General features: G+C 35.4%; 61 protein-coding genes (2 of these 61 running past the window's edge). 36 read left to right on the top strand and 25 right to left on the bottom strand.

The annotated features are described in order from the left end of the window. A protein-coding gene (locus CJF12_RS00835) for a helix-turn-helix domain-containing protein (protein WP_051887271.1) crosses the window boundary here: on the top strand, positions 1-719 show its 3' portion. 172 nt of this gene lie to the left of the window's left edge; the window shows 719 of its 891 coding nt (coding positions 173-891); the start codon falls outside the window, past its left edge; it ends in the stop codon at positions 717-719. A 10-nt stretch (positions 720-729) separates the two neighbouring features. Here CJF12_RS00835 and CJF12_RS00840 read toward each other — a convergent pair whose 3' ends face one another. Genes CJF12_RS00840 through CJF12_RS00850 form a run of 3 tightly spaced genes read right to left on the bottom strand, consistent with a single transcriptional unit; the run spans position 730 to position 2,488 of the window. Next, positions 730-1,833 (bottom strand): DNA topoisomerase IB, encoded by a 1,104-nt coding sequence (locus CJF12_RS00840; protein ID WP_034684312.1) that lies wholly within the window; start codon positions 1,831-1,833, stop codon positions 730-732. Between the two features lie 12 nt (positions 1,834-1,845). Then, complete coding sequence (locus tag CJF12_RS00845) at positions 1,846-2,013, bottom strand: phosphatidate cytidylyltransferase (RefSeq protein WP_084675636.1); 168 nt, start codon at positions 2,011-2,013, stop codon at positions 1,846-1,848. Between the two features lie 25 nt (positions 2,014-2,038). Then, complete coding sequence (locus tag CJF12_RS00850) at positions 2,039-2,488, bottom strand: DUF6526 family protein (RefSeq protein WP_316930826.1); 450 nt, start codon at positions 2,486-2,488, stop codon at positions 2,039-2,041. Positions 2,489-2,838: 350 nt separating this feature from the next. Here CJF12_RS00850 and CJF12_RS00855 point away from each other — a divergent pair, with 350 nt between their 5' ends. From CJF12_RS00855 to CJF12_RS20105, 5 genes are all read left to right on the top strand, one after another. After that, positions 2,839-4,608 (top strand): aminopeptidase P family protein, encoded by a 1,770-nt coding sequence (locus tag CJF12_RS00855; protein ID WP_034684316.1) that lies wholly within the window; start codon positions 2,839-2,841, stop codon positions 4,606-4,608. A 1,082-nt stretch (positions 4,609-5,690) separates the two neighbouring features. Beyond that, on the top strand, positions 5,691-7,076 hold the full coding sequence (gene mnmE / locus CJF12_RS00860) for a tRNA uridine-5-carboxymethylaminomethyl(34) synthesis GTPase MnmE (protein ID WP_034684318.1): 1,386 nt from the start codon (positions 5,691-5,693) through the stop codon (positions 7,074-7,076). A 183-nt stretch (positions 7,077-7,259) separates the two neighbouring features. Then, a complete protein-coding gene (locus CJF12_RS00865; protein WP_034684321.1) occupies positions 7,260-8,840 on the top strand; it encodes a hypothetical protein in 1,581 nt (526 codons plus the stop codon). Continuing rightward, positions 8,837-8,992, top strand: coding sequence for a hypothetical protein (locus CJF12_RS19800; protein WP_157759827.1), 156 nt, complete (start codon positions 8,837-8,839; stop codon positions 8,990-8,992). Before CJF12_RS00865 ends, CJF12_RS19800 begins: the two co-directional genes overlap by 4 nt. 72 nt (positions 8,993-9,064) lie before the next feature. After that, positions 9,065-9,622, top strand: a complete 558-nt coding sequence (locus CJF12_RS20105) for a helix-turn-helix domain-containing protein (protein WP_084675637.1) — start codon at positions 9,065-9,067, stop codon at positions 9,620-9,622. Between the two features lie 265 nt (positions 9,623-9,887). On the opposite strand, the gene CJF12_RS00875 is transcribed toward CJF12_RS20105, so the two are convergent. Both CJF12_RS00875 and CJF12_RS00880 read right to left on the bottom strand, forming a co-directional pair. Further along, positions 9,888-10,562 carry a hypothetical protein gene (locus CJF12_RS00875; protein ID WP_034684324.1) on the bottom strand — a complete coding sequence of 225 codons (675 nt, stop codon included), beginning with the start codon at positions 10,560-10,562 and terminating at the stop codon, positions 9,888-9,890. Between the two features lie 29 nt (positions 10,563-10,591). Continuing rightward, the gene (locus tag CJF12_RS00880) at positions 10,592-11,590 is read right to left on the bottom strand and encodes an LLM class flavin-dependent oxidoreductase (protein WP_034684326.1); all 999 of its coding nucleotides are present in this window, start codon (positions 11,588-11,590) and stop codon (positions 10,592-10,594) included. Between the two features lie 64 nt (positions 11,591-11,654). Here CJF12_RS00880 and CJF12_RS00885 point away from each other — a divergent pair, with 64 nt between their 5' ends. Continuing rightward, complete coding sequence (locus CJF12_RS00885) at positions 11,655-12,509, top strand: AraC family transcriptional regulator (RefSeq protein WP_228379091.1); 855 nt, start codon at positions 11,655-11,657, stop codon at positions 12,507-12,509. A gap of 56 nt (positions 12,510-12,565) precedes the next feature. Here the strand turns inward: CJF12_RS00885 and CJF12_RS00890 are convergent, their stop codons facing one another. From CJF12_RS00890 to CJF12_RS00910, 5 genes are all read right to left on the bottom strand, one after another. Continuing rightward, positions 12,566-13,360 carry a CPBP family intramembrane glutamic endopeptidase gene (locus CJF12_RS00890; protein ID WP_034684330.1) on the bottom strand — a complete coding sequence of 265 codons (795 nt, stop codon included), beginning with the start codon at positions 13,358-13,360 and terminating at the stop codon, positions 12,566-12,568. A 35-nt stretch (positions 13,361-13,395) separates the two neighbouring features. Then, a complete protein-coding gene (locus CJF12_RS00895) occupies positions 13,396-13,863 on the bottom strand; it encodes a cupin domain-containing protein (protein ID WP_051887272.1) in 468 nt (155 codons plus the stop codon). 71 nt (positions 13,864-13,934) lie between these two features. Next, complete coding sequence (locus CJF12_RS00900) at positions 13,935-14,633, bottom strand: DUF1826 domain-containing protein (RefSeq protein WP_034684333.1); 699 nt, start codon at positions 14,631-14,633, stop codon at positions 13,935-13,937. Between the two features lie 100 nt (positions 14,634-14,733). Next, positions 14,734-15,150 (bottom strand): acyl-CoA thioesterase, encoded by a 417-nt coding sequence (locus CJF12_RS00905; protein WP_034684335.1) that lies wholly within the window; start codon positions 15,148-15,150, stop codon positions 14,734-14,736. 178 nt (positions 15,151-15,328) lie between these two features. Continuing rightward, the gene (locus tag CJF12_RS00910; RefSeq protein ID WP_034684337.1) at positions 15,329-15,685 is read right to left on the bottom strand and encodes a response regulator; all 357 of its coding nucleotides are present in this window, start codon (positions 15,683-15,685) and stop codon (positions 15,329-15,331) included. A 274-nt stretch (positions 15,686-15,959) separates the two neighbouring features. Here CJF12_RS00910 and CJF12_RS00915 point away from each other — a divergent pair, with 274 nt between their 5' ends. Further along, positions 15,960-17,090, top strand: a complete 1,131-nt coding sequence (locus tag CJF12_RS00915) for a helix-turn-helix domain-containing protein (RefSeq protein ID WP_228423521.1) — start codon at positions 15,960-15,962, stop codon at positions 17,088-17,090. Positions 17,091-17,242: 152 nt separating this feature from the next. After that, positions 17,243-18,298 carry a serine hydrolase domain-containing protein gene (locus tag CJF12_RS00920; protein ID WP_034684340.1) on the top strand — a complete coding sequence of 352 codons (1,056 nt, stop codon included), beginning with the start codon at positions 17,243-17,245 and terminating at the stop codon, positions 18,296-18,298. 129 nt (positions 18,299-18,427) lie between these two features. Here CJF12_RS00920 and CJF12_RS00925 read toward each other — a convergent pair whose 3' ends face one another. Both CJF12_RS00925 and CJF12_RS00930 read right to left on the bottom strand, forming a co-directional pair. Further along, positions 18,428-19,882 (bottom strand): sigma 54-interacting transcriptional regulator, encoded by a 1,455-nt coding sequence (locus tag CJF12_RS00925; RefSeq protein ID WP_034684341.1) that lies wholly within the window; start codon positions 19,880-19,882, stop codon positions 18,428-18,430. Positions 19,883-19,963: 81 nt separating this feature from the next. Beyond that, entirely contained in the window at positions 19,964-21,106 is a 1,143-nt protein-coding gene (locus CJF12_RS00930; protein ID WP_034684344.1) for a vWA domain-containing protein, read from the bottom strand. Positions 21,107-21,478: 372 nt separating this feature from the next. On the opposite strand from CJF12_RS00930, the gene CJF12_RS00935 reads away from it, so the two are divergent. Together CJF12_RS00935 and glsA are read left to right on the top strand one after the other, a co-directional pair. Continuing rightward, positions 21,479-22,024 (top strand): membrane lipoprotein lipid attachment site-containing protein, encoded by a 546-nt coding sequence (locus tag CJF12_RS00935; RefSeq protein WP_034684447.1) that lies wholly within the window; start codon positions 21,479-21,481, stop codon positions 22,022-22,024. A 135-nt stretch (positions 22,025-22,159) separates the two neighbouring features. Beyond that, positions 22,160-23,173 (top strand): glutaminase A, encoded by a 1,014-nt coding sequence (gene glsA, locus CJF12_RS00940; RefSeq protein ID WP_034684346.1) that lies wholly within the window; start codon positions 22,160-22,162, stop codon positions 23,171-23,173. Positions 23,174-24,096: 923 nt separating this feature from the next. On the opposite strand, the gene CJF12_RS00945 is transcribed toward glsA, so the two are convergent. Continuing rightward, complete coding sequence (locus tag CJF12_RS00945; protein ID WP_034684349.1) at positions 24,097-24,627, bottom strand: hypothetical protein; 531 nt, start codon at positions 24,625-24,627, stop codon at positions 24,097-24,099. Positions 24,628-24,660: 33 nt separating this feature from the next. Then, entirely contained in the window at positions 24,661-25,137 is a 477-nt protein-coding gene (locus tag CJF12_RS00950; protein ID WP_034684351.1) for a hypothetical protein, read from the bottom strand. A gap of 390 nt (positions 25,138-25,527) precedes the next feature. Here CJF12_RS00950 and CJF12_RS00955 point away from each other — a divergent pair, with 390 nt between their 5' ends. Next, positions 25,528-27,264 carry an APC family permease gene (locus CJF12_RS00955; RefSeq protein WP_034684355.1) on the top strand — a complete coding sequence of 579 codons (1,737 nt, stop codon included), beginning with the start codon at positions 25,528-25,530 and terminating at the stop codon, positions 27,262-27,264. A 206-nt stretch (positions 27,265-27,470) separates the two neighbouring features. On the opposite strand, the gene CJF12_RS00960 is transcribed toward CJF12_RS00955, so the two are convergent. After that, a complete protein-coding gene (locus tag CJF12_RS00960; RefSeq protein WP_034684358.1) occupies positions 27,471-28,490 on the bottom strand; it encodes a chymotrypsin family serine protease in 1,020 nt (339 codons plus the stop codon). A gap of 120 nt (positions 28,491-28,610) precedes the next feature. Further along, positions 28,611-29,264, bottom strand: a complete 654-nt coding sequence (locus tag CJF12_RS00965) for a hypothetical protein (protein WP_051887273.1) — start codon at positions 29,262-29,264, stop codon at positions 28,611-28,613. A 582-nt stretch (positions 29,265-29,846) separates the two neighbouring features. Between CJF12_RS00965 and CJF12_RS00970 the strand changes: the two genes are divergently transcribed. The 3 genes from CJF12_RS00970 (at position 29,847) to CJF12_RS00980 (ending at position 32,368) form a co-directional block, all read left to right on the top strand. After that, complete coding sequence (locus CJF12_RS00970; protein WP_034684361.1) at positions 29,847-30,617, top strand: 4-hydroxy-tetrahydrodipicolinate reductase; 771 nt, start codon at positions 29,847-29,849, stop codon at positions 30,615-30,617. A 75-nt stretch (positions 30,618-30,692) separates the two neighbouring features. After that, positions 30,693-31,559 (top strand): helix-turn-helix domain-containing protein, encoded by an 867-nt coding sequence (locus CJF12_RS00975; protein ID WP_034684362.1) that lies wholly within the window; start codon positions 30,693-30,695, stop codon positions 31,557-31,559. 86 nt (positions 31,560-31,645) lie between these two features. Further along, entirely contained in the window at positions 31,646-32,368 is a 723-nt protein-coding gene (locus CJF12_RS00980) for a siderophore-interacting protein (RefSeq protein WP_034684363.1), read from the top strand. 55 nt (positions 32,369-32,423) lie between these two features. Here the strand turns inward: CJF12_RS00980 and CJF12_RS00985 are convergent, their stop codons facing one another. Beyond that, on the bottom strand, positions 32,424-32,870 hold the full coding sequence (locus tag CJF12_RS00985) for a YdbT family protein (RefSeq protein WP_034684364.1): 447 nt from the start codon (positions 32,868-32,870) through the stop codon (positions 32,424-32,426). Between the two features lie 600 nt (positions 32,871-33,470). Here CJF12_RS00985 and CJF12_RS00990 point away from each other — a divergent pair. From CJF12_RS00990 to CJF12_RS01010, 5 genes are all read left to right on the top strand, one after another. Further along, the gene (locus CJF12_RS00990) at positions 33,471-33,686 is read left to right on the top strand and encodes a RebB family R body protein (protein WP_034684366.1); all 216 of its coding nucleotides are present in this window, start codon (positions 33,471-33,473) and stop codon (positions 33,684-33,686) included. 17 nt (positions 33,687-33,703) lie between these two features. Then, positions 33,704-34,219 carry a hypothetical protein gene (locus tag CJF12_RS00995; RefSeq protein WP_034684367.1) on the top strand — a complete coding sequence of 172 codons (516 nt, stop codon included), beginning with the start codon at positions 33,704-33,706 and terminating at the stop codon, positions 34,217-34,219. 221 nt (positions 34,220-34,440) lie between these two features. Next, the gene (locus CJF12_RS01000) at positions 34,441-35,250 is read left to right on the top strand and encodes a hypothetical protein (RefSeq protein WP_034684372.1); all 810 of its coding nucleotides are present in this window, start codon (positions 34,441-34,443) and stop codon (positions 35,248-35,250) included. A gap of 54 nt (positions 35,251-35,304) precedes the next feature. Continuing rightward, positions 35,305-35,730 (top strand): hypothetical protein, encoded by a 426-nt coding sequence (locus tag CJF12_RS01005; RefSeq protein ID WP_034684374.1) that lies wholly within the window; start codon positions 35,305-35,307, stop codon positions 35,728-35,730. 25 nt (positions 35,731-35,755) lie between these two features. Further along, positions 35,756-36,001, top strand: a complete 246-nt coding sequence (locus CJF12_RS01010) for a RebB family R body protein (protein ID WP_034684378.1) — start codon at positions 35,756-35,758, stop codon at positions 35,999-36,001. Positions 36,002-36,085: 84 nt separating this feature from the next. Here CJF12_RS01010 and CJF12_RS19805 read toward each other — a convergent pair whose 3' ends face one another. After that, a complete protein-coding gene (locus CJF12_RS19805) occupies positions 36,086-36,250 on the bottom strand; it encodes a hypothetical protein (RefSeq protein WP_157759828.1) in 165 nt (54 codons plus the stop codon). A 442-nt stretch (positions 36,251-36,692) separates the two neighbouring features. On the opposite strand from CJF12_RS19805, the gene CJF12_RS01015 reads away from it, so the two are divergent. The 6 genes from CJF12_RS01015 to CJF12_RS01040 all read left to right on the top strand — a co-directional run bounded on the left by CJF12_RS01015 (position 36,693) and on the right by CJF12_RS01040 (position 39,161). Continuing rightward, entirely contained in the window at positions 36,693-36,962 is a 270-nt protein-coding gene (locus CJF12_RS01015) for a RebB family R body protein (protein ID WP_034684380.1), read from the top strand. Positions 36,963-37,045: 83 nt separating this feature from the next. Then, positions 37,046-37,309 carry a RebB family R body protein gene (locus CJF12_RS01020; protein WP_034684383.1) on the top strand — a complete coding sequence of 88 codons (264 nt, stop codon included), beginning with the start codon at positions 37,046-37,048 and terminating at the stop codon, positions 37,307-37,309. Positions 37,310-37,394: 85 nt separating this feature from the next. After that, complete coding sequence (locus CJF12_RS01025; protein ID WP_034684384.1) at positions 37,395-37,664, top strand: RebB family R body protein; 270 nt, start codon at positions 37,395-37,397, stop codon at positions 37,662-37,664. Between the two features lie 59 nt (positions 37,665-37,723). Continuing rightward, complete coding sequence (locus tag CJF12_RS01030) at positions 37,724-37,993, top strand: RebB family R body protein (protein ID WP_034684386.1); 270 nt, start codon at positions 37,724-37,726, stop codon at positions 37,991-37,993. 84 nt (positions 37,994-38,077) lie between these two features. After that, positions 38,078-38,344: a RebB family R body protein gene (locus tag CJF12_RS01035; RefSeq protein ID WP_034684388.1), complete on the top strand. Its 267-nt coding sequence runs from the start codon at positions 38,078-38,080 to the stop codon at positions 38,342-38,344. 103 nt (positions 38,345-38,447) lie between these two features. Next, the gene (locus CJF12_RS01040) at positions 38,448-39,161 is read left to right on the top strand and encodes a hypothetical protein (protein WP_131329530.1); all 714 of its coding nucleotides are present in this window, start codon (positions 38,448-38,450) and stop codon (positions 39,159-39,161) included. Positions 39,162-39,358: 197 nt separating this feature from the next. Here CJF12_RS01040 and CJF12_RS01045 read toward each other — a convergent pair whose 3' ends face one another. Further along, positions 39,359-40,039, bottom strand: coding sequence for a response regulator transcription factor (locus CJF12_RS01045; RefSeq protein WP_034684394.1), 681 nt, complete (start codon positions 40,037-40,039; stop codon positions 39,359-39,361). Positions 40,040-40,172: 133 nt separating this feature from the next. Further along, on the bottom strand, positions 40,173-40,928 hold the full coding sequence (locus tag CJF12_RS01050; protein ID WP_051887274.1) for a sensor histidine kinase: 756 nt from the start codon (positions 40,926-40,928) through the stop codon (positions 40,173-40,175). A gap of 77 nt (positions 40,929-41,005) precedes the next feature. On the opposite strand from CJF12_RS01050, the gene CJF12_RS01055 reads away from it, so the two are divergent. After that, complete coding sequence (locus CJF12_RS01055; protein WP_034684397.1) at positions 41,006-41,284, top strand: hypothetical protein; 279 nt, start codon at positions 41,006-41,008, stop codon at positions 41,282-41,284. A 241-nt stretch (positions 41,285-41,525) separates the two neighbouring features. Here CJF12_RS01055 and CJF12_RS01060 read toward each other — a convergent pair whose 3' ends face one another. Beyond that, positions 41,526-42,230 carry a hypothetical protein gene (locus tag CJF12_RS01060; RefSeq protein ID WP_034684400.1) on the bottom strand — a complete coding sequence of 235 codons (705 nt, stop codon included), beginning with the start codon at positions 42,228-42,230 and terminating at the stop codon, positions 41,526-41,528. 211 nt (positions 42,231-42,441) lie between these two features. On the opposite strand from CJF12_RS01060, the gene CJF12_RS01065 reads away from it, so the two are divergent. The 9 genes from CJF12_RS01065 (at position 42,442) to CJF12_RS01105 (ending at position 53,830) form a co-directional block, all read left to right on the top strand. After that, entirely contained in the window at positions 42,442-43,014 is a 573-nt protein-coding gene (locus CJF12_RS01065; protein WP_034684402.1) for a restriction endonuclease subunit S, read from the top strand. A gap of 6 nt (positions 43,015-43,020) precedes the next feature. Then, positions 43,021-44,550, top strand: coding sequence for a type I restriction-modification system subunit M (locus tag CJF12_RS01070; RefSeq protein ID WP_034684404.1), 1,530 nt, complete (start codon positions 43,021-43,023; stop codon positions 44,548-44,550). Further along, positions 44,550-45,734 carry a restriction endonuclease subunit S gene (locus CJF12_RS01075; RefSeq protein ID WP_051887275.1) on the top strand — a complete coding sequence of 395 codons (1,185 nt, stop codon included), beginning with the start codon at positions 44,550-44,552 and terminating at the stop codon, positions 45,732-45,734. The genes CJF12_RS01070 and CJF12_RS01075 overlap by 1 nt, the downstream gene beginning before the upstream one ends. Before the next feature lie 42 nt (positions 45,735-45,776). Further along, the gene (locus tag CJF12_RS01080) at positions 45,777-47,387 is read left to right on the top strand and encodes a DUF6119 family protein (protein WP_051887276.1); all 1,611 of its coding nucleotides are present in this window, start codon (positions 45,777-45,779) and stop codon (positions 47,385-47,387) included. A gap of 13 nt (positions 47,388-47,400) precedes the next feature. Continuing rightward, positions 47,401-50,610, top strand: coding sequence for a type I restriction endonuclease subunit R (locus CJF12_RS01085; RefSeq protein WP_034684405.1), 3,210 nt, complete (start codon positions 47,401-47,403; stop codon positions 50,608-50,610). After that, the gene (locus tag CJF12_RS01090; RefSeq protein WP_034684409.1) at positions 50,611-51,312 is read left to right on the top strand and encodes a M48 family metallopeptidase; all 702 of its coding nucleotides are present in this window, start codon (positions 50,611-50,613) and stop codon (positions 51,310-51,312) included. It abuts the gene before it with no gap. A 224-nt stretch (positions 51,313-51,536) separates the two neighbouring features. After that, positions 51,537-52,388 (top strand): GIY-YIG nuclease family protein, encoded by an 852-nt coding sequence (locus CJF12_RS01095; RefSeq protein WP_034684412.1) that lies wholly within the window; start codon positions 51,537-51,539, stop codon positions 52,386-52,388. A 153-nt stretch (positions 52,389-52,541) separates the two neighbouring features. Then, complete coding sequence (locus CJF12_RS01100) at positions 52,542-52,868, top strand: hypothetical protein (protein WP_131329534.1); 327 nt, start codon at positions 52,542-52,544, stop codon at positions 52,866-52,868. Between the two features lie 104 nt (positions 52,869-52,972). Continuing rightward, positions 52,973-53,830, top strand: a complete 858-nt coding sequence (locus tag CJF12_RS01105) for a helix-turn-helix domain-containing protein (RefSeq protein ID WP_034684416.1) — start codon at positions 52,973-52,975, stop codon at positions 53,828-53,830. A gap of 787 nt (positions 53,831-54,617) precedes the next feature. On the opposite strand, the gene CJF12_RS01110 is transcribed toward CJF12_RS01105, so the two are convergent. From CJF12_RS01110 to CJF12_RS01125, 4 genes are all read right to left on the bottom strand, one after another. Then, positions 54,618-55,787: a T9SS type A sorting domain-containing protein gene (locus CJF12_RS01110; protein ID WP_084675638.1), complete on the bottom strand. Its 1,170-nt coding sequence runs from the start codon at positions 55,785-55,787 to the stop codon at positions 54,618-54,620. Between the two features lie 321 nt (positions 55,788-56,108). Next, positions 56,109-56,447, bottom strand: a complete 339-nt coding sequence (locus tag CJF12_RS01115) for a hypothetical protein (protein ID WP_131329536.1) — start codon at positions 56,445-56,447, stop codon at positions 56,109-56,111. A 241-nt stretch (positions 56,448-56,688) separates the two neighbouring features. Beyond that, complete coding sequence (locus tag CJF12_RS01120) at positions 56,689-57,162, bottom strand: GNAT family N-acetyltransferase (RefSeq protein WP_034684426.1); 474 nt, start codon at positions 57,160-57,162, stop codon at positions 56,689-56,691. Beyond that, on the bottom strand, positions 57,146-57,671 hold the 3' portion of the coding sequence (locus tag CJF12_RS01125; protein WP_034684428.1) for a methyltransferase domain-containing protein. It continues 242 nt past the right edge of the window; only the last 526 of its 768 coding nucleotides appear in the window; the start codon falls outside the window, past its right edge; it ends in the stop codon at positions 57,146-57,148. The genes CJF12_RS01120 and CJF12_RS01125 overlap by 17 nt, the downstream gene beginning before the upstream one ends.

A 57,671-nucleotide genomic window follows, 5' to 3' on the forward strand; every position in this document is an offset into this window, starting at 1 on the left:
CCAATGGCCATATCAAGCAATATCTGGAAAATAAAGAATACCAGGCAGAAAAAGGTGGGGTGATTTTTATTAAACAGGGGACGATTACTGCAACTATAGAACTGTCTGATGATGCAGAAGGTTTTTTCCTGGCCTATGAAAATAATATATTATCGGAACAGGAGCTGCCGAAGCATAAAACCAGTATTTTTTTTATGACGCCTTTTCTGAAGCTGGATAGCCTTACCTATGGAACCATTATTCAGCTTCTTCCGATTATGGAACAGGAACTCTGGCTGAATAATTTCAATGTCAATGAAGTTGTGATTACAATGCTTCATCTTATTCTGGTGAAAATGCTGAATACGGACCTGGAAAGTCATCACAGGCTGGCAACCCGGTCTATGGAAATTTCATTGCAGTTTCGGGATCTTTTGTTTAAATACCATGTAAAAGAGAAAAGAGTGGCTTTCTATGCCGATAAGTTATCGGTAACGGAAAACTACCTTAATAAATGTGTGAAAAATGTCACCCAGAAATCCCCTAAACAATGGATCAATGAGATAGATATCAATTATAGTAAAGCCCTTCTTCATTCAAGTAAGGATATTGCAGAGATAGCCTATGAACTTAATTTCCATACGGCTTCTCATTTTACCCAACTGTTTAAAAAAATAACGGGAATTACCCCGAAAGAATATCGGATTCAGTTCTTACCTCATAAGATAGTGGAACATTAATCCTTACGGTTTACATCTTTTCATTTTCAAGGATCTTTAACACCAGTTTTTCTTCATGGGTTAAATCTGCTGTGCCATCATTCACTTCAATATCATCGAGTTCGTCAAGATATTTTTTGATGGTATTGTTTTCATATAAATTGATCACCAGAGGGTGTACGTAATACTTTTTGCAGACGGTACTCGTATTACCCAGATGTGAGGCAACAATTTCCAGGGCTTCTTTTACTTTCTTTTTATATTCGGTATTGCTTTCCGCATATCCTATTTCCTTAAAAGCAATCAGAGCACTCACCGTACCGGACCAGGTTCTGAAATCCTTAGCACTAAAATCCTCACCGCTGATCTCTTTAATATAGTCATTCACCATTCCGGAATCAATAGAATGTCGGTTTCCTTCATCGTCATAATATTGAAACAATTCTTTTCCGGGAATCTCTTTGCATTTCTGTACAAGCCTTGCCAACTTTTTGCTTTTAAGATCTACGTTGTGCATGATGCCCTTTTTTCCTTTAAATGAGAATGTCATTTTCTGACCGTTGATTTTGACATGTTTATCTTTTAAAGTAGTCAGTCCAAAAGAACCGTACAGCTTTTCGTATGCATTATTGCCGATACGAATATTGGTTCGTTGCATTAAGCTGACGATTAAGGCAAGGATTTTTCGTTTTTCAAAATTCCTTAAGGCCAGGTCTTTTTCTACATGCAGGCGTATCTCAGGTAAAGCGTAGCCGAACTGAAGCATACGGTAAAATTTTGTATGATTTCTTAAAGCACTCCAGAGTGTATGGTATTTATACTGTTTTCTTTTCTTGACATCAAATCCGGTGGCCTGGAGATGGCCATTGTCTAGTGCACAAATCCATACATTTTCCCATGCCGGAGGAATAACCAGCTTATTGATTCTGGTAATCTCATTTTTGTCTTTGATTTTTTCTCCGTCTTTAAAGTAAGCGTACTTTTTTCCCTTTCTTTTCCGAATAATTCCGGCGGTTTCCGCGTCAGAAGTGTAAATAAGATTTACAGCCTTTGCGGAAGCCACCGGATCTTTCATGATCTTGACAATCTTAGATGGTTTAAGGTGGGAGATCAGTTCCAAATTGTCATTATCCATGGCATAAAATGGTTACGAGTTTTTACCCTTCGAAAAAATTAATAATAGGATAACGACAATGGCTACTACTACAAGGATTCCCCACCACATTCCAGCTTTGAAGATGGTCTCTACTGCTTCACAACTTGTTAATGATAATAAACTAAATATAGCAATACTGTATAAGGGTAATTTTTTCATATGATTTTATTTTTCGGTGTTTAGTTTAAATTCTGTGGTGATCCGGATTCCAGTTTTTAATGGATCTTTTGATCTGATCCCCGGAAATATTTTCATTTAATGCTTGATACAAAAGTTCTTTAAACTCATCATCATAAGCAAACCTTAGTGCTGCCATCTGATCAAAGCTCAGCTTTTCACAAACTTCATCAGACCGTTTATTGAATATCTCAAAATACCGTTGCCTGAATTCCAGTCTGACGATACGGTTCTGATTTCCCAATGCATAATGCTGCCTTACCATAATGGCTAAATACAAGATTAGAAAAATAACAATTGAAAATAATATCCAAGTTAATTGGTTGGCAGGATCACTCCAGATTTTATAAATCCCCATGATCTCTAATATGAGTAACAAAGGAAGAAAAATGAAATGATGCGGCGGATAAAACTTCCGGTGATTTTTATAATTCTGTATTCCCATGGAATATAGCATAGCAATAATCTTTCCAAAACTGAATATTTTTAATAATAATTTACTTTTTAATGTTTAAAAAGTATTTGTTTTGTGATAATTGATGTATTTTTTATTTTATTGATAAATGTTCGATGTTCTTGATTTTGAATCTTATATAATGAATCCTAAAGCCAGGAAATGGAAAAAAATTCAAAAGACTTTGAAAAGACGTTTTCCTTTCCAAGGGCCTATGATATGAGAATAAAAATCATCCTGTTTTTGCTATGGATTTAAAAAGAAAAAAATACTATAAATTCTGGAAAAATCAGTGGATAATTTGAATTCTAAACCTCAATTTTTTTGTAACTTCGGGTTTTAAAAATTGAAAAATGACTTCAAAGGAAAAAGTAGCTGCGCTTCGTGAAGAAATGCAGAAAAATAATGTTGATGCATTTATAGTATATTCTGCAGATCCGCATATGAGTGAATATTTACCTGAAGAATGGCAGGAGAGAGCCTGGCTTTCAGGTTTTTTAGGCTCGGCTGGTTTTGTGGTCATCACTAAGGATAAAGCCGGACTTTGGACCGACGGACGATACTTTACACAGGCAGCACTTGAACTGGAAGGTTCGGGAATCGATCTTTTTAAAGATGGAATGGAGGGAACTCCTCATTATATCGACTGGATCATTTCAGAAATTCCTTCTAATGGAAAAGTGGCGGTTAATGCTTTGGCCACATCCCATACCAACTGGGAGCTGCTTTCTCAAAAATTAGATCATAAAAATATCACATTGGCGGATGCTCCTTTACTGAAAGAAGTTTGGAAGGATAGAGGAACCCCATCAAAAAATCCGATATATATTCAGCCTGTAGAAAGAGCAGGGAAATCTGTAACCGATAAGCTGTCTGCAATCCGCCAGAAAATGGAGGGACAGGAAGTAACGGTTCATATCATCTCAAGTCTTGATGATGTAGCATGGACGCTTAACCTTAGGGGAAGTGATGTGCAAAGTAATCCTGTATTTTTAGGATACATCATCATCACTAAAAATGACGCGATTTTGTTTACCGATCTTGAAAAATTAGAAGTTGAAGCAAGAAAACAGCTGGATGATTCTTTTGTAAAAATGATGCCTTATGAAGAGTTTTATAATCATTTAAAAACGATCAAAAATGAAAGCGTTTTAATCTCTTCAAACAGTAACCAGTCTATTTTTGAAACACTGAAGACGGATAACCAGTTTGTAAAAGCTCCGGTTCCGGGAAACCTTATGAAAGCTCAGAAAAATGAAACTGAACTGGAAGGCTTCAGAAAAGTAATGGTAAGAGATGGAGTGGCTATGGTGAAATTCCTGTATTGGCTTACTCATAATGCCGGAAAAGAAGCCATGACAGAATATTCTATTGGTGAAAAACTATTAGGATTCCGTAAAGAAGGAGAAAACTTTGTAGGAGAAAGCTTTGGAAGCATTGTTGGTTACAAAGATAATGGTGCGATTATGCATTACTCGGCTAAAAGCGAAGGAAGTAAAGAAGTGACGAATGATGCGAGCATCCTTGTCGATTCAGGAGGTCAGTATCTGGAAGGAACTACCGATATCACCAGAACATTTGCTTTAGGAAATGTTTCTGAAGACTTTAAACGAAACTCTACATTGGTATTACAGGGATTGATCCGCTTATCTATGGTGAAGTTTCCGAAAGGGACAAAAGGAACCCATTTAGATGCTATTGCAAGGCTTCCTTTATGGATGGAAGGTAAAGATTTCAATCACGGTACAGGACATGGAGTAGGGAGCTTTATGAACGTACATGAGGGTCCTCAGAATATCAGGAAAGATTTGAACCCACAAGACCTTCTTCCTGGAATGGTTTGTTCAAACGAACCCGGATATTACCTGGAGGGAGAATATGGCATCCGTCATGAAAACTTAATTGCAGTAAAAGAAGCAGAAAAAACAGGATCAGGAGTATTTTACGACTTTGAAACGTTAACGTTCTGTCCGTTCTTTAAAGATACTATCGTAAAAGAAATCCTTTCTGAAAAAGAAATAGCCTGGCTAAACCAGTATCACAAAACTTGTGAGGAAAAACTTTCACCTTATCTTGAAGGTGATGTTAAAGAATGGTTCTTACAACTGGTAAGTCCACTTTAAGAATTGTTAGATCAATTTAAAAGCTCTGTAGATATTTCTTACAGGGCTTTTTATTTTGTTAATGTAACAATGTATTTTGGTAAGGTACTTTTAAATTGGGCAACCGTGTTTTTACGGATATATTTCTAGGGATTTCCCTGAAGGTTGTGTCTATACGGTAGACTACATTTGTATCAATACAAACAAGCACCTTTTCATATCTTACATATATATTTTTTAAAGCAAGAACAGTTAGAATCATCTCAGGAATGGGATGATTTTGTTTTTTTTTTTGAATAAATACTTTGTTAATCTCAAAGACGGACTTTTGAAGTTCTCACAGATTTCGCAGATAACAAGAAAACGTTAGTTTAATAAGCGAAGCAACTCTTTGTTTGCTCTCAGTATGCAACATTCTTATTCCTCTTTGCGTTAAAAAACTTGAATATGGTTAATCGCAAAGACGCAAAGGGTTCTGAAAATACTACGTTTTTAAGGCGCAAGGGCGTTTCACTCAGCAAAGAAAAACAAAAACTATTAACATTATCCTTTGTCATTGACTTCGTCTAATCTTCGATTTCAGAATGAAGCGTAGCGGAATGAAGAATCTCAACTTGCATTAAAATAAAAAAATAGAAATCAGCTTGATCAGCATAATCTGAGAGCATCAAAAGCCATAAACATCTGTGTTAATCTGTGAAATCTGTGGCGAAGAAAATAAAATCACAAAAGTTTTAAACACTTCAGTTACTTAAGCTTTATACCTGATGTATAAGAAGTGCACATAAGTTCTATAAAAATCAAAGTTTTTTATAGAATCTGCTAAAGCAAAGCAGTATAATCTGTAGAATGTTAGAAATTCCCACGGATCTCACAGATTACACAGATCTTTTTAGTCATTGACTTGGTGTAGTCTTTGATTTCAGTGCGAAGAAATCTAAACTCAGAAAGAATGGTGAAGTTTTCAGAAATCAGCCTAATCATGTACAGAGGGTAAAAAGAGAAAGATCCCTTGCATCTTTGTTTAATTCAAATAAAAAGAATAGACAATCTATATGATTACTCCCTTTAAAAATTACCATTAAAAAGCGTAAATTTGCAGTATGAATAACGATACCATTTGTGCACTGGCTACGGCCAATGGAGTAGGAGCATTAGGCATTATCAGAGTTTCGGGAAACGAATCTTTAGCAGTCGTTCAGAAATCTTTTCCGGGAAAAAACCTGGAGAAACAGAAATCCCATACCATTCATTATGGGTATTTCATGGATGGTGATGAAGCGATTGATGAGGTAATGCTGTCCATTTTTTTGGCTCCAAAAAGTTTTACGACTGAAAACTCTGTGGAAATAGCTTTCCATGGATCTCCGCACATTGGAAAAAGAATTCTGGAAACGCTTACTAAGAACGGAGCAAGAATGGCGAAAGCAGGGGAATTTACACTTCGTGCTTTTATCAATGGCAGAATTGATCTTTCTCAGGCTGAAGCGATTGCTGATGTAATTGCTTCCGAAAATGAAGCTTCCAGAAAAGTAGCTATCAACCAGCTGAAGGGTGGAATTACCAATGAAATATCAATATTAAGAACGGATTTGCTGAATTTTGTTTCATTGATCGAGCTGGAACTAGATTTTGCAGAAGAAGACGTGGAATTCGCAGACAGATCTGCCCTGAACCAGTTGCTGAATAAAATTGAATTAAAATTAAACTCTCTTATTGAAAGTTTTCAGTACGGGAATGCTATTAAAAATGGAACTGCGGTTGCCATTATTGGTAAGCCGAATGCAGGAAAATCAACTTTACTGAATGCTTTATTAAAAGAAGAAAGAGCAATTGTCAGCAGTATCGCCGGAACAACGAGAGATACGATTGAAGAAGTTTTACATATCAAAGGCCATGCGTTCCGTCTCATTGATACTGCAGGATTGCGGGAAACAGCAGATGAAATTGAAGCGATTGGTGTTAAGAAAGCAAAAGAAAAAGTTGAAAATGCCAATATCCTGGTCTATTTAGCAGATGCAGCGACCGAAGATTTCTCGGATGATATTGAAATGATTCAATCTTTAGTGAGAGATGATTTGAAATTGATTATTTGTGCAACCAAAATTGATGAGGTCATTCCTACAAAATATGAAAAGGTAGAAGATACTTTCAGAAATGAAATTACCCATGAGTTTGATTTTATTACCATCTCTGCGGTTGAAAACCAAAATATTCAGGACCTGAAAAATGAATTGTCTTCTTATGTTGAACAATTACAATCCCAGGAAAGCAATGTGGTGATCACCAATCAGCGTCATTTTGCATCATTACAAAAATCTCTGGAAGCAGTACATAAAGTTAACGAGGCGATTACTTTCAAGATTTCTACCGAATTATTAGCGTATGAACTTCGTAATGCATTGGAACATCTTGGAGAGATCTCAGGTGAGGTGACCAATGATGAGGTGTTGGGGAATATTTTCTCGAAGTTTTGTATTGGGAAGTAATCAATAAAAATCTTTATTAATATACTTTAAAGCCTTTTTTAAAAGGCTTTTTTTGTAATATAGCTTTCTTTTGTGTTGTTTTGTGATAATTAGTACAAATTTGTACCTTCATTTATTTATTGTGCCTCAAAAGAATTTTATGGCAAAATCGTTTTTTTATAATTTAAAAACATAAAAGACAAAATGATTACAGAAAACGTTATAAATTTATTTTCATTTATTGATTTTTTACACTCAAACACAGCCTATCTATTGAGTAAACAAGGTTTGATAGATGAAACAAATGGATTGCTTGAAAAACGAAGTTCTATAAGACCAAGCGAAAATTACAAATCTAAAATTGAATATGATAAGCTACAAATACAAATAGCAGAGCAGTTTGATATTGTTGATGCAGAAATAATATTTCCTTTAAAAGAAAAAATAAAAGAATTGAATATTGCAGATATTAGTACACCAATAATAAATTTGACAGCTCAACCTGATTTATTTGAACTTCAAAGAAATTTTAATGAAGATGATTTACACTCAATATTTGAAGCGAAACAGAAATATCTAAACTTTAGAAATGAAACGAACTTTGATTTTTATTTGCAATTCTTTTTCTTTGAATTAGACAGAACTTTAAATGAATTTTATGAGTTTTTTAAAGATGGAGATTTTAATGAATTTAGTAAACTTCAAACAAATGTTGTAACTGTTGAAAGTTTAGATAAGCAAGGAATAGAAAAAGCAGTAAGAAAATTAACAGGCAATTCAAATAACTTACACTTTGAAACTTTCCCTGAATTTTTAAATTACTTAAAAAAAGAAACTGAAACTTTTGAACTTGAAACCGAACCGTTTAGGATTTTGAATTTACAGCAGATTAAACTTGAAAACGCAACTATTCAAAGTGAAATTGATGAGGTTTTAGTTTTTTCTGAAAACGCAGTTAAGGAGTTGAAACAAAAATTAATATTATCATTCTCAAATGAAAATTATAAAACCCAATATAATGCTGGCTTGAATCCTCGATTATTAGAAATTGTTAAGATTTTTTCAGGTTATGAAATGCTTTACACTGATGCTAAAAATAGAAATAAGAAAATAATTGATATTGAGAATTATAACAAATTTTTAGAATCTGAAAAATATGAACAATCAAAAAGGGTTTTTATAAAAGCAAATAAGGAAGATGCTCAAAGACTTGGAATTAGAGAAGGAGAAAGTTATAGTATTTTTCCACAACCAAAAAATAAAGAAGAAGCAATTGAGAGATTTAAAAAACACCGTTCAAAAAGAGTTTTTGAATCAATGAAACAAATATTTATAAATAAATATAGTGATAAGCCATCTGCGAAGATAATCCAAGACGAATTAAACCGTATTTATACATTTATAGGTGAAGCGAATAAACAATCAACAGAAATCGCTTTTAATAATAAAGATAATTCAGAATATTTAGAATATTTGAGGTTAGCAAATAATTTCTATGAAAATCCCAAATTACCTTTTTATGATTATGAATATTATTTCAATGGTAACTCAGCATCTATTTACGCAAAATATTTTCTTTATAAAAAATGGTTAGAGGAAAAAAGAGAGATTTATTATTATGAAAAAGCGCCGAAGTTTATTGCAAAAGAGTATGCTTTAGCCTATATTTTTGACTTGTATGCAAATGGAAAGAAACTACCTGTTAATCGAATTGATGGAGGCTATAATCAAAAGGAAATTGAAGATATTGGAATTGCAAAAGGTTTAAAAGGAATACTTTTATGAAAGCAGTCAGAAATGTGAAAGAATTTGATATTCACAAAGAAACCGATTTACAAAAGATTTCAAAAGATTGGATAAATGCAGTTAGAACATTATCTGAAAATTGGACAACAACACAAAATTATCTTATCACTAAAAAACTAATAAAGGAATAGCTGGGAAAATCCTTAGAAATCCCTACTAAAATCCCTAAATACTTTTGAAGCATAATTAAAAAATTAAAGATTATGCACAATTTTGTATTAGGCCCTATTGATCCGAAAACACTTATAGATAGTATTGCGGAAAAAGTTACTATAAACCTTCTAAACGCAGTAAGGAACGAACAGCAACCCAGCCAACAACAGAAACAAATTCTAACTATTAAGCAAGCAAGCGAACTTTTGAATTTATCTGTACCAACATTATACAGAAAAATATCAAAAGGGGAACTTCTTGTTGCGAAGCGAAGTAAATGCTTGTATTTTTCCCGAACCGAGCTAATTGAGTATTTGAAGGCTGGTAATAATCCGAAGCATAAAGGACAAGGTAAAGATAAAGGTTTTGAAAACCAATTGAAAACCATATTTCAATATTTACAACATCATATTGCAACGGCTTCAATGATTGCAGAAGCAACAGGCGTTCCCCAAAAAAATATTTGTAGATATAAAAGAGAGTTAGAAAAAGCTGGAAGGCTGTGGGAAGTTGAAAAAAGGAAATGCAAAGCAACAGGCTTTAAAGCTTGGTATCTTACAACAAACTTTGATTATTCGCCAAAGTCTAATCAATTAAGTTTGTTCTAATGGTGGAAGCGAAACAAATCAACTTTGCTTATTTTTTTGGAAGTTGGAATAATAAGGAAAATAATTTCCATAATTTCTACTACACGCTTGTTTTTGTTACCTTGGAACTTTATAAAAAAGCGGATATTTATATCAACGTAAAAGAATATGCTATTCATTAAGCTAACCTATACTTGAGTACACCAGTATGTCTTTATTTTTCAGAATCATTTGCACGATTGCGGATAAATAACAATGTACTCAAGTATAGGGTATCCAAATGTATTTACAACAAACGCCGCAGAAATATACCTGTGTTGCTCGGTAAAGATCCAATATTATTGACCTGGGTCAAGTCGGCAGCAAGACCGAACTGCCATCCTTTTCTGCTTAAACCTAACCGTAGGTACTGGGTGGCAAAGTTATATCTTAGGTTATTTTTATAATTAAAATTATAGGATCCTATAAATTGAGCAAATAGTTTCAAAGAACCTTGTTTGTTCAATGGAGGAATATAAGTCATCAATAAAAAAAGTTCGCTATTGGGAGATCGGACAGGCTCAAAAGAGCCGAAAGCGGCAAAGGATAAATCACCAACATCACGAGTATAGGCGATGGCAATTTGAGGGATAAAACCTTCATTGGCTACATATCCACCACCACCCAGACTTACACCTTTGGCCACATCGTAAAAGAATAGTGACTGGCCGGTGAAATCACTATTTTCTCGCTTGGAATAGGGGGCCTCATATCTTAGATAACCAAAATAACCAAATTTGCTTGATGTACTCAGATACTTGGTCATGTACATCTGATGTGTAACAGCACGATGTCCTGCCAATACTTCGACTGGAATGTCACCTTGTTGGGCAACAACGGAATGAAAAAAGGAAAAAATCGGAAATAAGCTTATGATGGGATATAGTTTTTTTATTAAAAATTTAAATAGGAAGGATAACATTTTATATTATAATTAGTTAAGTTATTGATTTATGGCAGATGGGCCACGGCATCAATACTGATTTTAAAGGCCTTAAGTTTTTTAGCATGATCAAAAATATAATTGGTCATCATAATCTCATCGATTTGATGAAGTTCGACAAATGAAGAGATTTCTCGTGCAATTGTTTCCTGGTCACCTATAAATGTTCCTGCTGTCATTTGTTTTACAGCGGCCTCGATTTGTGGTTTTCCATCATAGATTAATTGATCAGTAGGTGGTGATAGCAGATAAGGTTCGTTGATGACTACACCTGCAAATAAATTAAATAAACTGGAGGAAAGGTAAAAAGCTTCCTGGTTACTTTCAGCAGCAATGACATTGACGCAGACGATCAGATAAGGAGTTTGGGCATATACAGAAGGTTTAAATGCTTTTTTGTATACTTGGGCTGCTTCTCTTAACATCCCTGGTGCAAAGTGAGCTGCGAAGACATAGGGTAGGCCTAGTTCAGCTGCTAGCATGGCTGAGTTAATACTTGCTCCTAATATATAAAAAGGAACATTGGCTCCTTCTCCGGGAAAGGCTCGAGGTGTTGCGGATGGATCCGTATTCCTGAAATACTTTTGTATGGAGATGATATCTTCTTTGAAATAGGCGGCGGTATTTGGATTATTCCGGCGAAGAGCCATGGTAGTAATCTGGTCTGCACCTGGTGCCCGGCCAACTCCCAAATCAATCCGGTTAGGATACAAAGTATCTAATGTGCCGAACTGTTCGGCGACCAGGAGTGGTGCATGATTGGGCAACATGATGCCGCCTGCACCTACACGGATACGATTGGTTTTACCGGCAATGTGTCCGATAAGCAATGAAGTTGCAGAGCTGGCGATATAGGCCATATTGTGATGTTCGGCAAACCAGACACGTTCGTAGCCTAATTCTTCAATATATAGAGCATCGGTAACAGATCTTTCAAAAGAATCTTTTATACTAAAACCTTGCAGGATAAGAGCCTCATCCAAAACTGATAGTTTAACGTTTTTCATTATGTGAATTTTTAATAAAGGTAAAATTATACCTATAATTAAAATAAAAAAAGGTACATTTGTGATGTATTTCGGTAGGTTTATTATGGTAAGAGAAAATATATATCAGTCGGTTGAGGTTTATTATAAAACATCAGAAGGATGTACAGATGATGAGACACAATTCAATTTTTTTGAAATTTTTTATGTGCTTTCGGGCAGCGGCGTACATGTTATAAACGGTAACAGAGTTCCTTATAGTAAAAAAGAACTGTTCCTTTTGACACCCAATGATCGGCATAGTTTTGAAGTAGAGGAATTCAGCGAGTTTCTAATCATTCGTTTCGGGCATAATTATGTATCTGAATTTCAATGGAAAAGTATTGATCATATGGAATGTGTACTTTTTCACTCTTCTCATTTATCCGAATCGATTTTGAGAAATACCGATGATAAAGAAGGGGTTGACTCACTGATGCAATATTTGTTACAAATCTTACAACAGGATAATATGTACAAAGAAGATTTAATCAGACATTTGGTCAATGCAATTATCGTAATAACAGCACGGAATTTATCGTATATCAGACCAAAAAATATGCTTGAGAATGTAGATGAAAAGATACTGGAGATTATTGACCATATTCAGGTTCACATTCACCAGCCTGAACAGTTGAAACTTGAAGTTATTGCTGGTAAGTTCAACTTGTCAAAAACATATGCCAGCGCTTATTTCCGTAAACAATCTGGTGAATCCATACAACAGTACATCTCTGCCTACCGGATCAGACTGATTGAGCATAGACTCCGCTTCAGTGATAAAAGAATTACAGAAATTGCTGAAGAGTTTGGTTTTACCGACGAAAGTCATATCAATAAATTTTTCAAACGTCACACAGGTGTCAGATTAAAATCTTATCGGACACTTAGCAAAGCATAAAAATAAACCATAATTATGTTGTTAGACTGGGGAGATGGAGAGCTGAAAGTAAGATATTACTTTAAAAAAGGATAAGTAAAAAATATAATATGAATTAGGTTTAATAAAAAGTGACTTAAAATATTCAGGAAAATATTTTTAGATTTTTGATAGATAAGCCCATACATCGCCCCTGCAATTACTGCATATAATACATATTCTATTCCTCCTTGCCAGTGAAGGGCTCCAAAAGCTAGAGCAGCAATAAAAACAGCAATGACTTCCCTGTGTTTTATGGGTAATAATGATAAATGCCTCTGAAAGAAACCTCTAAACAGTACTTCCTCTGCCATGGTCACTATGAGTAGGTTATTAAGTGCCCAAATAAAGAAATAACTGTAAAATTTAAAATCAAATTTCACGAAATTAAATAGTAAGGAAAGCCCCATCAGTAATAAGATGGCTGCTAGTATAAGATGCCAGGACTTTTTCAATGCTGATTTTAGGTGGGTATTCATTGGAACTACCAATAAAAGCAAAATAAGTCCTGTTAATGTTTTATCTATATTAAAATACATAGTAAAAGGAACTGCATCTTTTGAAACTTGTATTTTATCAAAAATAAGAACGTTATTAAATCCCGGTAGGATATGTTGAAAAAGGACAATGGAAATAATAAAAATAACAAAGGCTAAACTATGATATAAATAGCGGGCATATTTTTTATTGTTTTCAAGACTGCGATACAAATATACCAAAGCATAAAAGGCTGATATAATGAGTGCTCCGGTAATTGAAATAAGCTGAGTTAAAAGACTCGTTATTACAATAGAAACCAATATGCTTGTTTTGACAGCTTCTTTTCTTTCCATAATGATGAAGTAATTTATTCGGTTCTAAAAAATGCCTATGGATTATTAGTCGTAATCACAAACATGATCAAAGGTTCATCTCCTGTGTTTTCTATAGAGTGATAACCTATAGAGTTTATGGCTGTGATATCTCCTTTTTGAAGAATTTTTTTACGTTCAGGTCCCTGTGCTCCGGTTCTTTCACGATATTCTCCGGTTCCATGGATAACGACATACAATTCTTCTTCGTTTCGTTCATTATGGGTATGAAATCCGGATTCATCTCCTTTATTCAATAGAACCATATAAGCAGCCAGACGGTTATTGGCTAATTCTTTTTGATCAAACATATGTATCATATATACGGTTCCGCTTCCACCGTACATGTTTTCACGTCTATCTATTCGTGTAATGGTTCGTTCGTCCTTGCCAAATGGCATTACATACAGGTGAATATATTTTGAAACCTCTTGTATAACGTGATCAAATTCAGCGCCTTCAGGTAATATAACGGTGTCAGCCATGGGAGTTAAATATTAATGTATTGAAATTTATATAATTATAGTAATAGAAGCTATTATCTATCAAATATTTCTTAGCAAATCAAAAGCAGACGGTATTCACCATCCTTTTCAATCGGAGCCCTATGCACACAAGGTAAGACTTGCTGTGTCGGATGATCTACCGCCAGACGCCAAAGATGTCCTAATCCTAAATTGACAGGTTTTGCATCGGGCTTAGGGTGATAATGAAGATCGAAAAAATACTCTTTCAGGAAGTCCTCAAACTCAGACTCGGGACCGTTATGTAATTCTTTCAGTTTTTCCCGGATTTCCGGAATCAGAATTTTTTGTTCCACCTGATTATTGGGTATAATATCACTGGCAGCCCCGTAATAGGTGCATAAAAAAGTATCCGTTCCAATGGGTGAGCGATCGACATGGTAGGAATATACATCTGTTGAAATGAAATCGAGCTCATCATCGCGATTATACCTTTTAAGTAAATTGAGTGAAGGTAATGCTCCGAAATCTGTCAGTAATTGTAAGTCACCTAAGATCGTTTCCCTTGCCATATTACCTTTTTCTGATACTTGCAGAGCTAATAGGTCTTCAATGGAAATTTCCGTAATATTCTCTTTCAGTTGAAGTTGATCTACAATTTCTTTAAAATCACCGGCTAACTTTCTATGCCAGCACAATGCATTTATACCACCTTGAAAATGGAAATTGACAAGTTCAGAAAAAGTAGAAACCACTTCAATTTGATGGTTGTCACAAAATATATCGCTCATATTTTAGAATAAACAATTGAGTTGTTTAATTCATTGCAAAAATAAGGAATAGGGGAGAAGATCCTGCTAAAATTATATTGGTTTTATCATGTTACCGAAGTTAGTCTTCTAAAACCGGTGCATTTTCAGTAAGTGCTTTTATGGAGTCGGGAAGGAATGGTCTGCCGCCGGTAGACGGAACGCAGGTTCCTGTAAAAGTAGCTTTCGTAGTGACTTTACCGTTCAGAATAATGGCTTGCTTAAAGTGCAGTTTGGGAGCGTCATTCTTATCGCGGAACAGTTCACAGGTTACCGTGAAGGTGTCTCCTTTTTTCAAAGATCTCAAAAAGCTGATTGTATATTCGGATAAAACCATATTGACGCCATTTTTGGCTTCGTTTTCAAGATTGAAACCTAGAACCTCATCGATATATTGGTGTCTGCAATATTCCATGTAAAAGGGATAATACAAGCCATCCATAATTCCCTGTACATCAATATGCTCCTCTTTAGCTACATATTCTTTTGAGTATTTCATAATATTAATTCTGTATTGAGTTTGAGTAGATAAAGCTAATTATTAATTGTATTAAATCAAAATCAAATCAATCTCTTCTAGGATTATATATGATAAAATCCAACATCTATGTGATATTGGACTTTATATTTTAATTGTAAATTAATATGTTATTTGTAGACAAACTGTCAATCATTAATCAGGAGTTTTTTTTAACTACATTAATCATATGATCGATATCAAACGGTTTTTCGATATAGTCATCTGCCATGCATTCTTTTGCTTTCTCCGGTAAATCATGTGACGTGGAAGTAAGTACAGCAGAAACGTCTTCTGTCTGAGGATCAGTCTTTAATTCTTCAATAACTTTTGCCCCTTTCTTGTCTCCCTTGATGTTATCATCGACAATAACAACATCGGGGTCAATCTCGTCGATTTTTTCAATTGGTTCGGTTGTTAAAGACGCAGTGACATCAAATCCTTCATCTTCTAGTACTTCATCCATTATATCCAGGATCTCTTCATTATCCTGGATAAGGACAACCTTTTTTTTCATATGTTTTTTAATAAGTTATATAAATATAAGAAAACTTTATGAAGTATGGTATATATTTTTAATACTTATAATTGTTATTTAAATAATTGGTAATCAGTGTTTTGTTGTGTATTTTTTTATTGGATTATTTTTATCAGACGAGTGATCTAGCGCCAATTTTTCTTAATAAAAAATCTAAATAATTTTAATCTAATCTCTATATATTTGTACGGGGCAGCCCTCAAAAACTAATTCCTGAAAAAATAATAAACTAAAAGAATAAAGAATGGATAAAATGAATGTCTTAATTATTGTGACAGCAATCTCCTTATTCATTTCATTGTTTCTTGCATTTTTCCTGCTTACGGTTAAAACAAAACATAAGACCAGTAACGTTCTTTTTGCTGTTTTTCTTATCATCACTGCAATGGATATAAGTGATCCATTATTGAGCCTGATAATTAACCGGCCCTCGAATCTGGGAATGCTGAAAAATACTTTGGCCTTTCTGCAAATTCCTGTTTTTTATCTCTATGTATTGTCGGTTTGCTATTCTGACTTTAAGTTTAAACCAAAATATATCATACATCTGCTTCCGTTTTTAATAGCGAATATAATTTTGATACCTCGCTTTTACACAGTGGATATTGCTTCTAAAATTGACTTTATTATGAATCGTCAAACCAGAATAGAGCTGCAGTTCAATCACGTTCTTTTTCATATGCAGGTGCTTATCTATTTTGTTGCCATTTTTATGCTGTTGAGGAAATCAAAGAAATTGTATCTTGAAAACAACGCAGGAACAAGTATTCATTCTTATCATTGGTTATTTCAATTTACCGTAGTACTGACTGTTTTATATCTGATTGCCATTCTCAAAAATATATTCAAGTTTTCGGACTATCCATATATCTCGGAATGGATAAAAATTGGAATCCTGGTACTTCAGCTGTTTATTGTTTGCTGGTATTTATTTAAAGCGCTAAATAATCCAGATTTATTCAGAAATATCGATTCAAAATTAAAACTCGTTTCGGATATTATTTTAGAAGAAAAGGAGAACGAACCTGAAGTGGTCAATGAAAAAGAATATAATGAAGAACTATTGAAGTTAAAGAATTACATGATAAGTGAAAAGCCCTTTCTTAATCCTTCTTTAACGATCCAGGATATTTCTAAGGATATTGAGATCCCGGTTCGGGATTTATCACTTTTAATCAATCATCAGCTAGGGCAGCATTTTTTTGATTTTATCAATACATACCGTATCGAAAGTGCGATGGCTATTTTAAAGGATACTGAAAAAAACAAAGTAACTGTTCTTGAAATTCTATATGAGGTTGGTTTTAATTCTAAATCTTCCTTTAATACTGCATTTAAAAAACATACCGGGATTACTCCGACAGAATATCGTAAAGCGTTGTAATGTAGTGTTTTGTGAAAAGTCGTATGTTTGTAATCTGTACATCGTACGCTATATTTTGCTGAAATGCGTTCGACTTTTTTTATTCGGTCGCGGGAGGACTATTTCTTTTACACATTTGTATCAACATCATCTACTAACGTAAATACGATACAATGAAAAACGCATTAAAAATTTTAACGGTACTATTAATAAGCAATTGTGCCTTTGGACAGGAAATTTCCAGCAGAATGGATTCCATTATTAAAACTAAACATGAAAAAAATCCGGACGTCGGAATCAGTGTTGGTTACATCCACAATAATGAAGAGTATTATACAGCCTATGGGAAGCTGAGCAAAGAAAGCTCAATCAATATTGACAAAAATTCCATATTTGAAATTGCTTCTATTACTAAAATCCTGACTTCAAATTTAATAGCACAGGCAGTGATTGAGCATAAAATAAATACAGATGATTATATAGATAATTATCTTCCTAAAGGATATGTATTACAAAACAGTCTTAAAAAGAAAATAAAAATATCAGATTTAGCTTCTCACCAATCCGGATTACCTGATATAGATTTTGGAAAATTGATAGAGCTGAATCCACAGCAACCGGTAAGCAATGTAACTGAAAAAACATTGACTGCCATTGTCAATAATTGTACTGAATTAATCGACTACGGAAAATACCGGTATTCAAGTATCGGTTATACTTTACTGGGACAAATTTTAGAAAAAATATATGGGAAGAGTTATAATAAAATTCTTCACGAAAAAATTCTGTCTCCATCGAAAATGACGAACACATTGACAAAAGATTTTAATGTGAAAAACATAACAACAGGTTACAATCCTAATGGTGGTATTCAGGAATTTTTTGAATGGAATATAACAGCATCTGCAGGGCTGGTGAAGTCCAATGCTTCTGATATGATTACCTATTTGAAATCGGTTTTGGCCAAAGACAATGCCATATCCCAGGCTGCTGTAGTCACTGAAAAAATCTACTACAAAGACAACAACAGGGAGATGGGTCTTGGAATCAATATCCTGACAGATGATCAAAATACAATTTATGTAAAATCAGGTGACTCTATGGGAGAATCTTCAATTATATGTTACAATAGAGTTAAGAACTGGGGAGTTATTATTCTTTTGAATCAGAGGAACTCTAAAATGAGACAGGATTTATTAAATGAAATCTATGATACTTTATTAAAATAGATCTTTCCAGAATATGCTCTGGTAATTATAAATCCCCCTTATTACAGGAGGATTTATTTTGTATTCAGTTTCGTTAAAAGAAATCTATATGACTCTAAAAACGGAAAAATGATCCGTTTGAACTAAGTCTTAATTACGGAAGAATTGACCGATATCTGCGGAATCAAACGTAAAAGCTGCTTGATTTTCAGATTTATCTATTTTTTTGTTAATCGTCAATGCCCATAGAACCAATTCTTTACAGAAATTTTGATCCTCTGCACTTAATCCGGAAGTATTTTCTTCAACTACAGCTACTAAAGGAGGAATGCTGTTGAGCTTTCCATAATATTCCTTATCAGTATCCATATAATTGAGCTCCAGATGGTTTTTATTAAACCATTTGATTAAGTCGGTATACGGTGTTTTGATGCCTTCTTTTTCCAACTTAGAAATACGAGGAAACAGGCTTTCAAATTGAACCATAACGGCTTTATCAATTAATATCTTTGCAACATAATCTGCACCTTCCTGTTCACCTTCATACACAAGTTCGATTTTTCCTGTAATAGACGGAATAATTGACATGAAGTCAAGTAATCGAACTGTCATTTTTTTAGCATCTGATTCGATCAAACGTAATTTTGCGGCGGCAACCAGATTTTCCATCGCACTGATGGTAAGACGGGCACTGACACCGCTTTTTGCATCCACATATTCACTATCGCGTGCTGCAAAAGCGACTTCCTCTAAAAGATCTTTTGCCAGCCCCGGAATTTGTATTCTTGATTGATCTTCAGCTGAAACTCTGGCTTCCTGCTCTGTAATCTGGCGGGCAAGGGCAATCGTTTGAGGATAGTGCGTGAAAATCTGTGATCCGATTCTATCCTTTAAAGGAGTTACGATACTTCCGCGATTGGTATAATCTTCCGGATTGGCTGTGAATACAAACTGGATATCAAGCGGCATTCGCAGCTGAAAACCACGAATCTGAATATCACCTTCCTGTAGAATATTAAACAGAGATACTTGAATCCTGGCTTGTAAATCGGGCAATTCGTTTAAGACAAATATAGAACGGTTAGCACGGGGAATCATTCCGTAATGCAAAACACGTTCATCGGAATAAGGCAGCTTTAAAGTGGCTGCTTTGATCGGATCTATATCCCCAATCAAATCGGCAACATTCACATCCGGTGTTGCCAGCTTTTCAAAGAATCGGTTGGAGCGGTGTACCCATGCAATTGGAGTATCATCGCCATGTTCAGCAATAAGATCTCTGGCAAATTTTGAGATAGGATGAAATGGGCTGTCATTGATTTCTGATCCCTTTACAATAGGCATATATTCGTCAAGAAGATCAACCATGCTTCTCGCAATCCTAGTTTTTGCCTGTCCGCGTAAGCCCAGAAGATTGATATGGTGACCGGCAAGAATTGCCTTTTTCAATTGGGGAATTACCGTATCTTCATAACCTAATAGTCCTTCAAATACGGGTTCTTTAGCTTTAATTCGTGCAATTAAATTGGCCTGGATTTCTTCATTAATCGTTTTATCAGTGTATCCGGATTTTTTTAACTCTTTGAATGTAATATCGTTTTTCATTTTTCTTTTAAGTAATAATAATTATTGAATAAGACCGTAATCTTAACACTTTAACTGTAATTTTGGCATCTGGCATCTAACTTATATTCTCTTTATCCTGTTTTTTTCATAATCTTCAAAAATCATTTGTCCCAATCCAGACAACCCTGTCAGAAAGGCTTTCCCTTTATTTTGTGCGGTAAATGCTTCTACAAACTGGCGTAGGTAAGGATCCTGGGCAATCATAAATGTGGTAATGGGAATTTTCAACTTTCTGGCTTGTGCTGCCCTGTTGAGGCACTGGGAAACAATCATTTCATCCAGACCGTTACTGTTCATGTAAAATTCTCCGGTAGGTAACTGGATACAGCTTGGTTTTCCATCGGTAATCATAAAGATCTGTTTGTTGGTATTCCTTTTTCTGCGCAGAATATCCATAGCCAGTTCCAGACCTGCAACAGTGTTGGTGTGATAAGGGCCTACCTTCAGGTAGGGAAGGTCTTTTACTTTTATTGGCCACGCTTCATTTCCAAAAACGATAATGTCGATCGAATCTTTGGGGTATTTTCTGTTAATGAGTTCCACTAACGCCATGGCTACTTTTTTAGCAGGCGTAATCCGGTCTTCCCCATATAAAATCATGGAATGGCTAATGTCGATCATAAGGACAGTACTCATTTGAGCTTTATGCTTGGTTTCCTCTACAATGAGATCATCTTCCGTGAGACGTAAATCTGCAATTCCATTATTGATCTGTGCATTTTTTAAGCTTTCGGTCATGTTTACCAGAGATAAGTCATCTCCATATTGATAGGAACGATTTTCACCATCCCGCTCATCACCGACTCCTGTTTTTGTTGTACGATGGTTTCCTACACCACTTTTTTTCAGCTTTCCAAAAATCTGATCTAGGGCATACTCCCGTAAAGCGGCTTCCAATTTAGCGGTCAGTATATTTTTGCCTTTTCCGGATCCGGTATTGCCTTCTTCGGTATCATCCTCCTTCTTAATATATCCCCGTTTTCTTAAATCTTCTTCAAAATCCTCAAGGGTGTATTCATCAGTGAAAATGTCATACTCTTTATCCAGCATATCGAGCCAGTGAAAAGCTTCTTCGATATCACCGGAGGTATGGGTGAGCAGGTCTTTAAAAATGTCGAAAACCCGATCGAAATTGGATACTTCTTCCGGAATATGTTTACTGAATATAAAGCCTTTTTGAAAATTTAAATATGTATTTGTCATAAGACGCTACTGTTTTTCTATTACTTGCTTTCGTATTTTGTGTACTTTATTGAATGGCTAAGTAGTTTTTTTGTATTGAATTCTAGTGAAATTGTTCTCGCAATATTCTGTATTTTTTACTGTGTTTAAAACAAACAAGTTACGAAATATCATAAAAGGAGTATGCAATGCAAAATAGAAAATACTAATGATTGTGATATGAAATGAGCATATAGTGTTCATTGAAATTCTAATTGGTTATTATTGTTTTTCGTGACTTCTGAAACTGCGATATAATCAGGCTTTGTAAGCGTAAGTGAAAATTAATTACATTATTTTTTCTTTTGCAAAATTCTGAACATTATCTTTGCAGCTATTAAAGAAAAATTGATGATGAAAAAAATAATATTTCTCGCTTCCGCTGTTTTAGTACTCAATTCTTGTGTGGTATCTACTGCTGCAAAGGTAGTAAAGGGTGCTGTAAACGTAAGTTACAAGGCGGTAAAAGGAACCGTGAATGGAATTAGCTGGGCAGTAAGCAAAGCCAAGGGAAAAATTGATGAAGATCGTTTAGATGGGACCTGGAGAGTGGTGGGTGCTTACCGTGGCTCTTTTGAAGATTTTACAAAAGATCAGAACCCTGAAAGCTCTTTTACTTCAGACTGTACAGATGGTTTCGATCAGATTGTTTTCAAAGCTAAAAAATCCAAGTTCAAACCGGCACATTGCAGCTCTGGTAAGGAGGATTGGGTGAAATATTCACTGGAGTTCGGAAGAAACCCTGTAACCCAGGAGAAAGAAAATTATATTAAGTATAACTCCAATAATTATATTTCCGTTATCGATGTTAATAATAAAACAATGGTTCTGGAAGGAAATGTAATTCCTAAACTGGCTTTTTCAGGGACTAAACTTTTTCTTTTAGAAAAGGTAAAATAGAACTTGAAAAAATGGGGAATAATATCCCTGTTTTATATCTTTTCCTTATTCCAAATATTGATTAATAGATTTTATTCCACCGGCACTAGTGATGATATAGAGCTTATCTCACTGTGGTGTCTGAAAACATTGTACATGAAAAAAAATAGCTTGTTACTTTCTGCAAAAGGATTTTTTATTGCAGCTTGTCTTTCCTTCAATATGCTGGCATACGCTCAGAAAACAGCAGATATTTCAACAATTTCAGAAAAAACTTTAAATAGCATTCTGGAGAAAAACAGAACTTATTACACACAGGGGAAAGTAGCTGATTATATTCCTGAACTTGGAAAAATGGATGCCAATGCCGTTGCTTTTTCAGTAGTAGAGAACAATGGAAAAATAGTCAATGTAGGAGATGTACACAAGAAATTTACGATGCAGAGTATTTCCAAGATTATCGCATTAATGATTGCCGTAACCGAAAAAGGAGAAGCCAACGTGTTTGATAAAATGGGGTATTTTGGTACCGATCGGCCTTTTAACCATTTTTCAAATCTTGAAACTACAGGAAAACCCCTTAATCCGATGATGAATGCCGGGGCGATTCTAACGACTTCTTTAATTTCCGGAGAAGGGGAGAAGCCGTTTCTTAAAATTTTGGAGATGGTCCGGTATATCACCAAAGACCCGACTATCGATTATAGTAAATCTGTTTATGAATCCGAAAAATCCACAGGACATCGTAACCGTGGAATGTTCTATCTGATGAAGAATAACGGATTGATTTCTGGAAATGAAGACCAGCTGGATAATTATTTCAAACAATGTTCTATTGAGCTGACGACTGAAGATCTGGCTAAAATAGGATACTTCTTTGCAAACCAATGCGTCCGCTTTGACGGGGATGCTACCTATAAAAATCCGGATATTGCCAAACTGGTAGAATCACAGATGTTGATTGCCGGAATGTACGAATTCAGTGGAGAATATGCCAGAACTGTGGGATTGCCGAGCAAGTCCGGAGTGGGTGGTGGAATTACAGTAAGTGTTCCCGGAAAGATGGGGATTGGTGTTTTCAGTCCGGCATTGGACAAACACGGAAATTCATTGGTGGGTTATCGCATGATTTTAGACCTGGTAAAGCAATATAATTTAAGTGTGTTTTAGAAAGCACATTAACTTGTTTTTATTTTAAAACATAAAGAAATCAATCAATCAATATAATTAGCCACAAAATTTGTGGCTTTTTTGTTACCTATTCGATCAGTGAGGGTTAAAATAACCAGAATAGAGTTAAACGCAATGACGCAAAATCTCTAAAAGGAATGTGTTTTAAGGCGCAAAGGCGTTTCACTTAGCAAAGAGAAAAATACTTCTACTATCCATGGGATTTCTAATCTTCGATTTGAGAATGTAGCTAGAACAGCGGAGTGAAGGAATCTAAACTTAGCAGGAAAATAAAAATCTGCTAAATGAGTTTGATTGGCGAGTATAAAAAACAAGTAAAGTCTTTAATGCTGAATAGCTTTGGCTAGATTCCTCCACTTCGTTTTCGCTTCGTTACTGAAATCGAAGATTAGACGTAGTCAATGACAAATAAATTAACCACAAAAGTCACAAAAGTTTTTAAACACTTTAGTTATTTAAGTTCAATTCATAATGTATAACAAGTACACATAAGCTTTTTAAAAATCAAAGATTTTTATAAGATTTGCGAAATTCGCTTAATCTGCGAGAGCTAAATAATCATAAAAATATCTGTGTAAATCTGAGGAATATGTGGGAAAAATTAAAAGACAAAAATTTTTAAAACAGAAGATTTAAACCTTGTTCCACTCATTCAGAAACTTCTCGATACGATTTCTTCAAAATCTACTCGAAGTGACGATCTTATTAAAATTAAACGAAGAACATCTTCCACCGTGAGTTCGAGTGAAATTATTTGAAATGCAATGGAAAATAATTTTGTATCGAGAACCAGTTCTAATGAATGGTAAAAAAAATTGTGTTAAAAATAGAATTAATAAAATAAGCCAACGTCCTGTAGCAGAACGCCGGCTTACATAAAAGTTAATACATTGAAGTTGGCTTTATCCCAACCATTTATAGATAGGACCTCCTATACTTCTGGCCCAGTAAGTAAGTGAATCTCTTGTTCGGGTACCACCCATGATGGCATTTTGCAAAGCCAATTCCAATTCCTCATCAGTTACTTCATCTCTGTTTTGGGCAATAGTGGTAATGTTTTTTCTAATAATGGCATCGATATCTGAGTGTCCCTCTCTTTTAAGCTTAGAAAATAATAGCCCTATAAGGGTGAGGTTAGCGCGAGTATCATCTTGTCTTTGGTTTCTTAAGTCATTGATTTGCCGAAAAGTATCGAGGTATTGGTCAATATTTCCATCTGCATTGTCCTGTATACCGTGTATTCCACCTCCCAACAAAAAATCGGCACTACGATCTGCGGGAAGGATATAGCGTTTATAACGTTGGTATAAATCGTAAATGGATGGAAGACCTATAGTGGCAATAGCGGTACCTCCAATAGCAGCCAGCCAACCCAACAAAGTATTGGGCATATAGGCTGCAGCTGTTTCTAAAAGTTGTTTGTAATTAGGCATATGATTATAATTTTAATGATTTTCCTTTTAGGATTAATTTAAACGATCCCGGAACCGGGCGGCTCCTTCTTGTAGAATGGCACGTGCGGTTGGATTGACATGAGCTCCAAACTGGATCATGAATTCATCCCAGACGTATTCTCCACGGCCTCTTTCCCCTCGCCAGTATTGATATTCCATGACACCAAGTCTTCTGTTGTTTTCGAAAGTCCTGGGTGCCCTCATCAGCTCCTGAGCTCGTGGGGAATTAAACAGACTGCCAATTCCTTGTTCTCCAATATTTCCAAAAGTCAAATGAATCAGCCTTATAGCTATAAAAACACCAAATCCGACCTGATCGGAGGTGAAATCTCTGGCACCCAGCATGGCACCTAGTCTTCTCTCGCGATTTACCTGCTCAGGATTTGCCAGAGCCTGGTATTGTTGATAGTAATTATTTCCTAACCAGCCAACGGTGCCTAATGCTCCTGCTGTCCGGGTGGTTCTTAAAAGTAGTACATAGTATCTCATATTTTTATATAATTATAATTAAGTTGGTTGTCCTGAATTTCAGGAGTTGCATGATTATTTTTTTATTCAACGAGTTTGATAAAATCCTGAGCCGGATATACCCATTCTTTTCGCAGTGTCACAAAGTTCAGGTTTAAGGTAAAGGTGTAAAACAGGGGATACCCCCATTTTCAGAAATTGGGTGTTTACCCTTATTGGAGAATGGTAGGATAGTAATGGGATATTTAGTGTAATTTCAAGCTATGAAAAGGAGAGTTATTTCAACCGATCTTTCATCCCTGTTAGGGTCATTGAAAAAGGATGTAGTAACTACCATTTTTTTGAAAAAAGTTAGTCTGTTTTACAAAATTAATTTTTATTATTACACCTTGTAATCAAACAAATGATCAAATGTCGAAAAAAAAATTAAGTGAATGGTATGCCACGGCAATTTGTGGTAATGACATCACCTCTTCGTGCCTGTATGTTTCAGCACTGGTTATCGTAGCAGCCGGACAATATGCATGGGTAGCTCTTTTAATGGTGGCGGCGGTATTGTTCCTTTTCAGGAAAATCTATGGTGAGGTGGTAGGAGCCCTTCCTCTTAATGGGGGTGCATATAATGTCCTCCTTAATACAACAACAAAAAGTAATGCATCTATAGCTGCATGTCTTACCATACTTTCCTATATGGCAACGGCCGTTATTTCATCCAGTGAGGCCATGCATTATCTGCATCATATTTTGCCTTATTTCAATGTGAATATAGCCACTTTCGTCTTATTATTAATCTTTTTAGGACTTACTATTTTAGGAATTTCTGAAAGTGCCTCGGTTGCATTGGTTATATTTATTTTCCATATGACCACCATGCTTTTGCTCGTAGGCTCATGTGTTTACTTTTTGTTCAATAATGGTTTTTCGGTACTTATTGATAATTTTCATTTACCAGTAAAAAGCGGAAGTATCCTTACAGCAATTTTCTTTGGATTCTCGGCAGCGATGCTCGGTATTTCAGGTTTTGAAAGTTCCTCTAACTTTGTAGAAGAGCAGGAGCGCGGTGTTTTTGCAAAAACATTGCGTAATATGTGGATTGCAGTGTCTGTGCTGAATCCATTGATTGCTTTTCTGGCGATTTGTATTATTCCGATTGGTGAAGTGGAAGGGCATAAGAATTCTTTTTTGAGCTATATAGGTACGCTTACCGGTGGTACATGGTTGGCAACGATTATTTCTATCAACGCTGTTTCTGTATTAAGTGGAGCCGTTTTAACTTCATTTGTGGGAGTTAATGGATTGATTAAAAGGATGACACTGGATAGAATTCTTCCTAATTATTTTCTTAAAGAAAATAAAAGAGGAAGTACATATAGAATTTTAATACTCTTTTTCCTTTTATGCATTTCTGTGCTTTTAGTGACCAGAGGGCAGTTGGCACCTTTGGCTGCTGTATATGCTTTATCCTTTCTTACAGTAATGGCATCTTTTGCGGTGGGGAATATTCTTCTTAAATTAAGGCGTTCCCGACTTCCAAGACCAGAATATGCCAAGCCCGGAGCGGTTCTTATTGCTCTTTTTGCGGTCTTAATCGCATTGTATGGAAACGTTCAAACAAAACCCCAGTACCTGGTGACATTCCTGCAGTATTTCATTCCTTCGGTGCTTATTATATTGGCGATGCTGCTAAGAAAAGATATCCTTCATTTTTTAGTGAATACCTTACAATCGGTTTCCAAAGGGTACAAGAGATATACGGTTACGAGGCAACGGTTTCTGAACCGGAGTATAAAGAAGCTCTATGAACAGGATTTTGTTTTCTTCTCAAAAGGGGATGATATTGCCACACTGAACAAGGTGATGATGTATCTGCATGAGAATGAGGTGACGAATAAAATGAAAATAGTGACGGTTTTAAAGCAAGAGCAACAACCGGATCCTAAATTTATGGCTGATTTTGATGTTCTGGACAGAGCATACCCGGAGGTGGATATGGAATATATTACATTAATGGGAGACTTTACTCCTGAGCTGGTAGAACAACTGAGTAATGAATGGGGAATCCCTAAAAACTTTATGTTTATCAGTAGTCCGGGAGAAAGATTCAGTTACAGGGTCGATGAACTTGGAGGGGTGAGACTGATTTTATAATTATAGCAAGCTAGCTTTAATAAGCTTATTATTTTGAATATATTAATTGAGACGTATTGGAAGATACGTCTCAATTAATTATTGACCTTTCCAGTCGTTTTAAATATCGGTCTAGAAAGATGTCCACTCATTAAAGGAACCTATGCAAAAAAGTGAGCTCTAAAGCTCACCTTTCATGTATATTGATATTGAAAAGGATTCTAATTCTAGAAGTTCAGATCAGGCCATTTGCTTAAAATAGCGTCGGCAGGAGAACCGAAAGCCTGGTCTCCGGAAACAGTGGATCCACCTAGTATGCCAACCAGCATAGAATCATCTGTTGTGAAAATAGCAGAGCCGGAATCCCCTGAGTTGGAAAAACGTCCTGCTTTCCCTCTTATCATAGTCAGGTTATTGCCAATAACTTCTGTTCCGTCAAAATTATCTAGTCTTAGAGAAGTGGTAATACTTGTGATATTTCCTGTTGTAATTTCAGTGGTAATACCGCTCTTGCAAACTTCTTTGCCTATAATGGAAGCATCGATTACAGCAAATCCTCCAATGATACTTCCTACACCATATACTTTTCCAATAGTAGCATTTCTGAACCATCCTTTTCTGGCAATGGCGCAGTCTAGCCAGGAATCGATTGTTCTTGAGCCTCTCTGGAAAGAAACATTCTGATGATAATAGCTCTTCAGAGAAGCGCAGTCATGACAATAGTTGAGCGTTGTTTCCCATTTGGATTGCTGGCATACATCTGAATCCAGTTTAGTGGTCGTTCCCACCAATACATGGGCGCACGTCATCATATAAGGGTTGTCGTCATTCTTTTTATTGACCATGACGCCTAAAGTGCCACTGCCTGCAATCTCTTTTCCACCATGCACAATCTCACCGTTGGCCGAGATGCTGATACCTCCGATCAAGGGATCCGTTTTTTCTTTTCGGGAAGCTTCTACAATGGTTTCAGAGTCTGCAAGATGATTGGGTTGAACTTCAAATTCAATGACATCTGTAGGGCATCCGAAAATTGCTGAAGGAATCGGATGACTTACCTTTGATAAAGGGAGTTTCTTTTTTACTCCGAAAGTATAACTTAAAGTAGGCGTCAACTCATCATTGACAATTTTCAGAGAAACACCCACAGATGATATTTCAGGTCTTTTGAAGTATTCTTCAATAAGTTCAGGTAATTTTTGGGCCATGGTATCATGTAAGGCCAATTCTTCGTTACTTAGTTTCATGATTTTGGTTTTTGGTTAGGTTGATCATATTGAATAAAAGGTTGATCAGATGATAGAGTCTCTAATCCGTAACTAGATAAGTAAAGCAGTTCCGGATTTAATGATCCTTACTACAATACATTAATTCAGCTTAATTGTTCCTGAAGAAGGAGCTCCTCCTCCTGCAGGGGGTGGACCACCAGCAGAAGCCTGATCAGCTAACATACGGTATTGGGATGTTCCTTTTTCAGTACTGATAGATCCGGAAACAGTATACAGGTAAAGATCGCCTGAAACAGAATAATCATTGGCGGAATTGTTCACATAGAAATCAATTTTTACCGATGACATGTTTTTTGCCCGTTCAAGAAATGCGTCCATTAATGTGGTAATTTGAGCTTCAGTTAGCCCTTTAGACTTCATGGAATCTTTTGTTTTTTCATAAGAAGCGGAAGCTCCACCACCTCCAAAGAACCAGGTCCAGACAGATAGATTGGCGCTTGCTGACGTTTTTTCGTATTCTTTTACCTGCTCTTTGTAAGAAGCATCAAGCATTCCTAAAGCCAAAGCGTTAAGACTTTTTACATCTTCACTGGACAAGGCGGATATTTGAAGTGTAGCTGTAATTCTTCCCTCTGTGTGAGCAGGGATAGTATAGGACAATCCGGTAAGTTGCCCCTGGCCGGATACTTCGATTGAATAAGATTCTTTGGCTTCTCCTTTTAATTCTGCGATAACTGGTTCGAAAGGATCGCTAAAGCCTACTCCTGTTTTTGTAATTTCAATTGTTTCCATTAGTTTTTTTGTTTTGGTTATTTAGACAGGCTTTTCAGATCCCGCCTCTGTATTGTATTCTTATTGAATAGCTCAAAGGAACAAACAAAAAAGATCAGATTTTAGAGTAGAAATAACCAAATTCAACCTTCCGTAGAAATACTTATTTACCGGATGTTAATTGAAAAAAAGGAAATGAGGGAAATTTAGCCTGAAGAATGATTGGATTTTTGTGTTGGGAGCTAATTTTAATGAATAAGTATATTAATACAATATTATAGGGTAGTTTTTATATACTTATAGTATAGTTTTTCTGAAAATGTAATGATTATTTAATATTTAAAAAAAGCTGATTGATTTAAAGATCTACCACATTACAGATCATTTAGTCTACTGGTATTTCTGTGTTTTTTTCATTTTACAGATATGTGTTTATATAGTAATGAAGGATGTTATTTCAGATTTGATGTAAATATTTTTTCGTAAATTACTTATCTGGCAGAAATAAAATAATTTCTTTAAATTTTTGATGGTTCTCCTATTTTTAAGTTTTCTGGCTTGTCAAAAATTTAGCAGCCGTATATAAACAAAAAAATATTGATTATGAAAATAGGTTTAATTGGATTTGGAAAAGCAGGAAAAGCAGTAGCAAATGTTATACTACAACATCAGGAATATTCTCTGGAGTGGGTTTTGAGAAATAGTAAAGCTATGGAGCATTTTTCCGCTAAAGAATTTTTGGGGATAGAAAGCCCTGATCCGGCACTTATATTTTCACAACAGGGATTAGATATCAATCAATTACTGGAAGATTATCCGGTAGATATTATTATTGATTTCTCTGCAGAAAAAAGTATTTATAATTACGGGAAAGCAGCAGCTGAAAAAAAGGTTAAAATAATATCGGCTGTTTCTCATTATGACGAAAAGGAGAAAGCATTTTTAAAGCAGCTTTCAGAGAATGCAGTGGTTTTTTGGTCTCCTAATATTACGCTGGGTGTTAATTATTTGCTATTTGCGGCTTCACTATTGAAGAATATAGCCCCGGAAGTAGATATCGAGGTTATTGAAGAACATTTCAAAGCTAAATCCGGGATTTCGGGGACGGCAGTGAAAATTGCAGAAGCCCTGGATATTGAAACAGAAAGTATTAATTCCGTAAGAGTTGGAGGGATTGTCGGAAAACATGAAGTTATTTTTGGTTTTCCCTATCAGACCGTGAGGCTTGTGCATGAATCTATTTCCCGGGAAGCTTTTGGAAACGGAGCCTTATTTGTAGCAGGAAATATTAAGAATAAACTTAATGGACTCTATAATTTTGAAGATATTTTGAGACCCTATTTTTTCAGCGGAATAGAAAGTCATTTATCTTAATTCTTTATTCGCTAATCGATCTTCAATAGCTTGGTAAGGAGTAAAATTCCTAACTTTACGCTCTTGATTCAGAACATGAAGAAAACGATTCCAACGTACGACTTAAACAATGTTTCCCGGCACGGTATTGTAGTGGAGAAAGTGGAGCGACGTCTTATGGAAACTGAAGATAATCTGATCGATAAAGGAATTCACAGGGATAATCATTATATTTTCATGTTTTTGGAAAGCGGTTATGCTAAAATGATGGTTGATTTTACCATTATCGAAACGCATGAGCCTGCTATTTTCTTTTTACTTCCGGGCCAGGTACATCAGGGGTTGATTCTGAATGATGTTTGCGGATGGTTTCTGGCGGTTAAAACGGAAGTACTGCCCGACTTTGTACGTTCTGTTTTTGAAGAATCATTGGTTGAGGCAAAGCCTTTATCTGTTAATGAAAGCTGGGCTGAAAAATTAAATGCTTGTGCTGCATTACTTCACTCTTCCTGCACGGAAGAAATGCTTGATACGAGAGAAGGGTTTTCGGTGGTTCAGTCTTTGGTGAATGCTTATACCGGAATGTTTGCTCATCAGTTCCTGCATGAAAGAAAACATGAAGATGCAAAAGAAAATCGTGCTTTACAACTCACAAGGCAGTTCCGGATATTGATCAGAAAAGATTTTAAATCCGTGAAAAGTCCATCATTGTATGCTGAAGCATTACATATTTCTCCCGGGTATTTAACGGAAGTGGTTCATGAGGCAACAGGGCGATCAGCATTGCACTGGATTCAGCAGGAAATCCTGGTAGAAGCTAAAAGATTATTGGTTTTTACCCACCTCACTATAAAAGAAATTGCTTACGAATTGGGGTATAGTGATCATACCTATTTTTCTCGTTTATTTTCCAAGCTGGAAGGTCGCTCACCTTCAGACTTTCGGATGAACAGCCGAAAGTAAATACAACCGTGAATAGTCCAATTAATTCCTTGAAATGACTATCGGTTGACCTCTCTTTTGTTCCTTTCTTTGTCATAAAATATATTATGCCAAGTTTACCAAAATGGATCAACGATACGATGGAAAGTGTTTTACCATCTAAATTCAAAGACTGTACGATCATCAATACTGAAGATATTTCAAACACCCTACGGCGCATCCGGTTTGAAACCGATTTGACCGGAGTAGACTTTTCTCCGACTTATGCGATCGGAATCAGGATTAATGAAAGGGATTTCCGTAATTATTCCCCTTTTAATTTTGACCGTGAGCGTGGAACTTTTGATATCCTGTTTCACCTTCATGATATTACGGCAGCAGGATGTCGTTATATTGAAAGTTTATCAGCAGGAGATACCATGAAAGTGTTGCTTCCCAGAGGAAGAAAACTCTTTGACCCGGAGGCAAAAATTCATTTCTCAGTAGGAGATGAAACTTCGCTGGGAAGTTCTTTATCGATTAAAGAAGCAGCTGAGAGCTCAGACCGGTTGTTTTTATGCCTGCATGAAATGGAAGAACCTGTAGCTCTGGAAACATTGGATTTGTTTGGCTACCACACGCCTAAACACAATACCATGAAAACCATAGAAGCATTGACTTGCTTTTTAAATGAAGAGAAACAAGCGGTCGATAACAGGGAGGTTATATTTTATATTACAGGAAATGGTAAGAAAATGTCTCTGATCAGAAGATTCCTTAAAGGAGGGGGAGTAGATCCGACTTGTATCAAATCCCAGGCTTACTGGATGGAGGGAAAAAAAGGTCTGTGAAAACACAGACCTTTTACTTTATATCATATTGATCCCAATAGCATCGGGATGTCGATTATGTAAATGATTTCATCATACGGTGGTAGTCTTTATCGCTGATATTTGAGGCTTTTACCTTAATGCGAAGTGGATTTTCCTTTTGTTGGGTACTGACTTCTATAACCACATTCTTTGCCAGTAAAGATCTTTCAAGTTTAAGCGCCTTTAATCGGGTTACGGGATAATCGACTTGCGGAAATATAATTCCCTTTTTGATGGGGTGGTAGTATTTGATTGAAAAGACTGCACCTGTATTTTCAAAATGAAATACTCTTAAACGGATAATACTGTTTAGGATCAATAAAAAGAAGACAGCAGATATAGCTAATAGAGGCCATTCGATATTCTCTTGTATGAAAGACTCTAAAATAAATCCGGCAATTACTAAAAAAACATCAATTACCAAAAGAATCATCAGAATTCTCATCTTAAGTACGATTTTATTCCTATTTGTTATAATCATTGAATTTATATTAATTAATCGTAAAAATTTATTTATTCGACAAAAATAACAAGATTATTTTATTTTTAATATGTTAAATTTCATTTTTTTAATAAAAAATAATTCCTCGTGTGGGATCTAACACGCTAAAACCATGCTTATCAGGAGAAAAACACAGGATTGCTGCTTGAAAATTTTTTTTAAAGATGAAGTAAAATATTCCCTATATCGGGATTAAATTAGTAAAAATTGCTGAAATCTTATAAGGTGAAAATATAAAAAAGGGCATCATTTTAAAATGTTGCTCTTTTTTTATGGAGTAATATCAAAAGATTTTTTTTCCTGAAATACCTTTATGGGTGGCGATTATTGTCGAAATATGTTTTACCTTTTTTAGATGTGTTTTCACCATTAGGAGAATTCCCTCGTTTTTGAAAATCAGTTTTTTCCCTGAGTGTTGATTTGTTTTTGTTTATGAAATTTGTATCAGACAAAAGAGAGAAAGTAACCGATGATTTACGATTCCCGTCACAATATAAAACAAAAGATGGAATTGAGATGAGAGAAATCTTATAGAATGTCAAAAAAACTAAAACTAAAATAACCATTTAAACGAAAAATATGGCAGATACAGTAAACAATCAGACTACAGATGCAGTTACGCAGACCAATGTTACCGTGCTTGGTGAGTCTCCGGCACAAGCTATGAGTATGCTTTATCAGATGGCCACGCATGCGAGTGGAATTTCTATTCAGAATTCAGTATCGAATCAGCAGAACCTGAATCAATTAAACCCTGCGATTGTTGCGGATGCCATTAAGATTTTAAAAGGATAACCTAAAACCTTATAACCATGGCTGAGAATGATAAAGATGCAACCAAAAAAGCTGCAAAAGCTGATCCTACCACTCCGGAGGAAAAAGCAGTAGTGTTTGTGAACACTGAAGTTTTATCGCCGCCGCCGACCGATCCGATGTTGGGAGCTGCGAAAATAATGATTGATCAGTCGACCGGGATGATGGTGCAGGATTTACAATCATTTTTAAAAGGATTTGAGCAGGTGGGCCTTGTTGCTCTGAGCAAGCTGGCTTTTAATTATTTAACCTATGGAAATTATCACCCTCCGGTAGCGGGCGGCTCCAAAGAAAAAGCTGAAGAAGTTCCTGAATATGATCCCGAAAAAGGAAACGGAAACGCAATGATGAAGGACCTGTTCAAAATAGTAAGTGATTATGCCGAGGCAAAGACCAAACTTTCCGGTACCATTTACAACAACAATACCACTCCATTCTCAAACGGAATTCCAGACCTTCCCCCTTTGGCAGATATTTTCGGTGAAGAGGAAGATCCCGAAAAAAAAAACGAGTGACGCTACCGGAAACGGAAGATACCTCGGCACAGAAGGATTCTATGAAAAAAAACTTTATCACAGCTGATGAGGGGGAGTAGTGCTAAAATCCATAAAATTAACAGAGCCATTAGTAAAGCCTGAGATTAAAGAAGCGGTAGTGCCTGTTGAGCAACATATCAGTGAGCATACCAAGAAAAATATAAAAACAAAACTAATCGATCAACTTAAAAAAATAAGAGATGAATTATTCAATCGAACCAAAACCAGCTAAAATTTTAAATTTACGTTCCTTAACAGAACTGAATGAAAGTCTTTATCTGAGCAGAAATAGTGATAATGCCTATTTCAGCGTCAAGAAAACAGATAATAACAATGACCGTGATGTATTTAATATGCAAACGTCTAATGTCAGTATTCAGCCTATTGTGAGGCCGGTCATCAGTACCAAAGGTAAAAGAACCAACAACTACCAATCGTTTGTCATAGAACCGAAAGACAAAGCTACCGGAATAGCGGTCATCATGATCAAACTGGAAGAGAATCAGACTTTTTTCTGTAATGTAAGAATCCTTCCTCTCAGTACCCTGGCAGATATTGCTGAACCGGAGATGGATTCAAAACTTCTTACCATCAATCTTGAAAAATCCAAATGTGTTCTCAAAACAGATATAACGATTACGGCATCCAACACAGGAGAGGCACTGTATTCTGTACATGATGTAGATGTGAATGCCATATCCAACCTGGTGACTCCGGATGAAATTGTAGCATTAAAAAGGGAACTGGAGTTTCAGGGTTCAAAATTAATTGCCCATTATTTCCAGGAAATTCTTGAAATTATCCTTAATGAGAACCCTCCGGTTCATGGAAAGCAGCTTGCCATTCCGGACGACTATGTTTTACATCTTCCTAATGATCAGCTTAAGGAAATGATGTCAGCTAACGCGATTTCGGGATGTATAGCCCTGGAAATCATAGGAAGTAATGTAGTTCTGGGTCTTAACCAGGACTGGACTACAGCAGGTGCTTTTTTAGGCTATTTGCTATAGAAGCCTACTGCTGCACAGCGACCTCTTTTTACTCATCATCAAAAAATAATACCTATGCGAAGACGAATACACCATAGAGCTTCCAGACCTGCGCGTACACCAGCTCCTGATCCTATTCCGGTAATTATGGAAACTATTGAAACCATTGAACCTATTGTGGAACCGGACATTGTGGAAGAAGATTTAATGCCGTTCGTGATCAGTAACGAAGATGAAATCATTAACTACATCAAAGATAAAGCGACGAAGGAAACGTTGAAATCATTAGCCCCTTTGCTGGAAAAGCTCGAAGAAGCAGTTAAGCAGCAACAGGCCTATCAGGCAGCAACACCCGTATCGGGAAATCCGGTAGCGATGACTTATGAAGAACAGCTAAAAAGACTTCAGGATACTTCCGCAGGAAAAGTAAAAGAGAAAGAACTGAAGATTGCAGAAAGAATGGTCAAGCTGCAGGCAAGATTTGCTAATATCCGTAAATAATAAAATAACCAAAAAATGAATAGTTATGGTACATCATCAAAATGAAATCAATTTAGAAGTTGTAGGAATGTCTCCCACAGTACCTACTGCAATTTCGATGCAGGTTAATGCACACTCCACAGGATTAATGTATGAGCAGTCTGTATTGCATCAGCAGAGAGATGCGCTTATCGGATTAAGTAATTCTGTTATGGGAATAAAAAAAATGGGTTCCAGGAAATTGAAAAATAAAGAGCTGCTACAGTTTAGAAAGAGCCGTTTTAATTTCTAATCCGGAATATCAGATTACGGATGCGGTTTTCTTCCCGCAGAAATGGAAGCTGGTGACCTCAACATATATATTAGTCAAAATTTTTCATCCTCCCGCCAGCTTTCGGAATGTTGTCAATGCCCTGAAACGAGCCAATAAACCATGTGGAAATGCAATCTCTAGCTCATAACGTAAACTATGTACAACAGCCTGCAGGAGAAGAGTGGCTTCTTTCAAGATAGAGGTAAGAAGCCAAAGAAGGGACCGCATCCTTTTATGTAAAGACCAATCGAATATATCAGTATCTGCCCGTCCGCCTGATCCGCGAGAACAAATAAAAATAACATAAAAAAGCACAGTCAATCCATTAGTATAAAGGAAAACAAGTGTTTATGAAACGTACAGAGAATTTTGATTCTTGCCGGTTTCGCGGATAATGCAGATCATCATACCGATTGTAAAATATAAAAATGAAGAGATTTTAAATTCTCGCTGATTTAGCAGATAGCGCAGATGATTGTGGAGAAAGAGAATCAATTTAAATATTGAAAAATCTGCTCAATCTGCATAATCTGCGAGAGAAAATAGATCTGGTTGATGAAGTCAATCATTCAGATAAGATCCTTCAGAATGTATTAAAAAATGAAAACTAGTTTAACAATCAAATAATTATTAACCGGGATTTAAATCTCAAAAAAAACAGATTACAATTATGGCAACAACAGTTAATTCACAAATCACAGATGCAGTTACTCAATCGAATGTAAAAGTTGTAGGAGAAGCTCCAGCAATGGCTTTAGGCAACGTTTACCAGACTGCAGCACATTCAACGGGAATCATGTTTGAAAATGCGGTGAACACGCAAAACCAACAAAACATTTTAGGACAGGCAGCGACTACGCAAGGCGTTATGCAGATCTATAGCCTGGATACGGTAGCGGATGCGATCTCTATTGCAAGAATGCTTAATCCGAATTCTTAAAAACCTGTTTTCTGCTTGAGCAGGAAACCTATAACCATGGTCGGAATAGCCGACAAATTAAACTCTAATTAACAATTATCATTATGGCAACAGTAGTTAATGAACAAATTACAGATGCAGTAACCCAGACCAATGTAAAAGTAGTAGCAGAAGCTCCGGCAATCGCTTTAGGAAATGTGTATCAAACTGCCGCACACTCTACGGGAATTATGTTTGAAAATGCGGTGAATACGCAGAATCAGCAGAATATTCTGGGCCAGGCAGCCACTACTCAGGGAACCATGCAGATTTATAGCGTAGATACCATAGCAGATGCTCTTTCTATTGCTAAAATGCTGAATCCTTAAAAAATTCTATTGTGTGTAGAAAAAAATAATCTTAACAACCGGATCATCCGGTTGTTATTTAAAAACCTAATCAAAAAATAATTATATGGCAACAGTAGTTAATGAACAAATTACAGACGCAGTAACCCAGACCAATGTTAAAGTGGTAGCAGAAGCTCCGGCAATTGCTTTAGGAAATGTATACCAGACGGCAGCACATTCTACAGGAATCATGTTCGAGAATGCGGTAAATAACCAAAACCAGCAAAATATTTTAGGACAGGCTGCCACTACTCAGGGAGTAATGCAAATCTATAGCATGGATACTATTGCAGATGCAATTTCTATCGCAAGAATGCTGAATCCGAATTCATAAAAAACAATAACCATGATCAGATAGCCTGGTCATATCAACTCTAATCAACAATAATCATTATGGCAACAGTAGTTAATGAACAAATTACAGACGCAGTAACGCAGTCCAACGTAAAAGTGGTAGCAGAAGCTCCTGCAATCGCTTTAGGGAATGTGTATCAAACGGCGGCACACTCTACGGGGATCATGTTCGAAAATGCAGTGAATAATCAAAACCAGCAAAACATTTTAGGACAGGCTGCCACTACCCAGGGAGTAATGCAGATCTATAGCCTGGATACGGTAGCAGATGCGATCTCTATCGCTCAAATGCTTAATGCAGGTTCTTAAAAAAGTAATTTCTGCCAATGGCAGAAAGCTCAATAACCAGGGCCGGAAAGTCCGGTCAATTAAAATCTAATACCAATAATCATTATGGCAACAGTAGTTAATGAACAAATCACAGATGCTGTAACACAGTCCAACGTAAAAGTAGTAGCAGAAGCTCCGGCTATTGCTTTAGGAAATGTGTATCAGACAGCAGCGCATTCTACCGGGATTATGTTTGAAAATGCGGTAAATACGCAAAATCAACAAAATATCCTGGGTCAGGCAGCCACTACACAAGGCGTGATGCAGATCTATAGCGTGGATACCGTAGCAGATGCTATTTCCATTGCTAAGATGCTGAATCCTTCTTAAGCAAAGCGTGTTTTTAGAATTATATTGGTCAGGGAGAATGCTTTTATTTCTCCCTGATTTTTTTTAGCGATTATAAACCTTAATAACTTAAAATAAAATTGACATGAGACAGTTTCTATATCCTCTTTTGTTACGATCATCTCAGTATGCCCGGCTTCATTTGAAGAGTGATGAACCTTATTACAAATATTTTTTACAGATGGAGCGGTATGCTCCAACATTCCGTTATGTTGATACTATCGTATCGCCTACGGGAAGGGTAGGATCACCACTGATGGAGCCTTTCCGTATTTTTGGGAGATGGTTGGGGTGGAAGTTTTGCTATGCTGAACATGATTTTGAATTTAATGTTCTGGTGGGGCCTGTTTCCCCCTATCTTACTGCACGTTCGGTTTTTGAATTTTCGAAGAATTCTATCGGGCGAACAGTACCGGGTGCTATGAGAGGTGGAGACGGGGAGCTAATGGGAGTAAGGACCAATGATGCGGTGACAACAGCCGTATTCGGAGGCCAGGTAAGAACAACCCATAATGATGAAACAATGACAATGAGGAATTTTGCTGAACCGGGCCATGTTTTCAGTGGCGGGTACCTGGATCTTGCATTTATTGAAAAAGATGGTAATGTATACATCAATCTCCGAGGCGGCGGATACAATAATTTTGCTTCTCTTAATCAGGTTTTCGGAAGCTGGCTGTTCCCGGATATGGCAAGATCAAATGCAGCTGCATATCGGGCTTATAAAAATCTACCCCGAATAAAACATACCGTTGAGAATCTTCCCCCGAAAAAGAAGGAGCTTCCGTATAAAGAGTAAATCTGTATCCGGCGACAATATTTCATGGGAGAAATTACAAAATGACGTTCAAAAAGATAAAAATACTGAGACAGAATACAAATTTATTATTCTCTGATAACAAGGCGAACTTGAAGGTACCTTTTACCAGATTAAACAATTTGTATTCTATTCAGTATCAATTATCAATTATCAATTATCAATTATCAATTTTTTGGTTATTTGTCCAGCAACACGATTTCATGCGCATTCACAATATTATTTTGTACCGCATAAATAACCAGTCCGGCCATATTTTTCACACAGGTTTTGATCATTAGATTGGTTTTATGGGTTTCCACTGTTTTTGGGGAAATAAACAAAGCATCCGCGATCTCTTTGGTGCTTAGCTGCTGACATACCAATCTCAATACATCAATCTCCCTTTCTGTAAGGTCATCCTTAGAGTAGGCATGAAACTCCGGGAGTTTATTGGATAGCTGGCCACGCATTACCTCAACCTGCTCATCAGAAAAATAATGCCCATGATGGTATACTGCATGCATAACCTGTAAGAGTTCTTCCAGTTCAATTTCTTTGGGCAAAAAAGCATGGGCTCCCATTTTCAGCATTTGTCCCATAAATGAACGCCGGTAAAAACTGGAGAGCACAATGATTTTGGTTTCGGTATCTTTTTGAGACAAGACAGACATTACCTCAAGCCCATCACCGTTGGACATTCTGAGATCAAGGATTAAAATGTCCGGAATCTCCTTTTCTGTTTTATTCAGGAAATCATGGCCACTCGTTGCAGTCAGTACGACCTCGTAACGTTGATCCTGATCCATATAATTTTTTAAAAGTTGTACAAACAACAGGTCATCATCTACGATGCCGATTTTAATTTTTTTATTTTCCATTTTTTTATTTTTTTAGTAAATAGGCAAAAGGGCGAATAGGCAAATTTGCCTTAGCCTTTCAGCTCTTTTACGATTTAACGGTTTCACAGTTTTACGATTTCGCCTTTCAGCCTATCAGCCTTTTCGCCCCTCTTCACGCTTCAACAATCCCCACACACGCTATAAACTTCGTCCCCTTTTCCGGTCTCGACTTCAGCTTATAAACCGCCTGGATCTTTTGAGCCCTCGACTGGATGTTCCTCAGTCCAATTCCATTATAATGGGTTCCCTGTTTAAAACCACTGCCGTTATCTTCTATCGTCAGCATCAGGTATTCCAACGATATTCTCAGGGAAACATCAATCCTGGTGGCATTCGCATGTTTTAAAACATTGGTCACCAATTCCTGGACGATCCTGAAGATATTGAGTTTTACAGGACTGCTGATCGATGTGTCGGTGACGATATGATGATAGGCAATCTCTATATTCTTACCGATCTGGTTGAGGTAATCTGCAATCAGATCGGTCAGTTCAATTTCACTCAGGTCCGGAGGCGTCAGATTATGGGATAATTCCCGAATCAGCTGCATGGACTTTTTCAGATCCAGGTTTAATTCATCCCTGTTTTTATGATTCATATTTAGCCGAATGAGATTGAGGCGGGAAATAATGTTGTCATGAAGTTCTTCTGCCAAACGTTCCCGATCCCTTTCCTGTAAGTGTATCGTATTTTCCCAACATTCCGTCTGGGTATTCCGGACGAGCTGTATGACTCTCTGTTTGTTTTTCCTGATGCTTTTCAAATAGTTGATGATCAATAATGTGATCAATACTGTCGTTAAAAAAAATAGCCCTATACCAATCCATATCCATCCGACTACCAGGCCCGGATTTTCCCACTGCAACATCCCAGGTTAATAAAAGAAAGATAAAGGCACCATAATAAAACCCCTCTGAAAAGCCAGATAGGCGCTACCCATTCCAGATGATTTGTGATCAGGAATTGAAAGGTGGTGGAGATCAGGCATTCGACAGAAAAAAAAAGAAAAACGCAGATATTAATGATAAACAGGCTTTTTTCCATCCTTCCTTTTTTCAGCATTTGCATAAAATAAGCCGCGGCAAAACTACAGATGATGATACTGCTGATGATATTGGAATAAAAAGTAACGGGTGTCCCATGATGCAGATCGATCATATTGATGATGAAAAATACCGTAGCATACAGGTAAATGATTCCCTTTATGAAAACAGGAACTCTTAAACAATATTTGGTATAGATCTCTGTCATTATAACCAAGCCGAAAAATTGGCTCAATGCATAATTATAAATATTTAGGGTATTTAATTTTAGTAATCGCTCCACCAGATCTGTTAATTCAAGAGTCAATTCTCCAGCGAGGAATATCATCACCTCTTTTATTTTTATCCCGTTTTTTACGAACAAGATCAGCCCCACTAATAAAGTCAGGTTGATGAGTATTTGTAAATAGAGGGATAAGCTGTTATAAGTAAGCACCGCTTTTCAGCAAAAGTTGATAGTCAGCAGGGGCATCTACTGTGAATGGTGGTCGGGGAGTAGAGTAGTTTTCTGCCGTTTTGCTCATTTCGTTAATCGTTAGATCTTTGACCGTAATGATCTCTATATGGTAAGTAAAACCGGAAACACTTTTCTGAATATCGTTCGTAAGTCCAAAGAAGCAGGTACATGATTGTTTGCCTTCCAAACCTAATCGTTCATAGTCAGCGAACGGAATAGAAATGATTTGTACGAATGGTTCCACTTTCTGAGCTTTTAGCCATATGCTACCGTACATATTCCATCTGAAATTACGGTTGATGGCCGACTCCGAAGTAATCGGAGGACAGATCTCAAGGTTGGGCGTATTTTCAGTAATTGCATTGGGAGATTGACGGGTAAACTCTTTAATAAAAATGGTATTAAAATTTCCCTCTTTGTCACTTTTAGAATCGATCAGAAAAAATTTTAACACGTTTTCATCAATGCCAATATAAGCATGAATCCTTTTCTGTTCTTCTTTTCCCAGTATATTTTGCCATTGCCTGACCTCATCGCCGGAAACAGAAAAGTGGGTACCCTGGTTTAAATAGCCCAGAATCTCCGCTTCAATTGCATTATTTCCGTTCTTATAGGAATCAATAAGGCTTTTCCATTTTTTAATGGATTGATAAATGTTTTCAGTTGTCATGGTATTAGTGTATTAGTATATCATATATTGATGGAGGAAATTTACAAAAAAAATGGTTTTTAAATCACAGGGGGTAGAAATAGGGGTAATTTTGAAAATTTGGTTTAATAAAAAAATATTTTTATATTTTTGAAAAATTCTACAAAAAAAATATTTTGTTAATTGAAATATTTTCACAATCTTTGTAATATGAAATTTGAAAAACTCTACAATGCATAAAAATACAAAAATAAAGCTTGCCGATTTTTGCACGGTCAATTTTGGACCCTATTTGAAATCCGTTCAGGATAAGGGAGTTTTGTATTTACAAGTTAAAAATTTTTCAGATTCTGGAAGCTACCTTGACAATATAGACACTTATGTTTCATTTGATGACGTGAAAACCTCTCTTCTATTACAACAAGATGATATTATATTCGTAAGTAAAGGATTAAAATTCTTTGCCTACAAATATGATCAAATGATAGGAGATGCAATAGCATCATCTATTTTTTACATCATTAAGGTAAACCAATCTATTATTCTTCCTGATTACCTTTTATGTATGATGAACCATCCTAAAAGCCTATCTTACTTTTATAGTGCTAGCGCAGGAAGCTCTATCCCTTCTATCAGAAAGAAAGAGTTATTGGATTTTGAAATTCCTTTAATTTCTATAGAAGAACAAAAGAAAGTAATTGAATTTTTCAACTGTCACAAAGAGCAAATAAAAATCATGGAAGACTTAAAAGAAAAAAAACAACTATTATTCAATCAAACCATTAATCAACTAACCGGAATATAAACAATTATGCAAAATAAACTTACACAAACAGAAATTAACAACATTGTATGGAAAGCCTGCGACTCTCTAAGACCAGTGATGGGTAGTGGCTCTTATAAAGACTACATCCTTACCTTACTTTTCGTAAAATACCTTTCTGATGTTTGGAAAGAAAAGGGTAATCAGTATAGATTAAAATACCCCAACGATGAAAAAATGGTAGAAAGACAGTTGAGAAGAGAACGCTTCTTACTTCCGGAAGAAAGTAGTTTTGATTACTTATACAACAATAGAAACGAAAGCAATATTGGAGAATTAATTGACATCGCTTTAACAAAACTGGAAGACGAAAACCGTTCTAAACTGGCAATGGTGTTCCGTAGTATATCTTTTAACTCTGAAACCGCTTTTGGACCGACAAAACAAAGAAATCAGATTCTTAAAAACTTACTGATGGATTTATATGCATTAGATCTTCAACCTTCTCATTTATTAGATAATGATGTGATTGGGGATAGCTATGAATATCTTATTGCAAAGTTTGCTGGAGAAGCAGGAAAAAAAGCTGGAGAATTCTATACCCCGTCAGAGGTAAGTACTTTATTGGCTAAACTTATGGATGCACAACCGGGAGACAGAATATGTGATCCTGCTTGTGGCTCCGGTTCCTTATTAATTAAGGTTGCTAATGAAATTGACGGTAAAAACTATGCTTTATATGGGCAAGAGAATAACGGAAGTACATGGGCGCTGGCAAGAATGAATATGTTCCTGCATGAACAGGATAATGCTGTAATTGAATGGGGAGACACTTTAAACCATCCGCAATTAAAAGAGAAAGACTCTTTAATGAAATTTGATATCGTTGTAGCCAATCCTCCTTTCTCACTTGATAAATGGGGAGCAGAAGCCGCAGCGGCAGATGAATTTAACCGTTTTCACAGAGGTATTCCTCCAAAAAGTAAAGGAGATTATGCATTTATCTCCCATATGATTGAAACCACTTATGAAGATAAAGGAAAAGTAGGAGTAATTGTTCCTCATGGTGTATTATTCCGTGGAAGCAGTGAAGGGAAAATAAGAGAACAGTTGATTAATGAAAACCTATTAGAAGCTGTTATCGGCTTACCTGCCAACTTATTTTACGGAACAGGCATTCCTGCAGCGATTTTAATCTTTAATAAAGCAAAAGGGAAAAATAAAGATGTTCTCTTTATAGACGCAAGTAATGATTTCGATAACGGAAAAAATCAAAACAAGCTGAATGAAAAACATATTCAAAAGATTGTAGAAGAATATAAAAAATTTAAAAGTTTAAAACCCATTACAACAGAAGAAGGTGAAGTCTTAACAGATAAATTCTCTTATCGAGCTACCTTGAAAGATATTCAGAATAATGAATACAACTTAAATATTCCTAGATATATAGATACTTTTGAAGAGGAGGAAGAAGTAGATATCAAAGAAGTTTATAATGAAATTGTTACTTTGAAAAGCCAATTGGCAGAAACAGAAAAGAAAATGGAGGATTATTTAAAAGAATTAAACTTGATTTAATGATGGGCGATACTGAAACGATGTATAAAAACACTTCAATTAGGATGATTCCTGTGGAATGGGAAATTAGAAAATTTGGAGAAGTAGCAAATTTCATTAATGGTAGAGCGTATAAACAGGATGAACTATTAGATAATGGAAATTATAGAGTGTTAAGAGTTGGAAATTTAAAAACAAGTAATGAATGGTATTGGTCTGACTTAGAACTTGATGAAGATAAATATGTAAAAAATGGGGATTTGATTTATGCTTGGTCAGCATCTTTTGGTCCAAGTTTTTGGAAAGAAGAAAAAGTAATCTACCACTATCATATATGGAAAATAATACCCATAAGTATTGATAAAGTCTTTTTATATCAAACTTTAATATTTGATACAGAAAAAATGCTACAACATAAACAAGGTGGGACAATGTTTCATATTACTAAATCATTTATTGAAAATAGAGAATGTAATATTCCCCCCCCTCTCGAACAACAAAAAATAGCTCAAATTCTATCCACATGGGACAAGGCCATACAAGAAACTACTGATATTATTAAGGCTTTAGAAAAAAGGAATAAAGTATTAGCGTTTTCATTATTGACAGGAAAAAAGAGATTGAAAGAATTTAAAAATGACCATTTTAAGAAATCATTAGCGAAAGAAGTTTTTAAAAATATATCCATAAAAAATAATGATGAGTCCCAAGAACTTTTATCTGCAACACAGGAGAATGGAATAATCCCAAGAAGTTTGTTAGAAGGAAGAGTTACAATGCCAACAGGGAGTGTTAGTTCCTATAAGCTTGTTAAAAAAGGCAATTTTGTGATTAGTTTAAGATCATTTCAGGGAGGAATAGAATATTCAAATTATGAAGGAATCGTTAGTCCTGCATATACTGTTTTAAAAGCAATACATCAAATAAATGAAGACTTTTATAAATTTTATTTTAAAAGTACAGACTTAATTAATCGCTTATCAGTTGCTGTAATTGGGATTCGTGATGGGAAAAATATAAGCTATGATGATTTTTCAACAATCGCATTACCAAACCCTTCTTTGGAAGAACAAAATAAAATTGCAGATGTTTTGAATAAAGCAAACCAGGAATTACAACAATATAAGCAAAAACTAGAAAATCTAAAACAACAGAAGAAAGGATTGATGCAGCAGCTACTTACCGGAAAAATAAGAACTATGTAAAGTAAAACATTACCATAATAACCAAAAAACAAAAAAATTAATATGAGCAAAACTAGATCATTTTCAATTTATTTATTGAAAGAAAGTTATGACCCATCAAATTCTCTAAAAGATGATCATACATTAGAGTTAATTACAGAAGACCGAACAAATCTTCCTGAGGGTTCAATTATGTATATTTCGGATAGTCCTTTACGAGAACCCTGGTGGAAAGGATATTGGGGAATAAGCAAAACACTTGTACAAACACAAAAAAGTGCTTTGGTTTTTCTACCCATAAATGAACGATGGATAGTTTTGACATTTGGGTCTACATATCATCAACTAAAAGACAATTGCTATGAACACGACTTTGGTATCAGAACAACTCTTAATGCTCTTAACCCTAAAGAAATTAAATCTACGGATATTCTTCAACCTGAAAATGCCAAAAGACAAAGAATACAAAGTCCTGTTGATTCTGAATTAAGTTTTTTTGACCTTAAAAGCGATGAAACTATTCTCCAAAAAATGACAGGTTCAGTAAAGGAAGAATACCAAACTTTATTTAAAAAAGTTACAGGCGGTAATAGTCTAAGAGTGTCATCAAAATTAGAAGCTCAAGAAATATCAGATCTTTGTGGAAGTTTAATTGAGATCTACGAAAAAGAAGATTATAAAACAAATTTTCCGGAACTGCAAAATATTGTTCCGGTCAAGGATCCTGTAGTTATCAGTCAATTAGAAGACAAATTAATTCAGGCATTTAATCAAGATCCGGCTCCTGTTGAATTGGTGTTAGCAATACCTGAATTATTTGATTATTCTACTGATTATAAGATTAAATATTTTGGTGCAGGCAAGTCTAACTTAGAATTTACAGATGTATTTATTAAAGGGTACAGAGACTATCTAATGGATAGAGGGATTGAAGAAATTGATGATATAAAAAAATTTCACACCCATAAATTACAAACATTAAATGATGATGATAGATCAATTAAAGATTATACAATATTTAAAAGTTTTTTGTTTGACTGTGAAATAGATGATAAGACCTATCACTTATGTGAAGGAGAATGGTATTTTATCGAAACAGATTTTATTCAAAAATTATCTCATGAACTTGATCCAGTGTTTATAGATACACATACTTATCTTCATCAATGTGATAAAAAAAGGGAAGATGATTATAATATTTCTGTTAAAGATACTAATATAGAAGTAATATGCTTAGATAAAGAAAATATATCACCTAGAGGACAATATTCAGTGGAACCATGTGATTTGATATATATTGAGAATGAACTATTAGAACTTACTCATATCAAAATTTCCACAAGATCTTCCAGCTTAAGCCATCTTTTTAATCAAGGAGTCAATTCAGTACAATTACTTAGAAATAATGAGCATGCAAGACAGAATCTAAAAACATTGGTTGACAACAATACATCAATGCATGATTATATTGACAAAGGAACGTATAGTGTGACTTATGGAATTATAACTAAAAATGATAAGGCAAAAAAATCCAAAAGCTTACCATTATTTTCCCGAATTAGTTTATTACGAACACTTAACACATTGCGCACAATGAATATTCCTATGAGAGTACATTATATTTACGATAATGTAAATAGAAAAGAAAAGAAAAAAAATGAAAATGAAGATTAAAATATAACAAACCATGACACCATCATATTCAGAAGACCATATCAGCCAGATTCCGGCTATCCAGTTATTAATAAAAATGGGCTATACCTACTTAGCCCCGGATGAAGCTCTTTCTCTGCGCGAAGGCAGAAAATCTAATGTTATTCTTACTCCTGTTTTACAGGAACAGTTAAAGAAGATTAATACAATAGAATACAAAGGGAATATTCATGAGTTTTCAGACAGTAATATTGCATTGGCCATTAACGAGCTGAAAGAACTTCCCGTTCATTTAGGCTATATTAATGCCAATCAACATTTTTATGATCTGATCACTTTAGGGAAAAGTTTTGAACAGGCAATTGAAGGAGACCGAAAAAGTTTCTCATTCAAATATATCGACTGGGAAACACCTGAAAATAACGTATTTCATATTTCTGAAGAATTCCCTGTTCTAAGAACCAACAGATCTGATTCTTACAGACCTGACATTGTACTGTTTATCAATGGTATTCCAATGGTGGTTATAGAGTGTAAATCTAATATTATTAAAACACCTATAGAAGAAGCTATATCCCAACATTTACGAAATCAGAAAGATGATGGAATCAGAGATTTATATTTATATTCTAATCTTACATTAGCACTAGCGGTTAATGAAGCAAAATATGCAACAACTGCTACTCCAAAAGAATTCTGGAATGTATGGAAAGAAAAGTTTTTAAATGGAAATGAAGAAGAACAATACAACCAACAACTGTTTAATCTGAAACAACAATCACTCTCTCCTGAGTATAATGGAACTATTTTTAAGACAAGATATTATTCTACTCTTCAATACTTCAATGAACTTGGGAAAAATGAAACAATTCTTACTGAACAGGATAAATTGTTGTATAATATTTGTAGACCTGAACGTCTTTTGGAACTGATGTTTAAGTATATTTTGTTTGATGATGGAATTAAAAAAGTAGCCCGTTATCAGCAATATTTTGCGATCACCAAAACGCTTAAACGTATTGAAAACATTGGAAGTAATGGTAAACGAAAAGGAGGTGTGATATGGCATACACAAGGAAGTGGTAAGTCATTGACAATGGTAATGCTGGCGGAAATGATTGCTTTAAGTAAAAAAATCAAAAACCCAAAGATCATTTTGGTTACTGACCGTGTAGATTTAAATACACAGATTACAGAAACATTTCAGAAATGTAATATTGAGGTAAAAGAGGCTGCTACCGGTAAACATTTGGTTGAGCTCATAAAAAGTACTTCAGATGCTGTTATCACAACCATTATCAATAAATTTAAAGCTGCTGTCAATCAGGAACCTGAAGGTTTTACTTCCAGTGAAATATTTGTTTTGATAGACGAAGGACATCGAAGCCAGTATGATACTTTTAATGTCAAAATGCAAAAAACTTTTCCAAATGGATGTTTTATAGCTTTTACAGGAACTCCGTTGATGAAAAGTGAAAAAAATACGGCAGATAAATTCGGAGGAATTATTGATGATTATACTATTGCAGATGCAGTAGAAGATAAAGCAGTAAGACCACTAATTTATGAGGGAAGGCATAATTCAATGACGGTGAATGAAAAACCTATGGATACTTTCTTTGATAAAATAGCAGAATCATTAACAAAATTTGGAAAAGCAGAATTGAAAAGAAAGTATAGTTCTAAAAATACCATTAATAAAGCAGATCAGATTATCTATGACAGAGCGTGGGATATTTCTGAACATTTTGCAGATTTTGCTCAGGGAACAGGTTTTAAAGCACAATTAGTTGCCCCAAATAAAACAACTGCAATACAGTATAGAAAGTATCTTAATGAAATTGGTATAGTGACCTCTGATGTTGTAATCTCAGCGCCAGATACCAGAGAAAATCATGATGATGCATTTGAAGAAAATGAAAACCTTGTTCAAGGGTTCTATAAATCTATGATGGATAAGTACGGAACCCATGAAAAATATGAAAAGTCTATTATTAATGCTTTCAAAAAGCAGGAATATCCCGAGATTATTATTGTAGTAGATAAACTTTTAACTGGTTTTGATGCTCCGAATAACAGAGTTCTCTATTTAACAAGAAGCCTTAAAAACCATACTTTATTACAGGCTATTGCCCGCGTTAATCGTGTTGCAGAAGGCAAAGACTATGGATTAATCATTGATTATTATGGTAATCTTGAGAATTTAGACAAAGCCATCGAAATTTATTCTGGTTTGGATGGCATAGAAAAAGATGATGCAAAAGGTTCTGTAACGAATGTACAGGATATAATCAAAGATTTGCCACAGGCTCATTCTGAGGTTTGGGATATTTTCAAAAACATTAAAAATAAATATGACACAGAAGCTTATGCAGTTGAATTAAGATTGGAGGATAAAAGACATCTTTTCTATGAGAAGTTATCCAAGTTTTTAAGACTTTTCAAACTTGCGATGTCCACTGTAGAATTTAATGATGTTAAAAACGATGCTGTCATAGAGAAATATAAAAAAGATGCTAAGTTTTTTATCCAGCTTCGTATTGATGTTAAAAGAAGATATTTTGATGATATTGATTATAAAGCTTATGAGCCTCAGGTACAGAAATTAATAGACAAACATCTTACTACTGATGGGGAAATGCTGAAAATAACAGAACCTATTGACATCTTTGATAAACAACAAAGAGATGAAGAAGTAGAAAAAATTACAGGAAAAGCTGCAAAAGCCGATCACATTGCATCCAGAACTTCCAAAGGAATTTCTATTAAAATGGATGATGATCCTGTATTTTATAAAAAACTTTCCGAATTAATCAAAGATACTATAGAACAATACAAGCAAAGTCGTATTGACGAAACCGAATATCTCAATAAAATGAAAGCCATTGAGGAAAAGTTTCAAAGTGGAAAACAAGATGATATTCCTGATATTTTAACTGATAACCGACTGGGAACGGCCTATTTTAACTATATCAATGATAAACTTTCAGATTATCTTATGGAAAGCGAACGAAACGCTGAAATTGCCTTGGAAGTTCAGGAGATTATTTTAAATAAAATTCATGAAGGAGGAAAACCTATTATTGACTGGAAATCAAACAAAGATCTTGAAAAACAAATTTCTAATGATTTAGATGACTATTTCTATAGCCTTTCATTAGAAGAGGACAAGCAAATCCCGTTTGAGTTAATTGATCCATTCATAGAAGAAATTTACACCATTACCAAAAGACAGATCATTTAAATGAACAAAATTCAATATAAATATGGTAGTAAAACAATTGAGGCCGAAATTGTGTATTCTAACCGGAAAACTATTGATCTGAGAGTATTTCCGGAAGGCAATATTATAATCACTGCTCCTGAGAATTCTGATGTTGAAAACATCCTAGAAAAAGTAAAACCTAAATCAAAATGGGTCTTACAGCAACAAAGAACTTTTGAATTGTATAAACCTTTTACTACTGAAAGATTATATATTGCTGGAGAGACTCACAGATATTTAGGAAGACAATATAAACTAGTGATTAATCATACTAAAGGAAAACCATGCGTTAAACTATCAAAAGGAATAATGATCGTGGAAACTAATAATACTGAAAATATCGAAAAATATATTATTAATGACTATAAAAAAAGAGCGACGGTAATATTTGAAAGTATTTTGAAAGATACTCTTAATGAGTTTCCTCAATTCAAGAAGTATAATATTTCATTAAAGCATAAATTCATGAAAAAAAGATGGGGAAGTTGCTCAACAGATGGGAATATTTTATTAAATACAGAACTTATAAAAGCTAATAAAGCATGTATTGAATATGTGATTATTCACGAACTCTGTCATCTTGTAGTTCCCAATCATTCTAAGGATTTCTATATGCTTATCAGTAAAATTTTACCCGAATGGGAAAAATTAAAAAATAAACTAGAAATAAGCTTAGCATAATACAATTTACCGAAACTGTTTTAAATTAGGCTTATACTATTTAAATACATCAATAGTTAAGTACAAGTACGAAACAAATTTTCTCTATATTTGTAAAAACACAAACATTATTATTTAAAAAAAAATAGATTATAAAAATAAGTATTGCCTTACTGAGGCAGTATTTTTTATTTAGTGAATAGAATGCATTCCCACATTACAAAAACTATAATTATGGAAATTTCATGAACACCTTCGGAAAAACCATTCGGCTATTTTTAGTAGATGGCACTACTAATGGACTTACTACTGCAGAACTTAGTAATTGGACGGGTATCGGTATTAAGGTACCACGTATCAAGATAAGGGAATATAGTAACAGGTGGGAATTCCAAAAGTCAGGAGTGTATATATTGCTTGGAAAGGGCGAAAATAATGAAGACACTGCTTATATTGGTGAAGCTGAAATTATGGCAAGCCGCCTATCTCAGCATATTGCTACAACTGATTTTTGGAATGAAGTTGTTTTCTTTGGCAGTAAAGATAAATACCTCAACAAGGCTAGTGTAAAATATTTAGAAAATCATTTATACAATTTAGCCATAAACGCGGGACGTTATGATATCAATCAAAATATACCCACCCGACCAGAATTATCAGAAGCAGAACAGGCAGAATTAGAAGAGTTTTTATCTAATATCAAAGTGTTGACAGCCTCATTGGGATACAAAATATTTGAATCATTAGAAGAAACAGTTGAACAGGGTGAAGCTACACCACAAGTTTTCTTTTGCAAAAACGGAGCAGGAGCGAATAGTAAAGGAAGTCCATCAACTGAAGGTTTCATTGTGTATAAAGATTCTCTTTTGATGATAGCAGAACAACCTTCTTTGACCAATAGTATCTCATCTGAAAGAGGAAGCATGCTACAAGAAGGAGTATTAGTGGTAGAAGATAATTTTTATAGACTAACAAAAGATTACATTTTTACCTCATCTTCGAGAGCTGCTGCGGCTACATTAGCAAGATCAGCAAGTGGTCCCTTGGAATGGAAAACTGAAGGAGGAATTCAATTAAAAACTTTAGAAGCTTTATAAGCTATTTTGAACATTAGATGAATGATAAGGCGTAAAAAAAGTAATCATAGACCCAAACAAAGAATATTTTTATACAGACGGATTGTCTTTTGCTATCAATAAAGAAATTAGATTGTCAAAGGGGAAAGTATGAGGGATAAAAAAGAAAACAACATGAATTTATCAGAATTAATCAACTATTTCCGAACTGGAGGTTCTTATCAGGATTTTTGTCGTGATCAGAATTTAGATCAGGCATCTCAATCTCTTGAAATCTTTATGGAGCAGCCGTTGGAGCTAAACAATAACTTAGCATTTTTTGAAATTGAAACAACGGAGGGCAGTACAGAGTTTGTTAAAGATGGGGTAAGGTATTATAATGTATTTGGCTTGTCTTATTTCTTAGAGGTTCTTAAAGAGATCAGTCAGTCGGAGCATCAGGATCTGGCTGATCGTGATATTGCAGAGCTTTTTTATAACCATGTGATGAGTAAAGGGTAGTTGCCTGCATATAATGGTAAAGCTATAATTAAAAAGATGGCTTTATATACACATTCCCAAATTGATAGATTATTGTTATCTTTAGGTTCTATAACACGAAAGGAATGAAAAAGTATCCGGCGATATCGCTTCACCACCGTCAATTACAGGATTTTGGAATCAGTCTGATGCCTTTATCCGCTTTATCTGAGAAAGGAACCGGAATTCACCGGGATGATCAATATCTATTTATTTTGCAGAAGAAAGGGAAATTTGTCCTTGAAGTAGATTTCAGTACAATGGAGTTGGATGGAGCCTGGTTATGTTTTGTAGCTCCAGGGCAGACTCGCCAGTATAAAGATCAGGAAGATATTAAAGGCTGGTTTTTATCGATAGATACACGGGCTATTCCAGAGCTTTACCGGGATATCCTGGAAGCTTGCCAATGGATTCATCAAAGGGTTGAGGTAGGAAAAATGGATTCGATATTTGATATTCCCGTGATATTGGACAAAATTGAAGAAAATAACAGAGTGCATAATGCTGCTGCCAAACAGGCACTGGTAGAATCTGTGATCGGAATGATGGTTTCCAGACTTACGGAATTTCAGGATGAAGACCGGATTAGTGAACCCCCATTAAGGATTACGAGGCAGTTTAAAAAACTAGTAAGAGAACATTATAAAAAAGTCAAGCAAGTGCGTGAATATGCCCGTTTTCTTATTATCACACCGGTGTATTTAAACGAAGCGGTTAAAGAAATATCAGGTCAGCCAGCTAGTTTCTGGATTCAACATCAGGTTTTACTGGAAGCAAAACGTCTGTTGTTGTATACGACAATGGATGTGAAACAGATAGCCCATGAACTGGGGTATGAAGATCCGGTTTATTTTTCAAGGGTTTTTAAAAAAGGAACGGGGATGACAGCGGTGGAATTCAGGGCTAAACGGCAGGAAGAGATTTGCCAAAAGCAGAAAATATAAATAGAAATCTGAGAGATTATAAAAATTCCCACGGATTTCACAGATCACACAGATCTTTCTTATGACCGATTTCGTCTATTCTTCAACTTCAATCAAGCAAAAGAATCTAAATACAGTAAGAAAAACATAAGCTTAATAAGCGAAGCAAACTCTTTGCTTACTCTAACTATACAGCAGCATCACTAATCTTTGCGTTGGAAAAATATTTTTAAAAAATAGTTAATCGCAAAGGCGCAAAGTATTTTTAAAAGTAATACGTTTTTAAGACGCAAAGGCGTTTCACTCAGCAAAGAGAATGATGGCGAATCTAAATATTAAAACATTAAGGAAATAATAAGTGATTAAGATTATTAAGAGATTTCTCCTATCGTCGAAATGACAAAGCTAAAGCACAATATTTGTCATTCAGAAACGGAGCGAAAGCGAAGTGAAGGAATCTAAATATAGCAGGAAAAAAAATCTGCTTAATCTGCCAAATCTGCGAGAGTTTAAGAACAAGTAAGGTTTCTAATAATGTACCTGAATAGCTATGGCGAGATTCCTCCGCTTTGCTACTGAATGACAAATAATTGTGATTGTTGTAGTACTTATCATTGACTATGTCTAATCTTCGATTTCAGAACGTAGCTGGAACAGCGCAGTGACGAATCTCACATAGTTATCATGATCATTAAGAGATTTCTCCTGGCTTCGAAATGACAAACTCCCGACTTAAGGGGTTTGAAAAATAAAAAAACGGCCTTTGAACTATGTCATCGACCGCTTTTGAAAATAATATATCAATAACTTAATCTTTTATGATCATTTTTTTAGCCTCAGTTACTTTTCCGTCTGTAGTCATTTTGTAAACATACGTACCGGATTGAAGATCACCATTTGAAAGTCTGATACCTCCATTTCCTTTTTCACGTAATGGAAACGATCGGATCATCTGTCCTGAAATGCTGTATATTTCAATGGATGCTGTTCTTACTGATTGCGGAACGTAATATCGAATGCTGGTTTCATTTTTCGTCGGATTCGGAACGTTTTGAAACAATTCAGGAAGGTCTGAGCCTATGGTTGTAGAGGTGCTTTTATTTAATAAAAGTTGTTTGAGCTCTTCTACGGTAGCTTCAAGGGTTTTAATCCGGTCTTCCAGTTTCTGAATGGTTTCATCGGGAGCTGCCATTCTGCTTAATGAAGTGTTGGAAACCATAACGTTTCCATTGGTGTCAACAACCAGGGCTCGTCCGCTTCCTACGGGAAGTCCTTCATGTCTTACCGTTCCTACCGTATGGAAATTAGCAGTAGGTGCTGTAGTCCTGACTCCGACTCCTTGGTCTTTAACAAACATGGTTGGAGTTCCTGACATTCCGAGCATAATGGAGTACGGAATGGTATTCGTGAGTTTAGCCCCGCCGGATCCTGCTCCAATCACAAAAGATCGATTTCCGGTGGCAACCAGATCTATTCCGAATCCGCCTGAATATTCTTCACTAAGATCAATTCCAACCCCTAAGGCAAACTGATTATGGTTTTTGATGGTGTTTTTCCATCCTAATGCAACCGATTTTGATGCATTATTCGTTACAACATTGGCTTGTCCACCAATAACATTAGCGCCACCACCATTGTTAAGATCATTTTGCCAACCGCTTACCAATGAGCTGCCAGCCTGTGCTCCGAGAACATTTGAAACTCCATTAACAATACTTCCTTTGACTTTTGCAAAGTTGGTATTGTTTGCCCCTTCTACGATAAATGAGCCGGATTCATTCAAAAGTGCCTGACCCGGATTGGAAGAAGCCCCATTGGTTTTTAAGTACAGAACCCTTGCATCTACGGGACCGATGTAGTTACTGGGGGTGATTCCTGCATTTCCTGTAGTCTGCCATTGTTGGGCATTGGCTATGCCGGTGAAAAGTAACACAGCTGTTGCTATACTGCTTTTCATGCATAATAGTGATGTTTTCATAATGTGAGTTTGATGGTTGATTAGTTGTCACTAAGTTACCAAATATTATCATCCGAAAATACATTTAATCACTTTATAGGGATTTTTATAGGTGCTTATTTATTGAAAATATGATGGAGACAGAAGAGCTTCCATTATACTTAATATCTATACTATTTATTTATGATATCTAAATATTCGCTGTTTGCTTTCTGTAAAAGGATTGTATTGAAAACGATACTAATGTTTTGAAAACCATTGGATTGATTTAAAAATATCCTTCAAAAAATATTGAAGGATATTAAATAGAGAATTATTGAAAAAGTTGAGTTTCTTGATATGTTATTTAAGCTGTTCAGCTTTGATATAGATTTTTCCCTGATCATCTTTCCATGAAGGACCTTGAACAGTAATGGTATTTCCCACTTCATAACGTTTAAATGTACTTCCGCTTTTCTGAAGGTTGACAATACTGATGGTCGCAACATATTCCTTTCCCTGAGCATCCTGAATGGTAGCCATATAACCGTCTTTACCATTTTCGATTTTTGTGACTTTTCCGGTAACGGATATTATATTGTTCTTCTCCATATCTGTTGATGAAGTTGCTGGTTTTGCTGTACAATGGGTAATACTGAATAGCAGTACTGTTAAACCTATTATTGCTAATACTTTTTTCATAGTAGATTGGTTATTTGTTCTTGATATCGGTTTTTATTCTGATTTTTATTAAAATATTCTGTTCTGTTTAAAGCCTTTACTAAAACAAAGTTAAGCCCAATGTAAGTTCCTTTATCTAATAAATCCCAAACTCTAAAAATCTTGCATCCCAGAGCGTATATTTACTATTTTCTGCATAGAATAATATTGGGAATTAACTTTACCAGAAGCATATACGATATTTTTAAAGCTTTGGATTTCATTAAATTTTCATTTTAAAACCCTCATGTGAAGCTATAAATCCCAGTTTTTCATAAAATTTTAAAGCTTCCGTATGTTTTTTATCAGAGGTTAGCTGGATAATGGCAACACCATGTTCTTTAGCACGTTCAATGGCCAGCTGAAACATCTTTTCACCCAATCCTTTTCCCCGTTGTGAAGAATGGATCCGGACTGATTCAATTAAAGCACGTTGGCTTCCTTTATGATTGAGGTATTGGAGATAAGTGATCTGTAAAGTTTCCAAAACATTCTCCTGCTCGTCGACCAATACCACAAGATCCTGATTAGGATCCTTATCAATTGCATGAAAGGCATTTATATAATATTCCTGAATAGGGTCTGTGAGTTCTTCCCGAGTTTGACCTAACACATCATCGGCAAGCATTTCTATAATAATGCCCAGGTCTTGAAAAGCAGCCTTTCTTAAATGGAGATTTTTATTTTTTTCTTCCATACATTAAAATTCTCTTGAATGCATAAATAGCAGGAAGCTTAGGGAATGCCTTAGCAATACGTTTTTTAAATTCTGTAGTAAATTCGTTTTGCTGTTCCTGGTTCAGTCTTTCCAGATAGGGAATCAATGCAGAACCGGAAATAAAATTATATAAAGTCTCATGGTCCGCTGCGATAATCGGATATACCTTTTGTGAAAGGTTGAGATCTTCAATGCCATTTTCAAACAAAAGCTGTGCATATTCATCAATGGTAAGCACTGCTGAGGGACGGTTCCATCCGTTGAGTTGGGCTTTGAATGGTTCTTCTTCTGCAAGTGAATATAAGATCTTATTGAGGATGTTTTCCGGCTGATAAGGCATTTGTATCGCCAGTTGGCCGTTGGTTTTCAGTTTTGTAATTAGTTTCGGAAATAAAGTGGGATGATCATCGGACCATTGTAAAGCTGCATTGCTAAAGATAAGATCCCAGCTTTCATTACTGTTAAGCATTTCTTCAGTGGGTGCCATT

The organism is Chryseobacterium piperi (assembly GCF_002285635.2).
Taxonomy (GTDB): domain Bacteria; phylum Bacteroidota; class Bacteroidia; order Flavobacteriales; family Weeksellaceae; genus Chryseobacterium; species Chryseobacterium piperi.

Coding starts and splice junctions, on each gene's coding strand:
- CJF12_RS00880 (WP_034684326.1), bottom strand. CDS start 11,590: ATGAAAAACGTTAAACTATCAGTTTTGGATGAGGCTCTTATCCTGCAA.
- CJF12_RS00980 (WP_034684363.1), top strand. CDS start 31,646: ATGCCAAGTTTACCAAAATGGATCAACGATACGATGGAAAGTGTTTTA.
- CJF12_RS01025 (WP_034684384.1), top strand. CDS start 37,395: ATGGCAACAGTAGTTAATGAACAAATTACAGACGCAGTAACCCAGACC.
- CJF12_RS00925 (WP_034684341.1), bottom strand. CDS start 19,882: ATGAAAAACGATATTACATTCAAAGAGTTAAAAAAATCCGGATACACT.
- CJF12_RS19800 (WP_157759827.1), top strand. CDS start 8,837: ATGAAAGCAGTCAGAAATGTGAAAGAATTTGATATTCACAAAGAAACC.
- CJF12_RS00900 (WP_034684333.1), bottom strand. CDS start 14,633: ATGAGCGATATATTTTGTGACAACCATCAAATTGAAGTGGTTTCTACT.
- CJF12_RS00960 (WP_034684358.1), bottom strand. CDS start 28,490: ATGAAACTAAGTAACGAAGAATTGGCCTTACATGATACCATGGCCCAA.
- CJF12_RS01030 (WP_034684386.1), top strand. CDS start 37,724: ATGGCAACAGTAGTTAATGAACAAATTACAGACGCAGTAACGCAGTCC.
- CJF12_RS01045 (WP_034684394.1), bottom strand. CDS start 40,039: ATGGAAAATAAAAAAATTAAAATCGGCATCGTAGATGATGACCTGTTG.
- CJF12_RS01005 (WP_034684374.1), top strand. CDS start 35,305: ATGCGAAGACGAATACACCATAGAGCTTCCAGACCTGCGCGTACACCA.
- CJF12_RS20105 (WP_084675637.1), top strand. CDS start 9,065: ATGCACAATTTTGTATTAGGCCCTATTGATCCGAAAACACTTATAGAT.
- CJF12_RS01065 (WP_034684402.1), top strand. CDS start 42,442: ATGCATAAAAATACAAAAATAAAGCTTGCCGATTTTTGCACGGTCAAT.
- CJF12_RS00845 (WP_084675636.1), bottom strand. CDS start 2,013: ATGAAAAAATTACCCTTATACAGTATTGCTATATTTAGTTTATTATCA.
- CJF12_RS00895 (WP_051887272.1), bottom strand. CDS start 13,863: ATGGCTGACACCGTTATATTACCTGAAGGCGCTGAATTTGATCACGTT.
- CJF12_RS00920 (WP_034684340.1), top strand. CDS start 17,243: ATGAAAAACGCATTAAAAATTTTAACGGTACTATTAATAAGCAATTGT.
- CJF12_RS00840 (WP_034684312.1), bottom strand. CDS start 1,833: ATGGATAATGACAATTTGGAACTGATCTCCCACCTTAAACCATCTAAG.
- CJF12_RS01040 (WP_131329530.1), top strand. CDS start 38,448: ATGAGACAGTTTCTATATCCTCTTTTGTTACGATCATCTCAGTATGCC.
- CJF12_RS00995 (WP_034684367.1), top strand. CDS start 33,704: ATGGCTGAGAATGATAAAGATGCAACCAAAAAAGCTGCAAAAGCTGAT.
- CJF12_RS01055 (WP_034684397.1), top strand. CDS start 41,006: ATGATTTGTGATCAGGAATTGAAAGGTGGTGGAGATCAGGCATTCGAC.
- CJF12_RS00875 (WP_034684324.1), bottom strand. CDS start 10,562: ATGTTATCCTTCCTATTTAAATTTTTAATAAAAAAACTATATCCCATC.
- CJF12_RS00935 (WP_034684447.1), top strand. CDS start 21,479: ATGAAAAAAATAATATTTCTCGCTTCCGCTGTTTTAGTACTCAATTCT.
- CJF12_RS01120 (WP_034684426.1), bottom strand. CDS start 57,162: ATGGAAGAAAAAAATAAAAATCTCCATTTAAGAAAGGCTGCTTTTCAA.
- CJF12_RS00950 (WP_034684351.1), bottom strand. CDS start 25,137: ATGAGATACTATGTACTACTTTTAAGAACCACCCGGACAGCAGGAGCA.
- CJF12_RS00955 (WP_034684355.1), top strand. CDS start 25,528: ATGTCGAAAAAAAAATTAAGTGAATGGTATGCCACGGCAATTTGTGGT.
- CJF12_RS00975 (WP_034684362.1), top strand. CDS start 30,693: ATGAAGAAAACGATTCCAACGTACGACTTAAACAATGTTTCCCGGCAC.
- CJF12_RS01000 (WP_034684372.1), top strand. CDS start 34,441: ATGAATTATTCAATCGAACCAAAACCAGCTAAAATTTTAAATTTACGT.
- CJF12_RS01085 (WP_034684405.1), top strand. CDS start 47,401: ATGACACCATCATATTCAGAAGACCATATCAGCCAGATTCCGGCTATC.
- CJF12_RS00930 (WP_034684344.1), bottom strand. CDS start 21,106: ATGACAAATACATATTTAAATTTTCAAAAAGGCTTTATATTCAGTAAA.
- CJF12_RS00945 (WP_034684349.1), bottom strand. CDS start 24,627: ATGCCTAATTACAAACAACTTTTAGAAACAGCTGCAGCCTATATGCCC.
- CJF12_RS01100 (WP_131329534.1), top strand. CDS start 52,542: ATGAATTTATCAGAATTAATCAACTATTTCCGAACTGGAGGTTCTTAT.
- CJF12_RS01105 (WP_034684416.1), top strand. CDS start 52,973: ATGAAAAAGTATCCGGCGATATCGCTTCACCACCGTCAATTACAGGAT.
- CJF12_RS00885 (WP_228379091.1), top strand. CDS start 11,655: ATGTATTTCGGTAGGTTTATTATGGTAAGAGAAAATATATATCAGTCG.
- CJF12_RS01035 (WP_034684388.1), top strand. CDS start 38,078: ATGGCAACAGTAGTTAATGAACAAATCACAGATGCTGTAACACAGTCC.
- CJF12_RS00890 (WP_034684330.1), bottom strand. CDS start 13,360: ATGGAAAGAAAAGAAGCTGTCAAAACAAGCATATTGGTTTCTATTGTA.
- CJF12_RS01015 (WP_034684380.1), top strand. CDS start 36,693: ATGGCAACAACAGTTAATTCACAAATCACAGATGCAGTTACTCAATCG.
- CJF12_RS01110 (WP_084675638.1), bottom strand. CDS start 55,787: ATGAAAACATCACTATTATGCATGAAAAGCAGTATAGCAACAGCTGTG.
- CJF12_RS01075 (WP_051887275.1), top strand. CDS start 44,550: ATGATGGGCGATACTGAAACGATGTATAAAAACACTTCAATTAGGATG.
- CJF12_RS00850 (WP_316930826.1), bottom strand. CDS start 2,488: ATGCTATATTCCATGGGAATACAGAATTATAAAAATCACCGGAAGTTT.
- CJF12_RS00855 (WP_034684316.1), top strand. CDS start 2,839: ATGACTTCAAAGGAAAAAGTAGCTGCGCTTCGTGAAGAAATGCAGAAA.
- CJF12_RS01010 (WP_034684378.1), top strand. CDS start 35,756: ATGGTACATCATCAAAATGAAATCAATTTAGAAGTTGTAGGAATGTCT.
- CJF12_RS00910 (WP_034684337.1), bottom strand. CDS start 15,685: ATGAAAAAAAAGGTTGTCCTTATCCAGGATAATGAAGAGATCCTGGAT.
- glsA (WP_034684346.1), top strand. CDS start 22,160: ATGAAAAAAAATAGCTTGTTACTTTCTGCAAAAGGATTTTTTATTGCA.
- CJF12_RS00985 (WP_034684364.1), bottom strand. CDS start 32,870: ATGATTATAACAAATAGGAATAAAATCGTACTTAAGATGAGAATTCTG.
- CJF12_RS01060 (WP_034684400.1), bottom strand. CDS start 42,230: ATGACAACTGAAAACATTTATCAATCCATTAAAAAATGGAAAAGCCTT.
- CJF12_RS01090 (WP_034684409.1), top strand. CDS start 50,611: ATGAACAAAATTCAATATAAATATGGTAGTAAAACAATTGAGGCCGAA.
- CJF12_RS19805 (WP_157759828.1), bottom strand. CDS start 36,250: ATGCGGTCCCTTCTTTGGCTTCTTACCTCTATCTTGAAAGAAGCCACT.
- CJF12_RS01080 (WP_051887276.1), top strand. CDS start 45,777: ATGAGCAAAACTAGATCATTTTCAATTTATTTATTGAAAGAAAGTTAT.
- CJF12_RS00970 (WP_034684361.1), top strand. CDS start 29,847: ATGAAAATAGGTTTAATTGGATTTGGAAAAGCAGGAAAAGCAGTAGCA.
- CJF12_RS00905 (WP_034684335.1), bottom strand. CDS start 15,150: ATGAAATACTCAAAAGAATATGTAGCTAAAGAGGAGCATATTGATGTA.
- CJF12_RS01020 (WP_034684383.1), top strand. CDS start 37,046: ATGGCAACAGTAGTTAATGAACAAATTACAGATGCAGTAACCCAGACC.
- CJF12_RS00990 (WP_034684366.1), top strand. CDS start 33,471: ATGGCAGATACAGTAAACAATCAGACTACAGATGCAGTTACGCAGACC.
- CJF12_RS01050 (WP_051887274.1), bottom strand. CDS start 40,928: ATGTTGCAGTGGGAAAATCCGGGCCTGGTAGTCGGATGGATATGGATT.
- CJF12_RS00915 (WP_228423521.1), top strand. CDS start 15,960: ATGAATGTCTTAATTATTGTGACAGCAATCTCCTTATTCATTTCATTG.
- CJF12_RS01070 (WP_034684404.1), top strand. CDS start 43,021: ATGCAAAATAAACTTACACAAACAGAAATTAACAACATTGTATGGAAA.
- CJF12_RS01095 (WP_034684412.1), top strand. CDS start 51,537: ATGAACACCTTCGGAAAAACCATTCGGCTATTTTTAGTAGATGGCACT.
- CJF12_RS01115 (WP_131329536.1), bottom strand. CDS start 56,447: ATGAAAAAAGTATTAGCAATAATAGGTTTAACAGTACTGCTATTCAGT.
- mnmE (WP_034684318.1), top strand. CDS start 5,691: ATGAATAACGATACCATTTGTGCACTGGCTACGGCCAATGGAGTAGGA.
- CJF12_RS00965 (WP_051887273.1), bottom strand. CDS start 29,264: ATGGAAACAATTGAAATTACAAAAACAGGAGTAGGCTTTAGCGATCCT.
- CJF12_RS00865 (WP_034684321.1), top strand. CDS start 7,260: ATGATTACAGAAAACGTTATAAATTTATTTTCATTTATTGATTTTTTA.